Here is a 57,671-nt window from a genome sequence, read left to right as displayed (position 1 = left end):
AAACACCTGTGAGTAGTGAGATAAAGTAATAATGATTGAGATAATAACTTATATCTATCAGCTCTGTATAGCTAAATGCCAGAAAGAAAAAAACAATAGCAACGCGGTAATACCAGCCCAAAATTATCAACAAACAAGCCAATACCATAAAACCATAGAGTATATAAAACCCTGTTTCTGAAAGTGGTTCTATAAACTCAAAACCAAAGTATTTAAAATGGTATTCTGGTGCTGTAAACTGATCTACAATCCATCCGTTTAGCCAAAATCTAAGTGTACTCCAGAGCATTAAAACGCCATAAGCTATTCTAAAATACGCTAAAGTAACCGAAGGTTTGGAAGCAAAAAGAAAACGATTTATCTTTTCCATAACTTATTGATGAATTTTGCTATTCCCAATATGTTTTTAACTTTATTACAAAAAGCTTTATTACTCAATTAATCACCATCTGCATCTGAACCCGAAATAGGAACAGATAAAAAGGAACGTAAATCCCCTTTCAATAAAGGAACCATTTTTTGTAGTTTACTATAAGAAGGACTTAGTGTGTTTAGATCATTTGTGATATCTGTAGCAAAGTTTTTTCCTTCGTATTTTTTTTGATCCTCCAGAATTATCGTAAACTGATCTGCAATGGCTTTTGCTAAGTCTCCTTCTACAACAGTTGATTTAAACTGAACATCTTTGAGTTTGTCATAAAAACCTACTCCATCATTTCCATCAAAAGTGTATCCCATGTAAAACTCTTGATGTGCTTTTATGTTTTCCATAATCAGCACATAAGACAAATTACTATAGGGTGCTTCTACTTTCTTTGCATCTTTTGAAATTGGGATAGAAAATTCAGTTGCAAACCCTGCTGGTAGTGCAAATCTATTTCTTTTAGTGTATTCATAATCCTCTAAAATGGCATTGAAAAGCAAAGTTAAAGAAGAGCTTAAACCCGTTCCTTCATCATTGATAAATGTATTATGATAAGAAGTCCATTTAGATTCTGTTTCCTTTACCTTATTTACCAATCTGGAGCTAATATCTTCCAGATATTTTTTCCTTTTCACATCAGAGAATGCGGTGATAATCTCAAGGTTAGTCTTTTGTGGTGCGAACAAAAGATAATCTAAAGCGGGAAGTCCGCTTGCATAAATATTACTTGCAGATTCTAGGTTATAGCTACCAGTAGAGATATTCTGTTCTATTTTTGCGGGCAAAGTTGGGAATGAATTTACCGCAGCGTTTAACAAAACACTGGCTTCTTTTGCTGGTCCAAAATTATAGAGGCTTACCCATTGCCATTGCTTATAGTTCTCCTTAAAAGCAGTTCTTAAATCTTCTAAACTAGTTGTAGATGGATTTTGCGTAAAAGCTTTTGTTTTTTGATCTAAAGTTTGACAATTCTCTAAATACTGCCCCAGTCTAGGCTGAATCATATTTGAAGAAACATTGGTAAACAAATCTTTATAGATTACTTTTTCTTCATCATCTCCGCAAGACCATACAAGCAGAGAAGTAAATAAGAAAAAAACTATTTTAGCAAAAGTGCTTTTCATAACCTGATATTTTGAAATGCCAAAAGCAAACGCTACCAATTGGTGTGTTTGCTTTGGCAATTATTTAACCTAAAACTAACTAATAAAAACTAAAAATTATCTGGACTGTTAACTCCGTATTTTTGAGCTAAAGTAGTTTTTGCGTCAGAAATTTTTGCTGGAGTAATTTCATAAAAATTATCTCCTAATTTATTCAACACTACATCGATTTCAGAATCAGAAATAGATTTTGCATTATTGAATTTCAAAGCATTTATAAACGCCCAAGCTTCTGACAATTGATGATTTCTCAATGCGTCATCACCTATTTTGTTTAAAGATCCATTCAAATAATGTAAAGCTGCAGCCACATTGATCATTTCCCAGTTCTTTTGAACCATTCCTATTGCTGCGTTTCTTGAATTGTAATCTTTATTATCAATTGCGGCTCTACCCTTTGCAAATGCTTGCATCATATCATTTAAAGTAGTAAGACCTGCTCCTTGATTTTTTGCTACATATTTTGAGTAAAATCTCAATTTCCCTGCATCTTTTTGAGCACTTAAATTATCTGCTGTCAAATCTGTTGGGAAAGCCGTGTACCCAAATGCTTCATCCCAATAATGTTGCATTTTTGTGTAGTTTTTACCCTCTTCGTTCTTGTCATTATTCGCCCCATTTAATTTATCAAGTGATAAATACACTGAGGTTCCTTGGAAATAAAAACAAGCTCCCATGATTCCTTTTTCAATCAATTGAACAGGTTCAAATCCTTTTTCATCAAAAAGGTATTTTTTGCTCCCATCATTTGAAGAAACATGACCGGCTGTTCCAGATACTCCTGCTGTTGTGCTTGTAGAAATTGTTGCAAGCTTATCCATCCAAGATTCTAATTCACCTTGATAACCTGAAAAAGTTTTACTCTTCAATTGCTTTGTAGGTTGTGTTTGTGCAAATGGAGTAGAAGTCCAAGTATAACCATCATTGGCATACATTTTCTTCATTTGGTCTGCCATAACAGCCTCATTGGCATTTACTTTTTTCATATATGAAGACAATTCTGCCAACATATTTAACCTTGAAATCTGACCTGAATAACTTGCATTTTCAAAATTATATGTCTTTGGAACACTATAATCTTTATCGTCATTCTTTACCTCATCTTTGGTACAGGCAACCAAACTAAGTCCTAATATACCTGCAAAAAGTACTCTTTTTGTAAACATGATTTTTCTTCTTTTGTCATTTAGAATGGGGCAAATTTAGAATCATTCTAATTAAAAACAAAGCTTATTTAGAATTATTTTAAATAAAAATAAGCGCTATTTTAGAAAAATTTTCAATCCCTTCATTTTGAAACAATCTACATGGTGAAAATTATGCCTACATTTATCTAATTAAATTACAAATCATGTCAGATTTCCCTATAATTACCACCGCCAGATTATTATTTTCAAAACCTGATAATAAAATCATTTCTGAACTTGTAAGCCTAGCACAAGACCCCGAAATATCACAAAACACACTAAATTTTCCATTTCCCTACTCTATTGATCATGCAAAAAAATGGATTGAAATGGCTGATCAGAATTTTGAGAATAAAGAGAGCTTTGTTTTCTCCCTGATTATTCAAGAAACTGGAGCGTTTATTGGAGGAATAGGGATTCATCCTTCTGCCTCTAAAACCAAAGCAGAGATTGGTTATTGGATTGGGAAAAAATTCCGAAATAAAGGTTATGCCACAGAAGCCGTAGAAAGGATTCTCAAATTTGGTTTTGAAGATTTAGAGTTGGAAATGATTTACGCCACGCATTTCACTTATAATCCTATTTCGGGAAATATCCTTAAAAAGGTGGGGATGGCTCATAAAGGTATCTTAAAAGAGTACTACCAAAAAAATGGGAAATTTGAAGATGTAATATTATATGAAAAGCAACGAAATGAACATATTTCTTAACAAAAAACTGAAAAAACGTTCTGAAATACGCTCAAAAAGAGCAAAGTCTTAACATAAATCATCCTATATTTTTCAGTACATTTGTGAGTCTAAACCAAAAAATTAAAAATTTACTATGAAAGTAACCGTAGTTGGAGCTGGAAATGTAGGTGCTACTTGTGCCAATGTTCTTGCCCATAGAGAAGTTTGTAACGAAGTTGTACTACTTGACATCAAAGATGGATTTGCTGAAGGAAAAGCATTAGATATGTGGGAAACTTCGCCAATCAACTCATTTGACACAAGACTTGTAGGATCTACAAACGATTATACAAAAACAGCCAACTCTGATGTAGTTGTTATCACTTCTGGTATTCCAAGAAAACCAGGAATGAGTCGTGATGATCTTATCGCAACAAATGCTGGAATAGTAAAATCTGTTACAGAAAACGTTATTAAGCATTCACCTGAAGCTATTGTTATTTGTGTTTCCAATCCTTTGGACGTAATGACTTATGCTACTTACCTTACGGCGAATAAAAACTCTAGAAAAGTAATGGGAATGGCTGGTATCTTGGATACGGCACGTTACCGTTCTTTCTTGGCACTTGAGCTAAACTGTTCTCCAAAAGATATCCAAGCTGTTTTGATGGGTGGACATGGTGATACAATGGTACCACTTCCACGTTATACAACAGTGGGTGGAATTCCTGTAACAGAATTAGTATCTGAAGAAAGATTGGATGCAATTGTAGAAAGAACTAAGAAAGGTGGTGGAGAAATCGTAAACCTTCTTGGAACTTCTGGGTACTATGCACCTGGTGCTGCTGCTGCTCAAATGGTTGAAGCTATTGTAAAAGATCAAAAACGAATTTTCCCAGTTTGTACTTGGCTACAAGGTGAGTACGGAATGAATGATATCTATCTTGGAGTTCCTGTAAAATTAGGAAAAGAAGGGATTGAAGAAATCATCGAACTTGACCTAAACGAAGGTGAGAAAGAATTGCTAGAAAATTCTGCAACTGCCGTTCGTGGAGTAATGAAAGTATTAGACAATATGGATTTGTTCTAAGAAAAAATATACTACCTCCTTTCATAAAGCCTCTTTCATTTTTTGAAAGAGGCTTTTTTTGTCGATATTTTAAGGGTTCTTTAACATGAATCTATCGATATACCTTGTTCTACTTGTATTTTTTTTTGTAGTTTGCATGAATCTATATTATTCTGTATTTTTTTTATAGAATAGATAGCAGAATTTAAATTAATTATCCCTCAAAAATGAAACAAAATATACAATTAGCAAAAAACCGTGATACGGGTGCTTATATCACCGATGCCTTCAATTTTTTCTTTCAAGAAATAAAAGGTCTTTCCATTGGATTTATTACCATCTGTATTGTTCCTCTCATCTTTGCTATGGCAGGAATGTACCTAATTGTTACGGACTTAATCAATATAAATCTCAATGATTTAGAAAACTTCACGGATTATCTTTCAGGGACTGGTCTTCTAGGTATCGTACTCACGATGCTTGGGTATATGATCTTCTCGCTTTTTTATATCTTTTTTGTCCCTGTGTATATGAAGCTTTATTACCAAAAATCTTCTAGCCCAAGTGGTAGAGAAGTCTGGGATGAGCTTAAAAGTAATATGACAGCCATTCTTGTCTATGCTTTTCTTTCTTTAATTCTTCTTACTCCATTCTACGTTGTAGTAGCTATTGCCTCGGTCATTTCACTGATTACTATCGTGGGAATTTTTATTGTGATCACTTTTGTGATGAATTGGGTGGCATTGTCTTGGTTTGAATATATCAATATGGATACGCCTTCCTATTTTAAAGCTTTTGGATTAGCCTGGGATAAACATATCAAATCCAATTTTTGGCACAAGCTTTTTGCAGGGTTATTGATCATGATTATTTTATACATTGTTCAGTTTATGCTAAACAATGTTGTAATGATTCCCCTAAGTGGAAGCTTTGACTTTTTTCAAGATCCTGAAATAATGGGAGACCCAGAGGAAATTATGGATGCCTTTGGTGCCGTATTATCTGATAAGGCATTACTTCTTTTGTTTGTTCCATTGTATATTATTTCTACTATTCTACAAACACTTGTAGGACTTGTGTATTATGTATTAGTAGGTTTAATCTATTTCACTGGTGAAGTAGAAAATGGTACTTTATCAGAAGGTGGTACGGATGAAATGGATCAAATAGGAACTTTTCAAAGATAATTAGTTCTTGAAACAACCACTTTATATTATTTTATTCTTCCTCTTTGGTATTCAAATGAATTTTGCAAATACCTTGGATACTTATGAAACCTCGTTTATTCAATTAGAAAATAATGAGGTGGATACGCCTTTCTCAAAAGCCAGAAAAATTCATGACTCCTGGATTGGGAAAAGATATGAAGGAAAAGAATTTGAGTACGAAGAAGAAAAAGAAAAGAAAAAAGAAAAAAATAACTCCATTGATCTTGATCCCAATTTTGATTTTCTTGCAAAATTTCGTACCCTTTTAAAATGGCTTTTAATCATTGTATTTTGTATTGCTCTTCTATTTATACTCTATAAATTAATAAACAACGGTGGTTTTGCTGTTTTTTCTAGAGATAAAAACAATAGCAAAGTATATCACGAAGAAGAAGAAATAGAGGATATTCACTCTATTGATTTCTCAAAACAGATTGCCGTAAGAGAAAAAGAAGAAAATTACCGAGCTGCCATTCGCTGGCATTTCCTACAGAAAATACACAGCCTCGAAGAAAGCAATTGTATTGTTTGGAAGCCCAAAAAGACCAATCACGATTATCTTCATGAAATAAAAGACCTTGAAACTCAAAAGGCATTTAGAGAAATTGTACGTATTTATAATCATTTTTGGTTTGGTGAATACCCTGTTGACTCAGAGGATTATCAAAAAATTAAACGACTTTTTCAAAATTTCCAACCCGCTAAAGAAATTCAAAAATGAAAGGAAAATCAGGTTGGATAATTTTTGGAATCAGTGTTGTGCTTCTTCTTGGCTTAATCTTGCTGATAAACCCCAGCAAAGACATCAGCTGGGTAAAACATTTTAAACCAGACAAAAAAACGCCTTACGGAACATATATTGCTCACAAAGAAGCTCAGCAATTATTCTCAGAAGACATAGAAATAGTTTCTGATGCAAAATATTTCCATTACCAATACCCTGCTTATAGTGGTATAGACTCTTTGATTGAACAAAGCGAAGAACCTTTTAATTTAGTGATCGTCACAAATCACTTAAACACAACTTATGAAGATAGCTTACTTCAAAAAGTGGAAGAGGGAAAACTGAATCTTTTTATTGCTGCCAGTGATTTTGATTCATTTGAAGACTATGTTTCTGATCAAATCTATTTTACACGTGTAGATTTTAGCATAGAATTCGCAAGCAAAGACTCTAGTGTTATTGAAGACGGTTTCAACAAATTCGTTTACACAAAAAACGAATACTTTAGGTATCTAGAAAATGGTTATTTAACAGCAATAGAACCTTTGCTTTTTGAAGAACTATCAGATACTACCAAACCTGTAATTCAGGCGAGAATACAATATGGAAAAGGACAAATAATTTTCAACTCCTACCCTTTTGGACTCTCCAATTACGAGTTAAAAAAAGAAGAAAATAGTCGATTTTTAGAAAGTTCATTGGGTCATTTGCCAGATCTCAAAACCTATTGGGTCATTAAAGGAAAAAAACGAGAAGTAGCACATGAACAAACGGCTCTTTCTTATATTCTCAATCAAGAAAAACTTAAATATTCTTGGTATCTGCTTTTGATAGGAATTGCTTTGTATTTTCTTAATTATTTTAGGCGAGAACAAAACATTATCCCAGAACTAAAAAAACCAATTAACCGCTCCAAAGAATATATCCACACAATGGCTAGTTTATACTTTGACGAAGGCAATGTTATAGAACTTCAAGAACTTAAAGCCAATTATTTTTTGGAACAACTGAAAAAGAAATTCTATATTCACTATATAGATTTTAGCGAAGAAAGCATCCAGCTAATCCACCAAAAAACTCAAGCAGACATTGAGACTATTACTCTAGTCATAAACAATCTCAAAAGTATCCGTTCTAAAAAATATCTAAGTGAAAATCAATTTATTTACTTTAGTAGAAATATTGACAAGATCCTAAACGAATAAAATTATGGAAGAAGAAAATAAAATAGCATTTGAATCTAGAATTTCTCTTGAAAAAGTACAAGAAAACTACGAGCAAATAAAAACCGAGTTACGAAAAGTAATTGTAGGGCAAGATCGAATAATTGACCTATTGTTTGTATCTATCTTAGCCAATGGACATGTGCTTTTGGAAGGAGTACCTGGTGTAGCTAAAACACTTCTTATCAAATCAATTTCGAAAACATTGGGGGTAGATTTCAGCAGAATCCAGTTTACACCAGACCTTATGCCATCGGATATTCTAGGAACCAGTATTTTTGCGAAAGAAAAAGAACAATTTGTATTTAAAAAAGGTCCTATTTTTTCTAATACTATTCTTATTGATGAAATAAACCGAGCTCCAGCAAAAACACAGGCTGCACTTTTTGAAGTGATGGAGGAAGGTCAAATTACTATTGATGGAAAACGTTATGGAATGGAGTTTCCTTTCTTTGTATTAGCGACACAAAACCCCGTAGATCACGAAGGAACTTATAGGCTTCCAGAAGCTCAAATGGATCGTTTCCTTTTTAAACTTATCATGGGATATCCTAGTTTGGAAGATGAAATTCACATCTTAAATTTAGCAAACGAAGAAAATAACAAAAAACGTATTGAAGACATCCAAAGCATTTTATCTAGCAAGGATATTCAAGAACTTCAAAATTTAGTTTCTGAAGTAGTTATTGAGCAAAATTTATTAGAATATATTGCCAAAATAATTCAAAACACCCGAGAAAATCCCAATTTATTTTTAGGTGCATCCCCTAGAGCTAGTAAAGCACTTTTGGCTTCAGCCAAAGCATGGGCTCTATTACAAGGTCGTGATTTTGTGACTCCAGAAGATATCAAATATTTGGCTCCAGCTATTTTAGAACATCGAATTCATCTTACTCCTGAGCGTGAAATGGAAGGAATGGAAAATAGTCAAGTAATTGCGCTTATTTTGGACTCTATAGAAGTACCTCGCTAATGTTCTGGAAACATTTTTTCTTACATAGCCGATTTTTTATCGCCTTTGCTGTCGGGATTATTTCCCTGGTTTTCGGGCATTTTTATCCCTCGTTAACATATATCGTTTATGGGTATTGGCTTGTTTTTATCTTATTGGTTTTTGTAGATAGTATTTTACTTTTTGCCAAAAGAAATCTTTTTGTTGAGCGGAATACTGCCGATCGATTTTCTAATGGAGATCAAAACCCAATATGGCTTACGGTAGAAAATCATTATTCTTTTCCTATTCATCTCAAAATAATTGATGAAATACCTTTTCAATTTCAAAAGAGAGATTTTAAAATTCTTGCCCATATTGAAAAAGGCGAAAAGAAAACTTTAAAATATGAACTTCGTCCAATTTCTAGAGGTTTATACCATTTTAAAAATATTAATGTTTTCACTAAATCCCCTCTAGGATTAGTGGCTAGAAAATATATCTTTGAATGCCCTAAAAAAGTTCCCGTTTTTCCTTCTTTTCTAAAACTTAGAGATTTCCTTACCTTACTCTCTGAAAGCAACTTAAAAAAACATGGTGCAAAAAAAATCAGACGACTGGGACACACCATGGAATTTGAGCAAATAAAAGAATATACTCTTGGGGATGATATAAGGACAATCAACTGGAAAGCTACTGCAAAAAGAGATCATCTAATGATTAATCAATATCAAGATGAACGTAGCCAACAGGTATATATGCTTATTGATAAAGGGAGACTGATGCAAAATTCCTTTGAAGATTTAAGCTTATTAGACCACGCCATAAATACCTGTCTAGTTTTATCGCATATTATTCTAAGGAAGGATGACAAATTAGGCTTATTCACCTTTAGGAATAGAATTGAGAATCAAATTTTGGCAGATAACAAAATTGGACAATTGAACAAACTGCAAGAACAGCTGTATAGAATAGAGACCAACTATAAAGAAGCGGATTTCGGACTGCTCTACCGTGAGCTCAGAAATAAAGTTAAACAAAGGAGTTTATTGTTTCTTTTCACCAATTTTGAGGTAGAAAATGATTTAAATAGAAAACTCCCTTATCTTAAAGCAATTGCAAAAAATCATCAGCTTGTGGTCATTTTCTTTAAAAATGATGATATCCAAAAGGAAGCACAAATAGAACCCAAAACAGTTTATGAAACCTATTCTAAAGCCTCTTCTCAGGCTTATCAGCTCCAAAAAGAACTTATGGTAAAGAAACTTCATAAACAAGGGATCATAACGATCTATACACACCCAAGGAATATTACTACTAAAACAATTAATCAATATTTAAAACTGAAACAACAGAGTTTTTAGGAGTTCCACCACCTTGTATTAAAGAACAAAAAAAAGATACAATCTACAACAGATTATATCTTTCAATTTTTCACATTTTACTTTGTAAAATGTGCCCAGAACTGGACTCGAACCAGCACGAGCTAAAAACGCTCACAAGGCCCTCAACCTTGCGTGTCTACCAATTTCACCACCTGGGCGGATTCAAAAAAAGACTTCCTAAAGAAGTCTTTTCAACTTTGGTGTGACTTGGCTGGGGCTCGAACCCAGGACCCTCTCCTTAAAAGGGAGATGCTCTACCAACTGAGCTACCAAGTCATCTGTCGCTTACCGTAAAAGCGTTGCAAATATACACTCTCTAGAATAAAAAACAAGGCTAGAAGGCACTTTTTTTCATGCTTTTTTAGCCTTGTTTTGTAAACTATCTCATTATAAAAACTTTAATGATTAAAAAAAATTAAAGTTTTCGTTTCTTTAAATATGCTAGATCACCTTCTCTTTTCACTTTTTCTTTTTCTAAGGTTTCAATTGCATATTTAGAACGCTCGATATTTGTCTTCAATTCCACATTGTCCTTTTCATTATCGGCAATTCTATCTAGGTTTTTTTCTTTAGACCGAACTAATTTTTTGGCAGATTTTTCCATTTTTCTCAATTGTTTTTCTGCCGATTTTCTTGCATCTGTTCCAGAAGACAAAGTTTGAATTAAGGCTCTCTGATTATTGATGCTTTCATCATTCGTAATGATATCTGAATCTGTTTTAAGATTTGCCTCAGTCATAGATTTGTTCTTTTTGAGGTTTTTCTCAATATTAGATTCATATTTTGAGATTCTATTCTGATTCTTTTTAATGTCCTTCAAAATCCCCTTCAAATCGTCTTCTGTATCCTCTATTTGATCATCCATAGCGACATTAAAGGCCTTTGCTCCATAATTCATCAAAAACTGACGAATCATCATTGTATGGTTATTTAAAGAGTCCGCCAATGGAGTAAACTTATTATCTATTTCGTAAAACGATTCAATAATTACTTTTCCTCCTCTATCAAGAACTCGGCTGTAAATGTTCAGCTCATTATTGATCAAATCGGTAATTTTCCCGTCCAAGACCTCTACATCCGTATTATTCACGGCAGCTTTTACTTTTTTACGAGAAGTCAATTCTTTTACCCAGCTTGTTTTTGTTTTCTTATATTGAGCATCTTCTATGGTTAAAACAAAGGCAGCATGTTTACCTTTTCTCATCACCAAACTATCTGTTTGGATATTTACCTGTGCAGATATTTGTCCTACAAACAGTAATGCACATACAGTTATAAATGTTTTTTTCATCTTCTTTTAAAGTTTTTTGATTTTAACTACTGATATCATCAAAATTCCATGAATAACATAGAACATAAGCCAAATTACGGAATTAATGCCCAAATATTCAAATAAAAAGAACAATGGAGGCAAAACTAAGCTAACTGGTACTGGAACGCCTTCGAAATACTTTCCGCCATCAGTTGTTCCCGTAACATTAAATCTTGCTAAACGCAGAATTCCTGCAAGAACATAGAGTGCTAGAATGATGAAATTCCATTCTACTTGGTCCTTCGTTACCATAAATGCAAAAAATGCAGGAGCGGTTACAAAGCTTATTAAATCACAAAGAGAATCTAACTGTACTCCAAATTCTGAAGAAAGATTCATTTTTCGAGCTACTCGCCCATCAAACAGATCGAAAATAGCCCCCAAAATAATCAAACCAGCCGCAAGCTCAAACCTGCCATAATAACTAGCGAAAATGGATAAAATACCACTAAGTGCATTTCCTAGGGAGATATAATCGGGTATATTGACAAAGTTTCGAATGTCATTTTTACTTCTTGTCATAAGTTTTGTATGTTTTGTTCATAAAATTTTTTTACTTCCTTTTTGAGTGAAGCTGGTCTAATGATTTTCACACCATCAAGGTTTGCTAACACAAATCTTTTTAAAGGCTCTAGACTATGAACTTTCACCTTTAAATCAAACGAATTTTTACTTCTTCTTGTGAGCGAGTTTTCTATTTTTCGGTATTGTTCTTTTAATAAAATAGCTGTTTTGTGATTGAGCATCATCTGCACAGATATTTTTTTGGTTCCCGAAAAATTAAATACATCTTTTTCTGATATTACTTTTCCTTCTGTGTATTTCTGCGGGGCATCGGGCATTAAATAAATATATTCGGCTCGGTTAATCTTGAAAGTCTTAACAATCTCTGGCTGACGAATATCTATGGCTCTTATGGATTCATAATTTTCATCAAAACCAATAGGTTCTACTACTCTTTCCGAAACAGAATTACTGTTTATAGAATGATAATTGTGTAAAGTTAATCTACACTTCAACTTTAAAGCTTCTGTACAAATAGAGACTTTTTTGGATTGATTTGCCTCCACAATATTATCTGCAAAATAATGAATATCTTCAGAGATTTTTAGCTTTTTAATCAAAGAGGTTTTCAATGGATTTTTTTCGTCCAATGAAGATAATACTTGTTGAATAACTTGTGCTTCTTCCACAGAAAAATTGGTTCCCTCTTCTTCAAATTCTTGAACGATAAAATAACGTTTATCCTGTCCAATATCTATCTGATAGCCTATTTCTTCAAGTAAATTAAAATATCTAAAAATAGATCTCCGACTGATATCGAGTTTTATTTCAAGCTCCTCCATCGTGGGTCTTGGGTAGGATTTTAGAATTTGAATTAACCGAAAAACCCTTAATATTTTTTGCTGCGCAATCATTTGGCTTTTGTAATACTTTTAATGGCTTCTGCACTCACCATTGCACCAAATAAAGCAGGCATATAGGACATGGTTCCATAAAATGACTTTTTAAAATTACTTCCGTCTGTAAGTTGTAAAGAGTCTTTTATATTTTGTTCTGTAGAAAACACGACTCTAATTCCTTTGTTTATACTTCTTTTTTTGAGACGTTTTCTTATTTGTTTAGCAAATTTACAATGATAAGTTTTAGAAATATCGGTCACTTTTATTTTGCTAGCATCTATCTTTCCTCCTGCTCCCATGCTACTTGCCACTTTTACTTTATTGTGCTTACAAGCAACTAAAAGATTTAATTTTGGCGATACAGAATCAATACAGTCTATTACAAAATCCATTTTTTCGTCTACTATTTCATAAGCTGATTCAGGACTCAAAAATTCGTCACGAACTGTTAAATCGAGCTCAGGATTTATGTCCAATAATCGTTCTTTCATGTATTGTGCTTTAGACATTCCTTCTGTGGATTTTAATGCACAAAGTTGACGATTTCTATTTGTAGGATCTACTACGTCTCCATCAACTATGGTCATTTTCCCCACTCCTGCACGAGCGATAAACTCGGCTGCAAAAGATCCTACACCACCAAGACCTACAACTAATACGTGAGATTTATTGAGTTTTTTCATGGCTTTTTCACCAGTGATGAGTGTCATGCGCTCTAGCCAATCTGTGTTTTCCATCATTTTCCTAAAAAAGTTTTTTTGTTTTCTATGATTATTTTTTGAAGTTCCGATAGAGGAATATTTAAACTTTGAGATGCTCTGTCATAAAGTCCCTTTATCGATTCATTTTTCTGATTGTCGGTTTCTAAAAAGCAGTTTTTAAAATTTCTTTCCTTTAAGAATTCTATGAGATCTGTAGCCATTTTATCAAAAAAACTTCCAAATGACAGATAAAACCCTTTTTCTAGTAAATCTTTAGCTAAATGTTTACTCTTTCTAAAACCATGAAAAAGTACCCTCTGTTGATTCTTTTGATTTTTTAAAATTTCTACACACTCTTGATGTGTCTTGACTGCGTGAATAACAAGTGGTTTATTCAGTAAATTGGCAAGCTGAATATGTTTAATGAATAGTTCTTTTTGAGCATCACCATATTGATGAAGTTTATCTAATCCTGTCTCTCCTATTGCCTTACATAAAGGATTCTCGGCTACTTTCTTCACACTGCTCCACCACTCATTACTAGCATCTTCTGTATCCCAAGGATGAATAGAGACTGAAAATGGAGTGGAATTGACTAACTTTTTTCCATCATTTTGAAGCAACACCCAAGAATCTTCATGATCCTGCAAATTATGAGTATGAATATCCACCCAAATAGATGTGTTGCTATTCGAGATATGCACCTTTTTCTTCTCCTTTTAAAATGACTCGTACGTGCTCATGTGAGCTCGTACTTAAACGTAAACCTGTGTAGTCTGACTGAATAGGGAATCTATTATGGTTTCTATCAATCAAAATAGCGGTATTGAGTTTTTTTATCGGACCTTGTAACAGATGTTTTATTCCATAGATCAAAGTTTTTCCAGAATTCAAAACATCATCAACCAAAATAATCACTTTATCCTTAATCACGTTCACCTCCAAGTCTGAGGTAATTGCATTATCAAAAGGGATGTTTTTATCGATTTTTATCTCTGCTAGAATCGTATTCAATTCCGATATTTCTTCAATTTTTTCGGATAGTTTTTTTGCCAACTCAAAACCATTTCCGTTTATCCCTGCAATAACTATTTCCTTTTCTTGATAATTAGTTTCATAAACTTGCCAAGCTATTCTTGTCCATTTATGTTCTATCTGTTTTTCGTCTAGTATCTTCGTTTTCATAGCAAGCCTTATTCCTCTGAGTTTTCCTTAATTTTATCTTCTGTTCGTGCTTCCACTTTTGTAACATAGTATTTACTATCTCCCATCCAAGGAAAAGTTCCATAGCGTTCTATATACTTTAGCCTTACTGTTTTCCCTTGTAAATCTATTAATTGTTGAATCACTTCTTCTTCGCTTTTTTCTACTGAAAATTTAAAACGAAGATTCTCTGAAATCCCCTGACTTAACTCACCTTCCCATGTCTTAAAAATCATCCCTTTTCTACTTATTTTCACCAATTCTCCAGAACGGAAACCATCACTAAAGTGTAGGTAATAAATAGCTGAAAAATACCCTACGATAAGAAGGATTAACAGACTTACAAATATTATGATTGCTTTTTTCATCTCTTATTGTTCGTTTTAAGATTTTACTAAATTATCTTCTTTTAAAGAGCTCAACAAATTTTTTGCCGAATTAATCGTTTTTACTTCATCAAAGACCACACTAAGGCGATTATTCTTTTGTTTTAAACGGCATTTCTTTCCCATTCCTTGAACTTTCATCAATATATTCTGGAAGATTTCAGACTGGTAATATGGAGATTCGGTATCAGAAACGAAGTATAGAATCATCTTATTCGATTTTAAAACAACCTTCTCTATTCCAAGATCTTTACCCATCCATTTTAAAGGAATAGAAGCAATCAAATTTTGAGTTTTTACAGGTACTGTTCCAAACCGATCTTCTAGAATAGTTTCAAACTCGTTTAAGTCATCTTCATTAGTAGCTTTGTTTAATTTATGATATAAATTGAGTCTTTCAGAAATCACTGACACATAATCAGTAGGAATTAATAATTCAAAATCTGTGTCTATTTGGCAGTCTGAAAGATATTCTATTTCCCCTTCATCTTCATACAGTTCTTTAAATTCGTTTTCTTTTAGCTCTTTTACCGCTTCCGCCAATATTTTGTTATACGTTTCAAATCCTATATCATTGATAAACCCACTTTGTTCTCCTCCTAACAAATCTCCTGCACCACGAATTTCTAAATCTTTCATGGCTATATGGAACCCGCTTCCTAGGTCAGAAAACTGCTGTAAGGCTTGTAGTCTTTTTTTAGCTTCTGTACTAAGATTTGAGAGTGGTGGCGAAATTAAATAGGCATAAGCTTTTTTATTGGAACGTCCTACTCTTCCACGCATTTGGTGTAAGTCTGATAATCCAAAGTTTTGTGCATTGAGCACTAAAATGGTATTGGCATTTGGTACATCAAGCCCATTTTCTATAATGGAAGTAGCTACGAGTACATCTGATTCTCCTTCTATGAAACTCATCATTATCTGTTCTAGCTTATTTCCTTCCATTTGCCCATGACCGATGGAAACACGAGCATCTGGAGCAAGTCTTTGAACCATTCCTGCCACTTCTTTGATATTTTCTACCCTGTTATTTATCAAATACACTTGTCCTCCTCTATCCAGCTCATACCTTATTGCGTCTCGAATAGTTTCTTCGTTAAAACCAATGAGCCTAGTATCCACTGGGTATCTATTTGCTGGCGGCGTATTAATTACCGATAAATCTCTTGCTGCCATTAGGGAGAATTGTAAAGTTCTAGGTATTGGTGTTGCAGTTAGAGTAAGGGTATCTATATTTGCTTTCAAAGATTTCAGTTTATCTTTTATGGCTACTCCAAATTTTTGTTCTTCATCAATTATGAGTAATCCCAGATCTTTAAACTTGATGTCTTTTCCTACAATTCTATGTGTTCCTATAATGATATCTACCTTTCCATCTTTTAAGCGTTGAATCGTTTCTTTTTGTTGTTTAGCAGTTCTAAAACGATTGATATAGTCGATATTACAAGGTAAATTTTTAAGCCTTTTCTTAAAAGATTTATAATGCTGAAGTGCTAAAATGGTGGTGGGAACAAGAACTACAACCTGTTTTGAGTCACACACAGCTTTAAATGCTGCACGAATAGCTACTTCTGTTTTTCCAAATCCTACATCTCCACAAACTAATCGATCCATAGGCATAGGATTTTCCATGTCTCGCTTTACATCTTCTATAGCTTTTCCTTGGTCTTCTGTTTCTTCGAAAATAAAACTTGCTTCTAACTCATGCATCAAGTAATTATCAGGCGCATAAGAAAAACCTTTCGCAGTTTTTCGCTTGGCATATACTTGAATCAAATCATAGGCAATCTTCTTGATCTTGGATTTCGTTTTGCTCTTTAATTTAGACCACTTTGGCGAGCCTAATTGATTAATTGATGGAACCGTTCCTTCTTTTCCATTAAATTTCGAAATCTTGTGAAGCGAGTGTATAGATACATATAGTAAATCATTATTCTTATAAATAATTTTTATTACTTCTTGTTTTTTTCCATTAACATCCATTTTTTGAAGTCCACCATATTTCCCTATTCCATGATCTATATGAGAGACATAATCACCTATTTCCAATTTTGTAAGTTCCTCAATATTAAATTGATTCTTCTTAAAATCTTGATTTTTTAATTTATACTTGTGATATCTCTCAAATATTTGATGATCTGTAAGCACAATGGTATTCTCTAACTCGAACCCCTGATAAAGAGAAAGTAATAAAGGAATATATTTTACTTCCGTTTCGCCTATTTTTTCAAATATTTCTTCAAATCGTTGGATTTGCTTTTGGTTTGCACAACAGAGATAGACCATTTTACCTTCGGTACTCCAATCTGTTAATTGCTTAGACATCCATTCAAAATCTCTATTGAATCCTCGTTGAGGCTTTATAGAAAAATCAAAAAAGGGCGCTTTTTTATCAAATATTTGAGAACCAAATTCTATACTATTTTTTTTAAGAACTTCATTTACAAAATCTTTCCCTGTTAAATAGAGTTTCTGAGGCTCTGCAAGTGCTATTGTGGATTCTAAGTTTTTGGTTTGGTATTTTTCAGAAGCTTGTACAAATCTTTTATCCAGTTGTTCTTTTATATTCTGGATATTTTTAATCCATCTTTGAGATTCATTGGAGAAATATTCCAAAAAAGAAACCCGAGATTCGTTTTCCTTTACTTCAATATTGGGAATAATTTCAATACTTGTGTGTTTCTCCACAGAGACCTGAGAAGAAGGATCAAAAGTCCTTATACTTTCTATTTCGTCATCAAATAACTGAATTCTGAACGGAAAATCATCCGAAAAGGAAAAAACATCGACTATTTCTCCCCTAACAGAAAACTGTCCTGGCTCAAAAACGTAATCTACTCTTTCAAAATGATAGGTATTTAAATACTCGGTTAAAAATTCTAGATCTATTTTATCACCACAATTCACTGCTTGCTTTACAGATTGGAAGGATTTTTTATCCACTACTTTTTCAAAAAGTGCATCGGGATAAGTAACAACGATCTTGGGCTGATCAGACTTTTGGAGACCTTGTATTGCTTCGGCTCTAAAAAGGATATTGGCATTTTCTACTTCTTCTATCTCATAATAGTTCCTATAAGAACTTGGGAAGAAAAAGCAATTTTCATCACCTACAAATTGCTGAAAATCATTTAATAGATATACGGCTTCGTCTTTATCTTCAACTATAACTAACTGATGTGCATTAGTTTTTAATAATTGTCCATAAACCTGAACCGACAACCAAGAATGAGCAAGTCCTTTACTCGTTTTCAATTGCTCTTTATTTTGTTCCAAGAAATCTTGAAACAGAACAGAGTTTTCTTGATTTAATAAGTTTTCAATGAATTTTTGTGAAGTCATATCTAAAAATTTCCAATAGCAAGAACTCTTTTAGAATGGAATCTAGAAGAGTTTATCAAAATTAATATATACCGATTACTTGCTAAAATCACTCTCTTATATTATTGTGTTCATAATTGAGTTTTAGTAATGTATCGGCATGATACCTATCGGTAAATTTACACTAGAAATGGAATTATTTACTATTATTCTTAATATTCTTTTTAAAAAATTAACGTGCGTACGAAAGTTTAAAGCAAAAAAAAGGATGCCCTAGGTTAGGCATCCTTTAAAGAAAAGTGAAAAAAACTATTTACTAATAGCAAGTTTAAATGTAGAAGCTTGTCCGTTTTCAGTTGAAACATTCATTGTGTAAAGACCTTGTTTAAGATCAGACACATCTAATTTCAATGAAGAACCTTGCGATGCTACATTAAGTGATTTTACAAGTTGTCCTGCATTGTTATAAACTGTTACAGCAACCTCACCATCAACATCTTGAGTAAATGGTACCGTTACAGTAGTAGTAGCAGGGTTAGGATAAGCTGATCCTTTTTCTGAAATCTCATTTTCATCAACTCCAATACCAACTAATCCTACTTGGATAGCAGGAATCATATCCTGTCCATATCCTGCTGAGAATCCTACAGATTGATCAGAAGCACTATATAGAGAAGCTTTTGGTAAATCAAAATTAGCTTGATCTCCACCGATAACTTCATTATAACGTCTTGTAAATAGGTAATTTCTAGAATCATCGTAACCTGTTGACATACCAGCCTCTGGCATTACACAAACTTGGTAACGAATAGAAGGATCAACTTCGATATCACCTGGTAAAGAAACTAGTACATTTTGACCTCTTTCTGAATCATTTGTATAAGCGTATTCGTTTGAAGTTACTTCATCACGATCTGTTAAATCATCTTCATTCCATTCATATACTCTAACAGTAGCAGTTTTACCTACAATACCAGAACCTCCCATATTAATAATAGCATGGTCAAATTTTACAGTACTTTCTTCCATTTTTGGAAACTTAAAAGTAATACAAGCTTCACCATCTGGTACAGAAGCTGGATGTGTTACAAAGAAGTCAGGATCCATATTTCCGTTTTCATCCAAACGGATATATGAAAGATCAATATCTTCATTAGACACCATCATTTTATCTGAGAATGTGTTATCATCCATATCATTATCTGTTGAATCAGAAGTAACGGTATAAGTGATTACATATTCAGCATTAGCCGTGAATTCAGCTGCCATAAAATCTGGTAAAAGAAAAGACTCTACAGAGTCGCTCATTAATGAAGCCACAGGTTGAGTCGTAACATCATATACTACAGTTCCATTTTTAGTTATTTTAGCGTTTAACTGAACATTAGTAGCGGTGTTTTTCCCAACATTTCTAACCCAAGTACCTACAGGAATAACAATATCATTTGAATCTGTCAATACTGTTTTAGGCATTTTAGAGTAAGGCATAATTGCGTTGTCTCCACTTTTACTAATTAAGTCATTTCTCAACACTTTGTTTCCTACTTTATTCCCCATAAAAACTTTGCAGGTACCTGCATTGATATGAGGGCGAAGAGCTTCACCTTGAGTAGAAGAAATCATCATCATAGGAATAGTCACGTTTTCAGAAACTGCATTTCCTCCGATAACTCCATAGCTTAAAGAAGTTCCTCCAAGTGTTCCAAATGAAGCATTTGAATCAATAACAATTAAAGCAATTGCTCCAGCATTTTGAGCATTTAATGCTTTATCTGCAAAAGAACATTGCCCTCTAAAAAGCACCCCTATTTTACCAGCAACATTACTTGTTGTAATAGGCCCACATCCTAGAGAATCTGAAGATTGAAGATATATCAAAGAACCCTCCAAACCGTTAGTATCTACCTTTAAGTTTAAAGCAGGAGCACCTTGTTTACCCCAACCATAAGAAGGATCGTTATAAAGTAAAGAATCTACTTTTTGTTCTGCAGCGCTTGGCTCAATAACAAAAAGTTCTGGATCAGCTTCATTTTGTGCAAAAGCTCCAAATCCAGTAAACATTGCTGCTACAGCAAATAAAATTTTCTTCATGAGTAATTAAGTTTAAGTTTTTTCTAATCCCAAATTTAAGCAATTATCTTCTAATTTTTAAGAAATTATCAAATTTTAATGAATTTTCACTAAAATATTTTGGTCAATTTCTAAAATCAGTTTTTCAATTGAAACTTTTGAAAATGAGCGATACTATCACAATTTTGGACTTCGAAAACGTATTTTTTTTGAAAAAAAGAAGTTTCGAGAAAATATTCCTTACAAGGTTTGGCTTCTCTGTTTTTTACCGAGGCTTCCAGTTCTTGAGCTTCAAACTTTTTTTCTAGCATTTCTTGAGAAACACCTTCTTTTTTCATTTGCAAAGTAAAACTATCACTATATGTCTTCTGTTTTTTTGCAATATTACTTACGATTCTTTCAGAAGGGAAATACGTTCCTTTGTATCCTGTTTTTGCCCAGATGGCTTTTACTAATATTATCCCTAAGATAATTCCTATGGCATAATACATGAGTTTTTTCTTAAGACTCATTTTGTTTTAAAATTTTGGAAAAAAGATTGATAAATTGGTATATGGAAGGTCAAATGTTTTGCTAATAAACTCATTTGTGGTCTTTCCTTTTAATGCGTACAGACTATTCCTAAGGTTTATATTTCCGTAAATAGTGTTTTGAATTCCTCCTTGCTCACCTATTTCTAGTAAAATTGGTGCAAAAATATTACTCAGAGCATAGGATGCTGTATAAGGTACTGATGATGCAATATTTGGCACACAATAATGGGTTACTCCATATTTTTTGTAGGTAGGGTTTTCTAATGTTGTCACTTCCGAGGTTTCTGAACACCCTCCCCTGTCTATGGATACATCTATTAATATAGCTCCATCTTTCATTTGTTGAACATGATGATCAAAGATGACCATTGGGCATCTTCCTGTTGTACCTCTTATTGCTCCTATAACCACATCAGCGTTAAGTAGCGCTTTTTCTAATTCTTTTGGCTTTATTAGAGCCGTGTAGACTCTCTGCTGGAATAAATTCTGAAAACGACGTAATCTTTGAATATTTGAATCGAATACTTTTACAGATGCTCCTAAACCCAGTGCACTTCTTGTGGCATACTCTGCTACAGTTCCTGATCCTAGAATAACTACCTCTGATGGTGGAATCCCAACTACAGCTCCTAATAACTTTCCTTTAGCATTAGGTGCACTTCCTAAATAATAACTGGCGAGTTGAATTACTGAGTTTCCTGCGATTTCACTCATGGAACGAACCACAGCAAAGGTATCATGATTATCCTTGAGTAATTCGAAGGCTATTGCTGTTATTTTTTTTCTCTGGAGTGCTTTGAAATATGCTCCATTAACCAGCTGAAGTGGTAGCGCTGAGATTAACAAAGCCCCTACAGACATCATTTCTATTTCTTCTATGGTAGGAGGATTCATTTTCAGGACGACTTGGGTGGAAAAAATCTCTTTTGACGAATAGATAATCTGAGCTCCAACCTCAGAATAATCATTGTCCGTATATCCTGCAGAAACCCCTGCTCCTGTTTCAATAAGAATTTCAAATCCATTTTTCACTAACAAATCAACTCCTTCTGGAATCAAAGGAACACGTCTTTCTGCTGAGTCTTGTTCTTTTGGCACTCCGATACTCAAGCTTTTTTTTGCTTTTTGTATTTCAAGAGTTTCTTCACTTGGAAGGAAAAATGAGGATGAATTTAATTCTTTATTCATATCGATCAAATTATTCCCAAAATTACAAAAGAAAAACCCCCGAAACAAGTTCTTGTTTGAATCGAGGGTTGTCTATAATTCAGAATAGATAAGCTTATGATAATCCTTTGATTACTCCATTTTCATCAATATCCATTCCTTCTGCGGCAGGAATACTTGGCAATCCAGGCATTCTCATTACTTTTCCTGCAATAGGAATTAAAAATCCTGCTCCATTTGCTACTTCAATGTCTCTGATGTGGATTACAAAACCTGTTGGACGTCCAACGAGTTTTGCATCATCTGAAAAAGAATACTGAGTTTTTGCCATACAAATAGGAAGATGATCTAAGTCTATTGCTTTTATTTGCTTTAAGAGTTTTTTAGCTTTTGTTGAGTATTGCACGCCATCGGCTCCATAAATATTTTTGGCAATAGTTTCTATTTTCTCTTCTATAGATTTATCGAGATCATAGAGTGCCTGATAATTTGACTCTTCTTTTGAAATTTCATCTACAACAGCTTGTGCTAAATCTTGACATCCATTTCCTCCATTTGCCCATCCATCACTTAGCGCTGCTTGTACATTATATGCTAAACATTTTTCTTTTATAAAGTCTATTTCTTTAGTGGTATCTGTTGGGAATTTATTAATTGCTACAACTGGATTTATTCCAAATTGACGCATATTATCTATATGTTTATAGAGGTTTTCCATTCCTTTTTCTATGGCTGTCATATTAGATTCTTTTAGTTGATCTTTTGGCACACCTCCATGAAATTTCAATGCTTTTACTGTTGCCACTATTACAATAGCTTTTGGATTCAAGTTTCCATATCTACACTTTAGGTTTAGAAATTTTTCGGCACCTAAGTCTCCTCCAAAACCTGCTTCTGTTACTACATAGTCGGCATAAGAAAGCCCCATTTTTGTCGCCAAAATAGAATTTGTTCCCTGTGCAATATTTGCAAACGGTCCCCCATGAATTATCGCTGGATTTCCTTCTAGAGTTTGTACTAGATTTGGCTTTATGGCATCTTTAAGCAACATTGCCATAGCTCCTGTTACATTTAAGCTTTTTGCAAATACTGGTTTTTTTTCAAAGGTAAACCCTACCAAAATATTGTCTATTCTTTGTTTAAGATCTTCTATTCCATTTGCCATACAGAGTATTGCCATAATCTCTGATGCTGGAGTAATGTTAAAACCGTCTTGACGTGGAATTCCATTCGCAGTTCCTCCTAGCCCTATGGTAATATCTCGTAATGCACGGTCATTCATGTCCATTACTCTTTTCCAAAGAATAGTTCGTGGATCAATATTTAGGCTTCGTTTTGCGTTTTGAAGGTTGTTATCAATTGCGGCTGCTAATAAATTGTTTGCCTTTTCAATTGCCGAAAAATCTCCTGTAAAATGAAGATTGATGTCTTCCATAGGAACTATTTGAGAATATCCTCCACCTGCTGCTCCTCCTTTCATTCCAAAAACTGGACCTAATGAAGGTTCTCTTAATACAGCTATTGAATTCTGACCTATTTTATTTAGACCATCATTCAAACCTATAGAAACCGTGGTTTTTCCTTCTCCAGATGGTGTTGGAGAAATGGCTGTTACTAAAATTAGGTTACTATTTTTTTGATGATCAGTGTTTATTAATGATAGTGGTAATTTTGCTTTATACTTCCCATAAAGCTCTATTTCTTCAATATCAACACCAAGTTTTGTGGCGATATCCACAATGGGTTCCATCGTATTTTCTTGCGCTATTTTAAGATCTATGTTCATTTCTGAGATTTTTGCTCAAATGTAGGAATTCAAACTTTATTCAAAATGATTTTAACCATTATTTTTTGGTGATTTTAATCATAAAAAAAGCACAAGAAATTCTTGTGCTTTTTGGGTGTTTTTTCAAATTAGAAAGACTCTATAGGTTTTCTAAAATAAATTTTGTCATTTTATTATACAAATGGACTCTTGTATTTCCGTTGTTTCCACCATAAATTCCGTGATTTTTATCTGGGTATATTTCTGAGTCAAAATCTTTATTTTCGGAAATTAATTTTGTCATCATTTCTATTGCGTTTTGATAATGGACATTATCATCGGCAGAACCATGAATTAATAAATACTTACCTTTAAGCTTTTTAGCATGATGAATGGGTGAATTCAAATCATATCCTTTTGCGTTTTCTTGAGGTGTTCTCATATATCTTTCTGTGTAGATACTGTCATAATAACGCCAGTTTGTTACTGGAGCTACTGCAATTGCCATTTTAAACTCTTTATTTCCTTGAAACAAACAATTTGATGACATATATCCTCCATAAGACCATCCCCAAATTCCTATCCGACCTCCATCTACATAAGGCAATGAAGCTAAATACTTATTAGCGTCTATTTGATCTTCTGTTTCTAATTTTCCTAATTGTAAATAAGTTCGTTTCTTGAAATCACTTCCTCGTCCTCCTGTTCCTTGGTTATCAAAACAAGCAATTATGTATCCGTAATCTGCAAGCATTTGATACCACATAAAGTTTCCTCTTGGATCAAATTTATCGAGTACCATTTGAGATCCTGGTCCTCCATAAAGATACATCAAGACTGGGTATTTTTTCTTAGGGTCAAAATCTCTTGGCTTAATCATATATCCATGTAAGTCCACCCCAGATCTATTGGTAAAAACTACAAATTCCTTTTTGGATACTTTTAAATTCTTTAACTGGTCTCTCAGTCTTTTTGAGTGTTTTAAAGTCCTTAAATTATTACCTTTATTATCTCTAAGTGTGATAATATTGGGCGTATTCACATTACTATAATGATCTATAAAATATTCGAAACTTTTACTAAAACTAGCATCATGTGTCCCGTCTTGCTTAGTAAGCTCTATAATTTTTTTAGTTCCCAGTTGTGTTTTATATATTTTCCTTTGTAAGTGTGAAGCTTTGGTAGACTGAAAATAAAGTGTTCTTGTTTTTTCATTTATTCCATAAAACTTTGTCACCTCCCATTTACCTTTGGTAATTTGTTTTTTCTCTTTTCCTTTTATATCATATAGATACAAATGTCTATACCCATCTCTTTCTGATGACCAGATAAAACTTTTTCCATTTTTTAGAAAAGTTAAATCATCGTGTATTTCTACATAAGCTTTGTCTGTTTCTGTAAAAAGCACTTTTGCAGATCCTTCATGAGCATTTACCAAGAGGAAATCAAGTTTATTTTGGTGTCTATTCATTCTTTGAACAGTCAATAGTTTTGGATTTTTAGACCATTTAATTCTTGGAATATAAAATTCATTTTCCGAGGCTACTGGTGCTTCAAATTTATCTTCACTGTTGATATCATAAATCCAAATGCTTACTTCAGAATTTTTCTCTCCAGCTTTTGGATATTTAAATATATCCTGACTTGGGTAAAGTTGTTGATTGAACATATCCATGGAAAAGTATGGAACTTTGGATTCATCAAATCGGTAATAAGCTATTTTGGTTCCATCTGCATTCCATTGGAAAGCTTTATTAAAGCCAAATTCTTCTTCATAAACCCAATCTGGAGCTCCGTTAATTATTTCTTCTTCTTTTCCATCATTAGTAACTTGACTAATTTTTCCAGACTCTAGGTGTTTTATATACAGATTTCGATCTTTTACAAAAGCTATTTTTTTAGAATCTGGAGAAAAAGTTGCGAGCATTTGTTTTCCCTCTGCTACTTTTTCTACTTGTTTAGTGGCTCGATCATAGATATAGAAATCTGCCTTAAAACTATGGCGGTAAATATTTTCTCTATTTGCTGTAAGGAGAATTTTTGTTTCATCGGCATTAAATTCATAGGAACTAAAATAGATTCCATCAAGATCCTCTGAGCTTAATACGACCTCTTGTAGTTTTTGAAAATGGTAATCATATTTATGAATTTCGGTTTTGCTTCTTCCAAATTCTTGGGTGGTATAATGCAAACCATCATCCATGGAACGAATTCCAGAAATATAATCTTGCCTATACTTTCCTTTTTTCCAAATATCTTCCTGTGATATTTCTGATTCTTGGGCGAATACAAATCCTGAAAGAATACTTCCTAGTATTAATAGTATTTTCTTCATTTTATTTTGTTGGTCTCAATTACGTTTTATCGGTTTTCGCTTTGTGAAAAAATATTTTTTCACAAAGCCGTGTAGGTAAATTTAATGATTTTGAATGATATTTTAAGCTAATAAAATTTCTACCTACTTTTTTCGCATAAAAAAAACCTGAGAACAGTTATAGCTCTCAGGTTTTGTTTTTGTTATTTTTCTTTTTCTGTTTACTCAGAAATTATGTCAAATCCACAATAAGGGATAAGCACTTCAGGGATCTTAACACCTTCAGGCGTTTGATAATTTTCTAGAATAGTTGCCAAGATCCTTGGTAATGCCAACGAACTTCCATTCAAAGTATGACACAATTCATTTTTCTTGGTTTCTTTATTTTTATATCTACACTTGAGTCTATTGGCTTGGTAGGCTTCAAAGTTTGACACAGAGCTTACCTCTAACCATCTTTCTTGTGCAGTTGAATAGATTTCAAAATCATAAGTAATTGCCGAGGTAAACCCAAGATCTCCTCCACAAAGCCTTACAATTCGATATGGCAATCCTAAATTATTGACTAATTTCTCAACATGAGCTACCATTTCTTTTAATGCTTTTTCAGACTCCGATGGCTTTGTAATTTGTACAATTTCCACCTTTTCAAACTGATGTAATCTATTCAACCCGCGAACATGAGCACCATAAGATCCGGCCTCTCTTCTAAAACAAGGAGAATAAGCTGTCATTTTCACAGGAAGTTCTTTTTCTTGCAAAAGCACATCTCTGTACATATTTGTCACAGGAACTTCTGAAGTTGGAATAAGGTACAAATCATCTTTTTCATTGTGATACATTTGTCCTTCTTTGTCTGGTAATTGTCCAGTACCATATCCTGATGCTTCATTAATTACAAATGGAGGAATTACTTCGCTATATCCTGCATCGCGGTTAAAATCAAGAAAATAATTAATCAAAGCTCTTTGTAAACGAGCCCCTTTTCCTAAATAAAATGGAAAACCTGCTCCTGTTACTTTTGCCCCGAGCTGAAAATCAATTAACTTAAATTTTTCGGCAATTTCCCAATGAGGCTCTGCTACTTTTAATGAAGGGACAACGCCACCTTCCTTTATCATCACATTCTCACTATCATCTTTCCCTAGAGGAACGATTTCTTGAGGCAAATTTGGCAACTGACGAAGCGCTCCAACAAGCTTTTCACTCACTTCAATACTTTCAGGTTTCAAAGCTTTTATTCGAGCACTAATTTCTTGAGTTTGTTTCTTTACCTCCTGAGCTTCTTCTACTTTACCAGCCTTAAAAAGTCCTCCTATTTGCTTGGAAAGATCATTGGACTGAGCATTCAAAGAATCCATTTCTTGCTGAATGGACTTTCTTTTATCATCTAATCCGATAACTTCATCTATCAAATGAAAATCATTGAAAGTTACTCGCTTTTTGAGCCCCTCAATAAGTCTTTCCCTATTCTCTCTAATAAAAGGTACTTGTAACATGGTAAAATATTTTTTAAGAAGCAACAAAATTAGCCGTTCCAAGTCCAAAAAACAAGAATAATAGAAGAAAAAAAGCAGAAAAATGATAGAAAATGTTTGACAAAAATGTAGAATACGATAAAAATTCGTATATTTGGTAGAACAAAGCATATTTTCTACAAAAATGTCAAACAAAAAACCCATACCATACCCAGAATTCGACGAAGATGATTACAAAGTAACTATGACCAAGTTTTGGAGAGCAGTTTTAGTAGGCGATATTGTAAATTCAAGACAAGAAAATCCCGAAATATACCTAAACGAACTTAAAACCGTACTTCACCAATACGCAAAATACAAAAATGATTATCAAATATATAGAGGAGACAGCTTTCAAATCCGTGTAGAACCCGAAAAAGCCTTTATTTGTGCTTGTCATTTAAAAGCAGCCATCAAAAAACACAAAAAACTCGATATCAAAATTTCCATAGGAATAGGTTATGAAGAAGTCTATAGTAACCGTGTTGCAGAGTCAAGCGGTTCTGCCTATTTATACTCAGGAGACAGGTTTGACATGATAGGCAAAAATTTACTCGTCATACAATCCAGTGATGCAGTATATAATCAAACCATGAATCTCATTTTTGGTCTATTCATGCACATTGCAAATAACTGGCAACCTGCCATGGCATACATCATTTCCGAAAGACTAAAACACCCAAATAAAACTCTTAGAGAACTCTCTCCAATCGTAAAAAAATCTCATAGTACTATTTCCACAGCTCTTAAAAGAGGCTCTTTCAAAGAACTTCAAAAAGTAAACAAGTATTATATTCAAAAAACGAAAGAGATATGTCAATAATTATCCTTAAAATACTGATTGCACATTTTTTAGGAGACTTCGCTCTTCAGCCAACACATTGGGTAAAAGATAAAAATAAGAAGAAAATTCGATCTAAATATCTATACCTCCACACCTTAATTCATTTCCTTTTATTAGCAATTATTTTCTTGTTCAATTTTGAATATTTGGAAATCATTATCGGAGTTACTGTTGGGCATTTTCTCATTGATATTTTAAAAATTACTTTCTTATCAAAATCAATAAAAAATTGGTCTTTTTGGGTCGATCAACTTCTTCATATAGCATTAATTTTATTTCTTGCTTTTACCTTTTTCAATGGAGCTATAAAATGGGAACTTCTTAACAGTATTAAAGTTTGGGCAATCATTTTTGGGGTAATTTTCTTGCTTTTTGCTTCTCCTATCATTATGAAACAAATCATGCAGTTTTGGTTTTTCTCAGAAGACAAAGAAAAAGATTCTCTTAAAAATGCGGGTATGATTATAGGGGTTCTAGAGCGACTTTTTGTTTTTGCTTTTATTCTTCTGTCTGAATGGAGTGCTATTGGACTTTTAATTGCAGCCAAGAGTGTTTTTCGTTTTGGAGATTTATCAAGGGCTAAAGACCGAAAACTTACAGAGTATATTTTGATAGGTACTTTATTTAGTTTTGGAATTGCTTTTGTTATTGGAGTTTTTGTAAGGCGCTATTTTTAAATTCTTTGAGAAGAATAAATACTCGCCTTACCAGATACAAAAAAAGCAATATAAACTGCCACAAAGATAAAGACACTATGTTGCCAACCAAACAATTCGCCTCCCATCAGAAAACAGGCTAAAGGTGTATTCGTAGCTCCAGAAAATACTGCAACAAACCCCATAGCAGCAAGTAGAGCAAACGGAATTGGGACAAAAATACTTAAAGCTGATCCCAAAGTAGCACCAATAAAAAACAAGGGTGTTACTTCTCCTCCTTTGAAACCCGCCCCGAGAATAAACGTTGTAAGTAATAACTTGAAAATAAAATCATAAGACAAAGAAGGCTCGATAAAAGCAGACTCTATAACTTCAACTCCTAAACCGAGATAACGGGTATTTCCTGAAAGTAAAATTGGAATCATAAAAATAATCCCACCAATAACTGGGTACCAAAAAGATTTAAGAGGAATACGCTTAAATAAAGCTCCAAAATAATGACTTAACTTGGCAAAAAGCCAAGCAGTAGCACCAAAAAGCACCGAAACAATAAGAATCCAAAACACTGTTTCAAAAGACCAATCATCAAAAACAGGAACCAAGAAATGAGCATGATGAACAGGATATAAATTACAAGAGAAATCAGCTACAAAAGCCACCAGAACACTTGGCAACAGATAATTTATTTGAAAACGCCCTCTTTTAAATACTTCTATACCGAAAATTGCTCCTGCTAAAGGTGTTCCAAAAACTGATGCAAAACCTGCCGAAACTCCTAAAATCATCAATAAAGATCTATTTGGATTAAGCCACTTAAACAAAGCTCCGAGCCAATCGGATATTACCCCTCCCATTTGCACTGCCGAACCTTCTCTTCCTACAGAACCACCAAAAACATGAGTAATTGTTGTTCCCACTAAAACTAGGGGAGCCATTAACCAAGGGAGTCTCTTTGTTGGATCAAAAAACTGATCGATGATTAAATTATTTCCTTTTTCGGACTCCTTACTGCCATAGAAATACAAAATTCCACTTAGCAAACCTCCTAAAGGTAAAAGAGCTACCAACCAAAAATTTTGAGATCGTACCTCAAAAGCCCATTCCAACGCTAAAAGCAAAACTGCTGAAGCACTTCCCACCGAAAAACCAATGAGAAGAATCATCAACAGAAATCCTAAAATATCTTTAAAGTTTTTAAAGTTATGAAATTGGAGTAACCGCATCAAAAACTACACTTTACCTTCATAATGATCATCCCATTTTTTCTCAACAGGATTATGAAGTTTTCCAACAGATTTTGCAACAATAGTAGAAACAGTAGCATCTCCTGTTACGTTAATAGTTGTTCTGAGCATATCCAAAGGTCTGTCAACAGCAAATATGAGTGCTAAAGCAATCGGTAATTTATCTGCTGGAAAACCTATAGAATCTAAAACAATCACCAGCATTACCATACCTGCTCCAGGAACAGCTGCAGACCCAATTGAAGCCAAAAGTGCTGTAAGAATAATCGTAAGTTGGTTAGAAAAAACCAAACCTTCTGGCCAAAGTACTTGCATAATAAACACAGCAGCAACAGCCTGATAAAGACTCGTTCCATCCATATTGATTGTTGCACCAACAGGAAGTACAAAACTAGAAACTTCTTTATCCACACCCACGTGTTCTTCTACTCGTTCCATAGTTACAGGAAGTGTGGCTGCACTAGAACTTGTAGAAAAAGCTAATAACTGTGCAGGACTTATCTTTGATAAAAACCAAAAAGGAGATTTCTTTGCCACAACCGATATCAAAATCAAATAGAAAATCACCATAAGGATTAATCCTAAAACAACAACACCTGCATAAGCCAATAATCTCATCAATATTTCGGGATCATCGGCAGTTACAATTACTTTTGCCAATAAAGCAAAGACTGCAATAGGTGCGGTAATCATAATTAAATCAACCATTTTTAGAACCACTTCATTCATTGAGTCGAAAAAGTTCTTGAGAGGTTTTGCTTGCTCCTCTTTTACCAAAAGCATAGAAATACCAATAAAAATAGTGAAAAATATGACCTGCAACATGAGTTTATTATTTCCCATTGCGGTAAAAATATTACTAGGTACCATGTCTACCAAAAACTGAAGTGCTGGTACATCTTTCTGTTGGGTAGCAGTAGAAATTCTTTTTTGGATAGTAGAATCACTCGCATAAGACTCCGTGAGTTTTGCTATAGTTTCCTCAGAAATACCAGCTCCAGGTTCTAAAACATTTACAAGTACCAAACCTATACAAATAGCAACAACAGTGGTTCCAATATAAATAAGAATGGTTCTCCCTCCTATTTTTTTAAACTTAGAAATATCTTTAAGATCCGATATTCCTTTAATTAAAGAAGCAACAATTAACGGTACAGCTATCATTTTAAGCAAATTCACAAAAATTTGCCCTAAAGGAGCTATCCAATCCTGAATAAATTCTTTTCCCCAAGAAAGATTAGACATCAAAAAACCGAAGGCAATTCCTAATACCATTCCGATAAGTATTTGCCAGTGTAATGCAAGCTTTTTTCCCATAAATAAATACGATTGATGGCACAAATTAAACAAATTTTCTTTGTACTTTTACTTCTTACAATTTTTTAAATATAAAATTTCATGTTTATCAAGAAGAAATCTCTCGCAATATTGCTCATAAGCTTCTTATTTGTCAATATTTTCCATTCTTGTAAAAAAAAGGAAACAGCTCAGGAAATTCAGTCTAATTATCACCTTGAATACTTCTCTGGTGACGGACTCTCTGTTCACGAACCTTTCTTAGCTCAATTTGATTTCGAAATCCTTCAAGATACACTCTCAAAAATTGATTTATTAGACCATTGTCAAATAAAACCCAAAATAGCAGGAAAATGGTACTTTTCAGATTCTAAAACGATTGCCTTTAAACCCGAAACTCATTTTGATTTTGCAAAGCAATATGAGGTGAAAATTAAACTCAAAGGGCTACATAGTCAATTTGGAAATAACCAAAAAGATTTTGAGACGAGCTTTAAAACTCGGGAACTCTCTTTTAGAGTGAACTACAAAGAGACACAGTCTTATAATAAGAAATACCAATACGTTCTGGGAAAAGTAGAATTCTCTGATGCTGTAAAAAATTCAGAAGCTCAAAAAATCATTGAGGCTCAAATTGAAAATCAATCAATTGCGATAAAATGGATTGGACATAAAGACTTATCAAATAAATATCATGAATTCAAACTTGATAGTTTAACAAGAACAGATGCCGATCAAAAGGTGAAAATATCTTGGGATGGAAACGCCATAAACGTAGAAGAAAAAGGTAATTTGGAAGTCGTTATTTTTGCCAAAAATGTTTTCAAAGCCGTATCTGCAAGAATTGAAAACAAAGAGTCAAATGCCATTTTGGTTAACTTTTCAGAAAAACTCAAGAAAAATCAAAATTTATCAGGACTTATCAAATTAGGAAGAATAAAATTTACTACTAAAACTGAAGGAAACAACCTATTTATTTATCCAAAAGGATTGATTTCCAATAATATTCACCTAACAATCAATAAAAACATCAAGAACATTGATGGTGTTGCTCTCAAAAAAACATTCAAACAAACTATCCAATTTAATCCTGAACAACCTCAGATCAGAATTAAAAACAACGGAAATATTCTCACGAGTATTAACCAAAGTATGATTTATTTTGAAGCAATAAGCTTAAAAAAGGTTGATATTCAAATCATCAAGATTCCTAATGAAAATATGCTACAATTTTTTCAAGATAATTCTTATGCAGGAACATCAAGAATAAAATATGTAGGAAACCCTGTTGTGAAAAAAACAATTGATATCTCTACCAATAATTTCACATGGACAACTCACGCTATTGATCTGAACAAAATGACACGATTAGACGAAAATGCGCTATATCGTGTAGAATTTTTTATTCGCCCAGAATACAACCAGATTTGCGATATAGAAGCTAAAGATTTTAAAACGAGGTTTGATCAAGAAGATTACAACAGTCCAACTGAAAGTTCTCATTGGGATATGTATGATGACTACTATTATGCACATTATAAATGGAGAGAAAGAAACGACCCTTGTAAATTATCTTATTATTTAAAAAGAAGAAATGCCTTAACATCAAAAAATATCTACAAATCGGATATTGGAATTACTGCAAAAAAAGGGACGAATGACCTCAAAGTAGTTTTACTCAACATCATTGACAATTCTGCCATTGGAAATGCCGAAGTGAAAATTTATAATTTTCAGAAAAAACTGATTGCTATCTCTAGAACTGATGCTAATGGAATTGCAAGATTTGACGAGATCAAGTCTCATATTTCTTTTGTAGAAGCTATTTCTGGTCATGATAAAAATTACCTAAGACTGATGGATGGTAGATCGCTTTCATTAAGCCGTTTTGATGTAGGTGGAATGTCTGAAAAAGGAAATCTAAAAGGATTTATTTACCTAAACAGAGGTGTGAGAAGACCTGGAGATAAAATTGAAGTAAATTTTGTACTACAAGAGAACAAAAATGATTTACCAAAAGGAACGCCAATAACTTTTGAATTCTATGATCCTAAAGGAAAATTGATTAGCAGAAAAACTCAAGGGAAACTAGCAACAAACCACTACCACCAAACGTTTTCAACAAATATAGAAGACATTACAGGAAACTGGATGGTAAAAACCACAGTAGGAAATGCGGTATTTAGTAAGAATGTGAAAGTTGAAACTATTAAACCAAATCGTTTAAAAATCGCTTTAGATTTACCTAAAAAACTGAATTCTGATGACCAAAACAAAACGATAAACGGACAAGTAAAATGGCTTCATGGAGCAATTGCAAACAATCTACAAGTACATTCTGAACTCACTTTTTCTAGGAAAAAATTGAATATAAAAGGTTTTAATGCATATCACTTTGAGAATGAATACAGGACCTTTAATGCTCGTAAGTACCCAATTTTTCAAGGCAAGAGTGGAAACGATGGGAAATTTGCTTTTACTTTGAATTTAAAAAATCACTATAATTTTCCAGGAATGATGCGTGGGCACCTTTCTTCAAGGGCTTACGAAAAAGGAGGAGATTTTAGTATGAGCATGAGTAGTTTTGACTACTCGCCATTTAAACAATATGTAGGTATTTTGATTCCTAAAGGAGACAAAAGCAGAAATATGCTACTTACAGACAAAAAACATACCTTAGAATTTGCATTGGCAACAGAGAATGGAAAAGCAGTTGCTAATAAGAATATTGAAATAAAAATCTATAAAGTAAACTGGAAATGGTGGTGGGAAAAAAGAGCCGATAATTTCGTTTCTTATGCTTCTGGAAATGCATTGAATCCAAAATTCAAGAAAATAATAAAAACAAACTCAAAGGGAATTGCACAAATGCCTTTTGAAATTAAGTATCCAGAATGGGGAAGATACTTAGTAGTTGCAAAAGATCTTTCTGCTAAAAATGGACATATTGCCACAAAAACACTGAATATAGATTGGCCAGGATGGGCGGGAAAAAGTAAAAAACTAGATCCTACCTTTGCCTCTATCCTAAACTTTACGACAGACAAAGAAAAGTATCAAACAGGAGAAACTGCTCAACTTACTGTACCAAGTGCCGAAGGAGGAAAACTTATCGTTTCTATAGAAAAAGGAAAAGAGATTTTGGATATCCAGATGCACCCAACAGTAGCGGGGAAAACTCAAGTAAATATTCCTATCCGTTCAGATTTTAGTCCGAATGTGTATTTGAATGTATCTTTGGTGTATCCCCAAGAAAATAAAAAATCGGATTTACCCATAAGACTCTTTGGTGTTAAACCAATTTCTGTTTATAACCCAGCTACGGCACTCAATCCTGTGATTGATATGCAAGATGAAATAAAACCCGAAGAAGAATTTGAACTAGAGATTGCAGAACAAGACGGCAAAGAAATGAATTACACCATTGCGGTAGTAGATGACGGAATCCTAGATCTTACGAACTTTCGAACACCAAACCCTTGGAATCATTTCTATTCTAAAGAAGCACTTGGAGTAAAATCTTGGGATGTTTATGACGATATTATCGGTGCTTATACAGGGAAACTTAATCAAGTATTTGCGGTGGGTGGAGATGGCTCTGCTGGGGCAGCAAATAACAAAAAAGCAAAACGTTTTAAACCTGTGAGTATCCATCTTGGGCCTTTTAACTTGAAAGCTGGCGAAAAGCAAAAACACAAAATAAAAATGCCACGCTATATTGGTTCTGTACGCACCATGGTGGTTGCTACAAATACTGCAAAAAAGGCTTATGGAAAAAGTAACAAAACAGTAACCGTTAAAAAACCTTTAATGGTATTGAGCTCAGCTCCAAGAAAATTTGTAAAAGGCGATATTTTCAAACTCCCTGTTACTGTTTTTGCCATGAAATCTTCTGTAAAAAAGGTAAAGGTTTCTCTTAAAACTAATGACTTTATTGAAATTGTGGGTGAATCATCAAAGACAATTAAATTCAGTAAAGAAGGAGATCAAATTGTAGAATTTGACTGTAAAGTAAAAAGTAAAACTGGGAATGCCAAAATAGAAATTTTCGCAAAAAGCGGAAGGCATAAAGCTCAAGAAAAGATTAGTATCTACACAGATAATCCGAACAAAAAATTAGTAAAAACTTCTTCTATTACACTTGCAGCAAATGAAAGCAAGGAAATCCCAATTGAATATTTTGGGGAAGATGGTACAAATCGTGTAGGACTAGAATTCTCCAGTATTCCGCCTTTAAACTTAGGAAAAAGACTCGATTATTTGATTCGATATCCTTATGGATGCTTAGAACAAACTACTTCTAACTCCTTCCCTCAACTTTTCTTGGAACACATTAAAGAATTGACCAATGGGCAAAAAGTGAATATCCAAAATCACATGAAAAAAGCCATTAATAAAATTGCGAGAATGCAAAAAGACAATGGTAGCTTAGGGTATTGGTCTTCAAATAGCTATTATAATACATGGTCAAATATCTATGCTGGACATTTTATGCTTACCGCTGAGAAAAAAGGATATCAACTCCCTTATTCTTTTAGAGATAAATATCTTTCTTTCTTGTATAACACCATTTCTAACAAAGAAGATATACGACTCTCAAAAGCCTATGCTTTATATGTGCTTGCATTTGCCGATAAACCAAATGTATCAGCAATGAATAAGATGAGAGAACAGAATCATTTTAATGATTTATCTTTAGCTTGGCTTGCTTTGGCATATCAAGAAATTGGGCAAGAAAAAATTGCTAAAAGCATTCTTTCGAGAGTACAAATTTCTGATTGGAATAGCTATTCTACACATACTTACGGGTCTTCATTAAGAAATAAAGCCATTCTATTACTGGCTAATAAAAAACTAAAAAACAATTCTCAAGCAACAAGTTTAGCAAAAGAGATTTCAGATCAATTGGTGTCAAACAAATGGTATAGTACACAAACAACAGCCTTTAGTTTAATGGCTCTTGCAGAATTTGCTTCTGCAGAAAATTCTTCTATGAAATTTGAATACCGCCTTGATGGAAACCCACTTGCTACCGTAAACACGAAAACGAAAATTTATTCTGTAGATAGCAAAAATGCCAAAAAAGTCACACTAAAAAACCTCAATAACGGACCTCTTTATATTCAGAAAAAGCTTGAAGGAATCCCTGTTTTAGGAAATGAAATTGCGCTCTCCAACAAACTAAGCATAAACACTTATCCGCTTGATGAAAACAATAAAGTAATTGATCTGACAAAAGTAAAACAAGGAACTACTTTCTCATTTAAAATCATTGTAAAAAACAACGACAAAAATAAAGTAGAGAATATTGCTCTTACTCAATTGTTCCCTTCGGGATGGGAAATTTTACCGAGCTATAAGATCAATTCTTTTTTTGACGGTCAAGCCGATTTTGTGGATACTCGGGATGATCGTGTAAATGCCTTTTTTAGTCTGAAAGCAGGACAGAGTAAAACATTTAAAATCCGTTTGAATGCTTCCTATAAAGGGACTTATTATTTCTCGGGAACTCATGCAGAAGCGATGTATGATAACTCCTATTCGGCCAAGAAAAAGGGCTATTTTGTTTCTGTAATAGGAAATGAATAATCATATTTTTTTGTCATAGCACGTGAGAAGCATTCTAGAAAAAGTAAAAAAACACCCAAAAACATCCTTAGTACTATTGGTATTAGGGATGTTTTTCTATTTCTCTTTGCCCTCAAAACTTTTTCCAGAAGATTATTCTACAGTTATTTATGCCAAAAACGGCGAACTCCTTTCGGCTCATGTTGCAAAGGATCAACAATGGCGTTTTCCGCTTTCTGATTCCATTCCCAAAAAATTCAAACATTGTATTATCCAGTTTGAAGATGCTTATTTTGAATATCATCTTGGTTTTAATCCTATTTCAATTTTTAAAGCTTTAAAAGAGAACTATACCGCAGGAAAAGTAGTGAGAGGTGGCTCTACAATTTCTCAACAAGTGATACGTTTGAGCAGAAAAAACCCAAAAAGAACCGTTTTAGAAAAAGTCGGGGAATTGTTTCTCTCTCTTAGATTAGAACTCGGGTATTCTAAGGATGAAATACTTAGATTATATAGTGCACATGCCCCTTTTGGCGGAAATGTGGTAGGGCTTGAAGCGGCTTCTTGGAGGTATTTTAATACCAATTCAAATAATTTATCATGGGCTCAGTCTGCAACTCTTGCAGTGCTACCCAATGCTCCAAGTCTTATTTTCCCCGGGAAAAATCAGAAAAAACTTCTCAAAAAAAGAAATCGATTACTAAAAAAACTTCTTGATGAAGGAATCATTGATCAAGTTACTTTTGAAACGGCTTTACTAGAACCGCTCCCTCAAAAACCGCATTATTTAAACCAACATGGACTTCAACTAAAAGAATTTTTATCAAAAGAAGGCTTTTATGGAAAAACCAATTACACTACAATTGATTTTGGTTTGCAAAAAAAATGCGAATCTATTTTAGATTTTTATCATCGAAAATTCAAGGAAAATCAAATTTTCAATGGTGCAATTCTGGTTGTCAACACGCATAAAAAAGAAGTTGTAGCCTATATTGGAAACACAAAAACGAGCTCAGATAATCATGTTTTTGTAGATAATATTCAAGCTCCAAGGAGTTCTGGGAGTGTTTTAAAACCATTTCTATACGGGGCACTATTTGATGAAGGAAAACTCTTACCTCAGCAGCTCATAAAAGACATTCCCACACAATTATCAAGTTTTACCCCTCAGAACTTTGATGGTAAATATGATGGATTAGTCCCTGCATCAGAGGCGCTTTCCAGAAGTTTAAATATCCCAGCGGTGAGACAATTAAATAGGTATGGAGTAAGAAAATTTCGTAGTTTATTACATGATTTTCATTTTACTACCATACAGAAGCCTGCCAGACATTATGGAATTTCATTAGTTCTTGGTGGTGCCGAAGTTTCGCTTTGGGAACTCACACAAGCCTACACTAATTTAGCAAGTATCTTAAATGACTATCAGAAAAACCCTGAACAAAATTCTCCCTCATATTTCTACCCTATTTCTGTCTTAAAACAGAAAAAAACACCTTTATCACAAGATCCTGCCATTTCACCACAAGCCATTTATCATACCCTGAAAGCTCTGCATGGCGTGAAAAGACCTCGGCATGAGCAAGATTGGAATCTTTACGAAAGTGCCACAAAAATTTCTTGGAAAACAGGTACTAGTTTTGGTTTTAGAGATGCTTGGTCTATTGGTTATAATGGAAAATATGCTGTAGGTGTTTGGATTGGAAATTCTGATGGAGAAGGAAGACCGAATCTAACAGGAATAAATGCTGCTGCCCCTGTGATGTTTAAAGTATTTAAACAGCTAAAAAGTGGAAAAAAGCCTCAACTTCCCATATCTGATTTTGAGACCAAAAACTTCTGTAAAAAAACAGGATTTATTGCCAATGAATTTTGTGAAAAACAAAAGAAAAAAATCGCTTGTTCTGTAGAATTCCAAAGACCTTGCCCCTATCATACCCAAGTTTTTTTAGATAGCTTATCGCAATACCGTGTAAACAGCAGCTGTTATGATGTTCACGCTATGAAAAAAGATACCGTTTGGTCTTTGCCTCCGCTAGTGGAGTGGTTTTACAAAAAGAAAAATCCGATGATTAAAACGCCCATGCCTTATTTGCAAATCTGCGAAAAGGAAACTCGTAAAAAAATCGATTTTGTATATCCAAAAGCACATATTAAAACTTTTTACAGAACAAAAGATTATTACGAAAAACACGCTCCATTAATTTTTCAGGTAGCTTACCAAGGGGAAAATAAACCATTATTTTGGCATCTTGATGATCAATTTATTCAAAAAACTGAAATAGAACATAGTGTTCTTCTCACACCTGATGCTGGCATGCATAGACTCAGTATTTCAGATGAATCGGGAAATAGAATCAGTAAGGACTTTGAGGTTATTTTAACAAAGAAATAGAATGGTTTATATTTCTAAATGGAATTAATGCCTATGGCAGATAACACCATAAGCGGCATTATTTCTTCATCATCATATACACGCCATCTCTCAAAGGAAGTAAAAAAGATGTAAAGCGTTCATCTTCTTGAGCCAAAATGTTAAATTCTTTAATTTTTTGCGTTTTTAGATCTCCTTCACTTTCTGAATAAACTTTACCATACCACAAAACATTGTCAACAAGAATCAGGGCATTTTTATTTAGAAATGGAAATACTAAATCTACATATTCTCGGTAGCGTTCTTTGTCGGCATCTATGAAAACAAGGTCATATTTTTTATCCAGATTAGGGATAATTTCCATGGCATCACCTGTAAAAAAATTTATTTGATGCTCCACTCCTGCTTTTATTGCATATTCTTTAGCAATTTCCATAGTTTCCTCATTGATATCTATGGTATCTATAGAACCATCTATTGCCATTCCTTCTGCAAAACAAAGTGTTGAATACCCCGTGTATGTTCCTATTTCTAGGATATCTTTAGCATTTTTTAGCTGAGTAATCCATTTCAGAAATCGCCCTTGAACATGCCCAGAAAGCATATTGGGATAAAGACATTTTATATGAGTAGTTCTCCACAAATCTTTGAGAATTTGCGGTTCCTTTTCTACATTTTGTTCTAGATATTGGTTGAGCAATTGGTCTATCATGGTTGGGTATATTCTAGGGTACTTAAAGCATTTGGATTAAGAATTTTAGATGCCACACTTTGTATTTCCTCGGTCTGAATACTTTCTATTCTTTCGATAATTTCTTCAATGGTATCTACTTTTTTATGCAAACTCAAGCTTTTTGCCATTGACAGCATTAAGTTACAATTATTTTCTTGAGCAATAAAAATTTGACCCAGTAATTGTTTTTTAGCCTTCATCAACTGCCTAGGAGTAAGCTTTTTGTCAATCAAAAGATTACACTCTTTCGCAATCAGTTTTTTAACCCTATTTAAATGCCTTTTATCCGTTCCGAAATAAATTGTAAAAATCCCTGCATCTGAATAATAATGATAGTTTGACTCAATACTATAAGTGAAGCCATGTTTTTCTCTAATACTCATATTTAAGCGAGAGTTTAGACCCGGTCCTCCAAAGATATTATTTAACAAGATCAATACTTTTGCATCTTTATTTTGGCTCCCATAGGCTCTATTGGCTAAGATACAATGTGTTTGATAATTGGAAAGAGGCTTTGTAATCAATTGTTTTTCATAAGGAAATACAAGAGTATTTTTGGTTTCCACTTGTTTTGCAAACTGCATACTTCCAAAATATTTTTCTGCCCAAGCAAAAAGTCTTTCAGCCTTAATATTCCCCACAGAACTGAGAATCATTTTTTCAGTGCTATAGTTTTTTTGGATAAATTTTTGAATATGTTCTCTTGTAAAAGAAGCCACACTCTCTTCGGAACCGAGAATATTATTTCCTAAATCTGAATTTTTAAAAACAATTTCATCGATTTCGTCAAAAATTTGCTCCGAAGGATTGTCTTTGTATGAGTTTATTTCATCAAAAATCACTTCTTTTTCCTTCATCAGTTCCTTTTCAGGAAACACAGAATGGTTAACAATATCAGAAATGAGCTCCATGGCTCTTTTATAATCTTGCCTTAAAAACGAAGAATAGATAAAAGTCTCTTCTTTTGTCGTGTAAGCGTTCAGTTCTCCTCCCACATCTTCCATTCTTGAAAGAATATGGTGCATCCGTCTATTCTTTGTACCTTTAAAAAGACAATGTTCTACAAAGTGAGCCAGTCCAAATTCAGAAGTCTCTTCATGACGACTTCCCACTTGAACCATCCATCCAAAATGAGCAACCTCTTGAGTTACCTCTTTGTGGATTACACGAATACCGTTTGATAATGTATGGGTATAAAATTCCATTCGGCAAAACTACTTGATTTGTGAATTTTGCTTTGGTATTTTAAAGAAAAAATGCAGAAATGCACTTATTTTTTAAGACTAAGAATAGCCAATCGGTAAGATTCTAAACCAAAACCAGCTATGATTCCTTTACACACAGCCGAAAGCAAACTTTTGTGTCTAAAAGATTCTCTTTGATAAATATTTGAAATATGCACCTCTATCACTGGAGTTTGAATGCTTGAGATAGCGTCTCTAATGGCTACAGAAGTATGTGTATAACCTCCTGCATTTAGAATAATACCATCTGCTAGAGCGCCTTCTTGAATCCAATCTATAATAGCACCTTCATGGTTAGATTGAAAATATTCGAGGTGGATTTCTCCAAATTCGGATCGTAAATCATTTAAAAAATGCTCAAAACTTTGGTTTCCATAAATACTTTGTTCCCTAGTTCCAAGAAGATTAAGATTCGGTCCGTTTATAATTCGGATTTTTTTCATTTTAATAGCATTTGAGTAATAATTACAATAAGCCCGAAAAGTCCAAAAAAAGATTTCATGAATTCTTTCCAGAATGTGAGCCCATTATTCTTAGACTGGTGTCTGGCAATAAAAAAAGCACCTGCCAGCGAAACAAGAGCAAAATAAAAGAAATCCAGTAATACCATTTCTATTGTAATTGATCTCTAAAAACCCAAATCAGAAACATCAACACCACTATAGAAAGGATAAAAACAGAGCTTCCGCTATAATATTTTTTGTGTCTTTTTAAATCTTTGCGGTAAGCCCAGATTAAAAATCCGATAAAGCTTACCGCAAAGATTGCTGCAAAAACCCAATGTCCAGGTCCTACATCCATATTTTGTTATTTAGAAATTCTAAATTTTCCTTGAATTACAATAATATCTTTGATGAATTTGTCACCCAAAGATTTAAAGAAATTCTTTGACTTGTAAGTAATTCCGAATTTAGTTCTGTCGAAATCCAATTGTCCTACAATTGCTTCTGGAGCTTTTTCGTCTCCCTCTTTCGTGAAAACAATTTCTTCATCAATTGTTATTCCTTTAATCGTCAATTTTCCTTTTGCTACATAATGATTCTCTTTTTTCTCAACAGATTCAAATGTGAAAAATGCTTTTGGAAATTTTTCGGCATGAAAGAAATCTTCGTTTTTCAAGTGTCCTACTAAATCTGCATTGCTTTTTGCATCTTTAATATCTGTACAAGCGATAGAATTCATATCAAGCACAAACTCACCTTTGGTAAACATCCCTTCTTGAATTTCATAGCTAAGTTCTATAGCCTTTAGAGTACCTGTATGATCCTCAGTAAGCTTACTCCCTACCCAGCTGAATTCACTTGAAAGAACTTTTGAAGGCATTGCTTGCTCTTCTACTTTTTTCTCCACTTTGGCAGGAGCTTCATCCATTTTTTTGGTAGCGTTGTCAGATTTTTTATTTTGTCCACAACTTAGTACCATGGTTGTTAAAACCGCTAAGAATAATACTTTTCTCATGATTTGTTTTTTGACAAATATAAGAGAAGATCATAAATAACACCGTAGAATGTGTGGGATAATAACCAATTTTAGTAATTTTAGAAATTATTAATTTTAGGAAAACCATTACTCGAAAAGATATGTGTTTATTCAATTTCAGTTTCAGCAAAGCTAACTACTTGTTTGCTTTCGCTTTACTCTTCAGTTATTTTAGTTTTTCCCAGAACTTCATTCCCGTTGATGAGAAGAATATCCAGACAAATGCCACAAGGCATATCGTCCCTGATGTTTTTACAACTTATCAAATAAATCTTTTATCGATAAAGAATAGCTTAAATCAAGCTCCTCATGAAAATACGGTTTCTGTTGAAAACAGTAATCATTTCATCAGCCTTCCAGATGATCAAGGAAACTTACTTTCTTATCGTGTTGTGGAATCTCCTATTATGGAGTCTGGTCTTCAGGCAAAATATCCAAACATCAGAACCTATAAAATTGCCCAAGTTGAAAACAGTGCAATTAGCGGACGACTGGATATTTCACCTTATGGTCTTCACTTTATGATTGCAGGAGCAGATGGAGACATGTATTTAGATCCGTATTCGCAACATAATACCGATTTTGTAATGGTTTATTTAAAACAACACCTTCAAAATCCACACAATTTCCATTGTCATCAAGAAGGAGATCAAGCCAACGGAAATTCAAACCAGAATACGCCAAGTGTTCCTCAAGTACCGAATAATATTAACAATCCATTGCCTGGAATTTCTCCGAATGGATTAGTAGCTGCACAACCAGCACCTTCTATGATTCCTCATACGGTACTCACAAATGGTAGTTTTTTACGTTCTTACCGTTTAGCTCTTGCAACCACAGGAGAATATACTGCTTTTCATGGAGGAACCGTTGCTCAAGCACTAGCCGCAATGACTACAACAATGAATAGAGTAAATGAAATCTATGAACGAGATGTAGCTGTAAGATTGGTAATGATTAATAATACCGATACTTTGATTGAGGTTAATGGTGCTTCTGATCCTTATACCAATGGAAATACAGGGGTCATGATTAATGAGTCTCAAACACAAATTAATGCGATTATTGGCGCTGCAAATTATGATATCGGACACCTTTTTGGGACAAACTCTGGAGGTCTTGCAGGTCTTGGTGTTGTGTGTTTAAATAGCCAAAAAGCTAGAGGGGTTACAGGAAGTGGTGCACCCACAGGTGATCCTTTTGATATTGATTATGTAGCTCATGAAATGGGTCACCAATTTGGAGCCTCGCATACCTACAATAACAGTTGTAACGGAAACAGAACTGCCAGTTCTGCTTATGAACCAGGATCTGGATCTACCATTATGGCTTATGCGGGAATTTGTCCGCCAAACCTTCAATCTAATTCAGATTCACATTTTCATTTAAAGAGTTTAGATCAAATCAATAATTTGATTGTAAATTCTGCTGGATGTTTTACGCAAGCAATACCCAATTCTAATACTGCTCCAACGATTTCTGTTCCACAAGGTGGATTTAGAATTCCGATTTCAACACCCTTTGAACTCACAGCAACTTCTACAGATGTAGATGGAGATAGTTTAACCTACTGTTGGGAAGAATATGATCTTGGTCCAGTAACTACGACATTAAATACCCCCTCTGGAACTGAACCAATTTTTAGATCTTGGCCAGTGACAAATAATCCTACCCGAGTTTTCCCTAGAATAACAGACTTAATAAATAATACCACTGCAATTGGAGAATTGTTGCCTACTTATGACAGACAATTGAAATTCCGAGTGACTGTTCGAGATAACAATCAATCTGGTGGATCCTCTTTCCATGAAGTCGTATTTTTAGCTCATGCAGCAGCAGGACCTTTTGTAGTAAATGTTCCTAATGGTGGAGAATCTATTGCCGAGAATTCAACAAGTACTGTTACATGGAATGTGGCAAATACTGATATGGCACCAGTAAGTGCGAGTCATGTAGATATTTTCTTATCTACTGATGGAGGATTAACATACCCTATTACTCTTGCAACAAACGAAGTAAATGACGGTACAGCTGATGTATATTTCCCAACAAATATTATCCCTACTGGTTTTACACAAATCACTTCTTGTAGAATTAAAGTAAAAGCTTCTCAAAATATCTTTTTCGATATTTCAAATGCTAATTTTACCATTACACCACCTACCGCAGATGATTTCTTACTAAATGAAATTGCCAATGGTATTGATATTTGTGGAACAGATACTGGGAAATTTGAATTAGGAGTAACTAAAGTTCTTAACTTTGAAGATACAGTAACCCTAAGTACAACTGGAGTTCCTACCGGAGTAATCATCAATTTTGATACAAACTTAGTAGTACCTGATGATACAATTTCTGTAGATATTATCCCTAATGGAATCACGCCAGGACAATATAACTTTATGGTTCATGGAGTTTCTAATGGGCTCAATGATTCAGCTCAAATAAATTTCAATATTTCAGACACTTTACCAAATGCTTTGGATTCACTTATGTTCCCTGCTCACCAAGCAACGAACGTAACTCTTGGAGTGAACCACACTTGGTCTGCTGGAACCAATAATTGGGGATACCATATCCAGGTTGCTACAGACAGTCTTTTTACTAATATTGTTAGAGAAGACAGCACCAATACCAACTCTTGGGCTGTAAATCCACCTTATGATCAATCTACAATTTACTTCTGGAGAGTCGCTTCATACAATTCTTGTGGTCATACAGAATGGGTAGATACTTTTAAATTTGAAACCGATGTACTCAACGTAATACCAGGTTGTACAGATACTGCTGCCCTCAACTATAACCCTAGTGCCAATACAGATGATGGGTCTTGTATTCCTAAAGTTTTTGGATGTACAAATCCCAATGCAACAAACTACAATGCCAGTGCAAATATCGATGATGGATCTTGTGTGATAGAAGGATGTACAAATCCTGCAGCAACAAATTACAATCCTGATGCTACAGTTGACAATGGAAGTTGTATTATTTTGGGTTGTACAGATTCTACCGCTCTAAATTACAATCCTGATGCGACCTTAGACAATGGATCTTGTATTCCAAAAGTATTCGGATGCATGGACACCACGGCATTTAACTATAATCCAACGGCAAATGTAGATAACGGAACTTGTATCATTCCTACATTTGGGTGTAAAGATCCACAAGCTACAAATTACGATTCCACAGTACTTGTGCACCAAGCATCATTCTGTTATTATTCTAGTGGATGTACAGATTCTAGTTATACAAATTACGACCCATTTGCTACCGTTGACAACGGAACTTGTGCGATGGATAGTGTGTACTTTAATATGAGTATGGTTCAAGATTCTGTATTTAATTTCTATATCACAACTGCCCCAGGCTTAGAAGTAGATTATGTGATCTGGAACTTAGGAGATGGTAGTCCAATAGATACAGCAGATAATGCGATACAACACTACTATACTTCTGATGGAAGTTATGTAATCAATGCGCAAATTTATACCACCAGTAATAATTCTTGGCTATACCATATAGACACGGTTATTCAGGTAGATATTAGAGGATGTACAAATCCACAATCTCTCAATTTTTCTGTAACAGCAGTGATTGATGACAATTCTTGTACGCCTCACATTTTTGGATGTAATAACCCCGATGCAACAAACTATAATCCTAATGTAACAGTAAACAACGGAAGCTGTATTATCCCAGGATGTACAGATTCTACAGCAATCAACTATAATGCTGATGCAACTACAGACAACGGTTCTTGTATCGCTTCTGTTCCTGGATGTATTGATTCTACAGCGTTTAATTATAATGCAAACGCAAATACAGATGACGGATCGTGTATTCCATTCATTTATGGATGTCTTGATTCTAATGCCTTTAATTATAACCCAAGTGCGAATTCAGATACGGCTAATTCTTGTATTCCTAAAGTCTTTGGATGTACAGATACAAATGCACTAAATTATGATGCAAACGCAAATACAGACAATGGAACTTGTAGTTATGATCCTTCTACTAGCACGCTTTGGGACGTAATTATTACCTCAGAAAATCATACTATTTTAGTTCCTGACACCGCAGATATAAACCTTGCAGGGCAAGCATTGTCTGCTGGTGATGTTATTGGCGTGTTTTATATGAATGGAAATGCGTTAAAATGTGGAGGAAAAATTACTTGGAATAATAGCTCAGCTACTATTGCAGCTTATGGAAATGATGCACCAACAGATAATGGTTTCCAAAACAATGAAACGTTTATTTGGAAAATTTATAAAGCGTCTAATCAAACTACTTATGACGTAACCGTAAATTACAATACCAATATGCCGAATTCTGATCAATATATTGATAATGGAATTTCTGCGGTAGCTAAAATAAGTTCAGATGGTTTACAACAAATTTCTCTAAACAACGGGTGGAATCTTGTTTCTACCAATATCGATCCTGAAAACGATAGCTTAAACAATACTCTACAAAGTATTCTTTCTAATATTGAATTAGTGAAAGACGAAAACGGACAGGTGTTCTGGCCAGTGTATAATATTGATAATATTGATACGCTAACGATAGGTAAAGCTTACAAAATTAGAGCAAATCAGAATATTATTTGGTCACTTTCTGGAGCACAAATAGATCCTACCGAACATATTTTAGAGCTTCCACAAGGATGGTCTTATCTAGGATATTTGCGAAAAAATGGAGCTAATATTAGCAATGCATTATCAAGTATTAATAACAATATCTTTATTGTCAAGAATTCTCAAGGTGATGTTTATTGGCCTCAGTTCTCTATTAACAATATTGGAAATATGAATCCTGGAGAAGGTTACCAGATCAATATGTCTTCTATAGATACGTTGATATATGCAGCAAACAATGTTACGCTTCCGATGCTAAAAATGGCACAACCACTTCAACCGAAAAAGTATCTCATTAAGAAAAAATCTTCGGAGAATATGCATTTAGGAATTCTTCTTGATCATTTCAAATTTGATATTTCTACGGGTGATGAAATAGCTGTTTTCAACCAAAATGACGAATTGGTTGGTGCTGCCGTTTATGAAAATAAAAATATGGCGATTTCTGTTTTCCAATATGAAGATCAACCAAATGTGAGTCTTTACTTAAAGCACTTTAGCCTTAAAAAGAATCTTTCTGAAACGCTACTTATTAATGGTGCGAACCAAAAAGCCTTTAATATTGACGATGTAGAAAGTGTGGTATTGAGTAAAAAGAAAGTGGTAACTGAAACAGATCATTTTGAAGAAGTACTTCTGGATCAAACCAATAATACAATTATTTTTAAACCAATTGATGAAAATCAATCGAAAACTGTTGAAATAGAGATTTTCAATAGCCTTGGGCAACAACTGGCTTACAAACAGCTTATCCTAAAAGCTCAATCTGAAATTGATTTAAGTGACGAACTCTTATCGGAAGGTGTGTTCTTTATTCACATCAAAATGGATCAAAAAACAATCGTTAAAAAGATTAGAAATTAAACCTAATTAAATTCTAAACATCAACAAAGCCTTACCAATTACTTGGTAAGGCTTTGTTTTTTTTCTAATCTATCTTTTCCTAAAGTTCATCACTTTTTGACATAGTAGAAATAAATCGAAATACTTAGTAGAATGAAAATAGAGATTTCTCCATACAGAAAAAGAAAAATGCACAAGCCACAAAAAAGACCATATATAAAAATCATTAATACCCCAAGTTGACTCATTCATACCCTATTTTGCCTCGTTCACGAAATTTTAGTCAATTTCTATTTATTTCTTAGTTTTTTTGTTGTGAAATATAAAAACTTCGCATGAAACGCTTAACTCTCCAACTCATTCCCTTATTGCTAGCCTATATTCTACAAGCTCAGGTCGGAATAGGGACCACAACGCCCCATAGCTCGGCAATTTTAGAAATATCGAGTACATCTAAAGGATTTTTGCTACCGAGACTTACTCAAGCACAAAGAGATGCTCTAGTAGATCCTGCACAAGGATTACTTATTTATAATACAGACAGTAAGTCTATAGAAATTTACACAGGTATAACAGGCAATATAGGATCTCATTGGAAACTTACTATCTCTGCTGATACAAGCACAAACGGTACTGCTATGATCTCTAATATTACAGATTGTAACACTGCAAGCACAGGGATTTTAGGGTCTGGTGCTTCTATTACCGCAAATAGCGTCACACAGACAATAACAGTAGAGGTAACAAAAGAAGGAACTTATTCTATAGAGGCAGAAGCCAATGGTGTTACTTTTGCAAAATCGGGTGTCTTTTCTGCCCTAGGTAGCCAAACCATAGAACTGATAGCAAGCGGTACTCCTACAGCTCTAGGGACGCACAGTTTCACCATAAACACCTCTCCTTCTTGTAGTTTTAACAGAACCACTGTATCACCTCCACCAACTTTACCTGCCAATATTGAGCTAAGCGATGGAGTAAATTTGGCAATCCTTTCGATATATGATGATGATTATTTTCCTTATAACACTCCTACCTCAGCTTCAGCTACAGGGAGTGAGGCAGCAGGAGGAAGTACCGAGACATTGATAGATATTGGTGGAGAGTTAACCACTACGGGTAAAACCCTAAAAATACCCTATACCGTAACCAATAGCCCTGTAAATCTCCTTGCGTTTAGCCAAACCGTAACAGTAGCCTCCGCTCATATTAGACCTTCTCAAACAGAAGCATCTACTGACGGTGGAGGAATAGCACATCAGGTTACACTAAGTTGGGAAGCACGAAATAATATCCCTGTTGGAAAAGGTTTTATTGAGGCTACCATAAAAGCTGAAACCAGCAATATGTATCCTATAAAGCTTGATCTTAATAAAGGATTAGGTACGGATAATAATGGTTTAACGATTGCTACATTTAATATACCCTTAGATAGTACTCTAGGTAATACAGGAAATGTTACCTTACGAATTACCCCAGGGATTCCAGACCGTAAATTTGGAGAAACAACTACTCTTACTGGTGGTTCAACAGGCCGATATCATGATTTTATCTACTTACCTGTTACAGCAGCCGATGGTAACATTTGGTTAAATAACAATTTAGGAGCCAACTATGCCAATATGAATATACCAGGGATCTTTGCTCCAGCTCAACAAGCAAGCACCTATTCTGATTATCATGCTTATGGTAGTATGTTTCAATGGGGACGTTATTCCGATGGGCATGAATTGATCAACTGGACAAACTCAACAACAGGTACTCCTGTTACAACCACAATTTCTAATGACCATTCTCAAACAACAACTCCTAACAATTCAACATTTTATAGAAGCGATATCATGCCAAGCTCCCAAAATGGTAATTGGCTAGACTTTGGTTCTTCCCCTAACCCAACAGAAGATGGCTTATGGCAGGATGAATCGGGTGATAACAATCCTTGCCCTCCAGGCTTCCGAGTGCCTACAAGGACTGAATATCTAGACTTGTTTAATCTTGAAGGTATTAGTTCATCAGCGTATCCACTTACCCATAGCGATGGAAGAGAAAGAGGTGTTGAGAGCACACTTGCGTTCTCTTGTTCGGGGTTGCGGTTAGCCCTCGGTAATGTAAGTTACTCTGGAAATAGTTTAAATAGTTGGAACAGTACCATTATGTCGGGATGGGGAGCTTCAGTGGCTTATATCAGTAATAATAGTGGAATTGTCCTAAATAGCGGTATAGCAAGGGGGCTAGGCTGTGCAGTACGTTGCATAAAAGATTAGTCTAAAGTTATAAATAACACTATAGTTATTTGAAAACCAATGTAAGGCTAAAGCCAAGACCTGTCTATACTTTATAGGATACCAGAACTGACAAAATAGCCACAAACTGCAAAAAGACAGCTATAATAAACTGATAAGCATAATAAAACAAAAACGACCCTTTAAAAAACAGCACCAATTTCTCATAATTATATATTTTAGTTTACCATTATTTTAAAAAATAAAATATCATGAGCAAGCTCAAAACAACAACGTTTTGAGCTTGCTATTTTTTTATCATTTATAAGCATTGATGATTCACAGAAATCAAAAAAGTAAAGCTTATTGCACTATCAAAAATGAAAAAATACAATTCATAAGTAACAATTGATAATTCATAATCACAATACGTAACTATAAAAAAGACTATATATGAAAATCATAAACAGTTATTTGCAAATAAAAACACTCAATAAAATTTATTGAGTGTTTTATGGGTTTATCAGCTTCATAAAACTTTTGAGATAGAGAAACGATGAACACAAAATCAACAATCACACATCAATAACCGCAATACCAAGACTATCATATAATAGATGAATAAACAACCCAACACCTTAAAAATACCCAAAAATCAAACAAAATTGAACAATTTATAAATCTCATTCCTTCTTTGAGCACTTATAGGAATTTCTGTTTTGTTGACAATAAGAATATTTGAACCAATATGATCCACCATTGTGATATTCACCAAATAAGATCGGTGGGTTTGAAAGAAACTTTGATTAGGCAATATTTGTGCAAATTCTTTTAGGGAATATCTTAGGTTATAGGACTTTTTTGCTGTAGTCAAGGAAATATGCTTCAACTCCGATTTTATATACAGAATATCACTGACATTTATTTTTGAGTATAGATGTTGTTCTTTTATAAATAGATGGTCATTAATCAGAAAAGGTTTGTTGGTACTTTCGTTTATTTTTTCTGTAGGATTAATGTCTTCTTTCTGCTGTATCTTATGAAATTTTCTTAAAGCCACTTCTATAGAGGTGTAAATATCTATCGTGTTAAATGGTTTAAGCAAATACCCATAAGGTTCTGTTTTTAAGGCAGAGTTCACCGTTTTGCTATCTCCAAAAGCTGTGAGAAAAGCAAAAGGAATTTTATATCTTTCATTGATTAAAGTTCCTAACCAAATCCCATCATGCTCACCTTGGATATGGATATCTAGAAAAGCAAAATCCACTTCTTCTGTATCTAATATTGTTATTGCTTCTTCAGCATTTTTTGCCACTCCTGCTATCTGATAATTCATCTCCAGAAGAGATTCTTGTATACTGTGAAGTGTAATAAACTCATCTTCCACAATCAGAACACTAATTCCTTTTTTCATACTGCCTTTTTTGAATACTTATTTTTAAAATAGATTTTTACAGAAGTTCCGTTTTCATTGGATGAAATATCGACTTTCCCATTTAATTGCCATACTAAACCTTCCACCATCTTTAGACCAAATGAGGTGTTTTTTTCTTTTTCAGATGGTTTTTTTGAAAATCCTACGCCATTGTCTTTTACCACTATTTCATTAAAACCATCTAAAGAATTATTAATCCCAATATAAATACTTCCTTTTCTGTTATTAGGAAAAGCATACTTATAGCAATTACTAATCAGTTCATTCAAGATTAAACCGATTGGAATAGCTGTATCTATATGGAATTGGATGGCTGGTATCTCCATAATTATTTCTACTTTCTCTACGCCAAAATGCCCATTGGATACTTTGATGCTTTTAATGAGTTCTTGAGTATATTTTCTAAAATCAATATTTTTAAAATCGTCGGTTTGATACAGTTTTTCGTGAATCAATGCCATTGCTTTGATCCTATCTTGACCATCTTGCATCATCTGTTTAAAATTTGGCTCATTGGATTTTACGCCTTGTACTTTTAGAATACTAGAGATAATTTGAAGATTATTTTTTACCCGATGATGGATTTCTTTTAACATTAGATTCTTTTCATCTAAAGTTTTTTCTACTATCTCTTTTTGTAATTTTTCTTTTCGCAAAAACAAATAAGCGGAAAGTAACAACAGGAACAATATTATTGAGGATGCAACAAGGATATATTGGTATTGATTTTTCTTAGCAATTTGAATTTCTTTCTCTACCAAAGCGAGTTTATGCTGCTCTAGGGCTCTTTCTTTCTTGTGGGTTTCAAAACGGACTGTTGCTATTTCTGTACGGCGTATGGATCCTGCAATTTCTAAAGAATCTTCAATCTTCGCAATTTGCTGATAAAGTAAATTTGCTTGGTCTATTTTATCTAGTTTTAATAAAACCCTCGATCGCCACTTCAAGTTCGTAATATGCGCTCTAGCAGACCGCTTTTCTTTTATTTTTTGCAAAGCTTTATCTAGGTATTCTAAACTTTTTTTGTAATCTCCTTGTAAAAAACTTATTCTCCCCAGCTGGTTATAAGCACTTATATAAATATGATACTCCCTGACTCTTTGAGAAGATGCGATTTCTTTTTTTAATGCTTTTATAATTTCTTGCATTTCTCCATTCCCGATATCCAGTACAGCACGATTGGATTCTACCACATTTAGAAAATGCTCCCGATATCCCCGAGGACCTTCGTAGAGTGGAACATTCTTTATCGTTTCTTTTATTTGTTCTATGGCTAAATCATAGTATAGAATAGCACTGTCTTTTTTATGCTCTCTCTCATAAGTTAAACCAATATTGTTATATAGAGATGCTACGGAAAAAAAATCAGATACACCTTTAAGCTCCTGTATTCCTTTAAGATATAACGACCTTGCCATTGGATAATTTTTCATTTTATGATACATGAGGGCTGAAGCCTGATTGACCATATTTCTTCGATTCCATTCTTCCGAGTTTAATTTTTCAAAAGTGGCTTTTCGCTCCCAAAGCAACCGAAGCGCTTCATCATAACGCTCTAATCTATATAGCGCATCACTAAGCATAAGATATAGTTTAGCACGCAGAAGAGTTCCCGTAAAATGAGGTTCTTTTAATAAAAATCGACTATACTCTATAGTTTTGTGATAATCTTCTTGTAGATAAATATAGTGAGCCTTGGCAAATTGTACACTATCTAAAATACCTTTTTCACTCAGTACTGTAGGTTCTTTCAATAAGCTTTCTAAAGCAGAAAAATACGACTCTTTAAAAGGAGTTATGGGTATATTCCGAAAATTATCAAACGCCTCCTCATTTTTATGATGGATACGGAGAATAAGATTGCAGGTTTTATCAAAATCCTTCTTTTCTTTCTGATAAACTTGCCACAAAGAATCCACCTCCGAATATACCGTATCAGCGGGCTCTGCACTAAGTTTGAATAAACCACAGAAAAAAAATGCGATAAATATATGATATGCGATAGTTAATTGTTTTTTAAAACGAGTTTTTTACTCTTGTTTATAGTCTAGCTAATGAATCCTTTCTTATGCCTCCATATATTTATAACACTATAAATGGAATAAAAAGAGCCATAGTTGTTCCTAAATAAATTCTCTCACCTATTAATTATTCTCTCATGATACATATTCATGAAAAACAAATATATATATATTATAATCACATAGTGCACTTTTGTATATTAACATATAGTTATATTCATAATTGAGTTTACTCTTGAACACATTCTAACCTATAGCTCTATTTTACTACAATATCTACGATCTATTTGATACAGCATAGAGACAAACTGTCAATCAGAAGACAGGTAATAGGGTACTAATAGTCATCCTTTCGGCAATGGTAAGTCTGGGTTGTAAAAAACCTCTATTTGTTGAACTTACCTCTACCATTGAGGATGGATGCGGTCTAGTAGTCCCTATTCCAATTTGTCTTAAAAGCGTAAAAGGGATGAGAAAAGATAATAAGTGGGATAGCGCTTGTTTCATAAGATTCATCATTCTTCTTTTTACAATATTCGAATAAAAATCTATTGTAAAAAAAAAAATATCCTGAACAAAGCAAAAAAGGGTATTAACGGGCAAACTTATGGTATTAACTATTTTTTATATTTATCTTTTTATATCATATCTTGCAAAATTCTTGTATCTACAAATTCTAAAAATGTGTTTTAAACCGTTTATGGCGTTAATTTACCCATAGGTTGTAGTTTCTTTTTTGGAGTATTTCTTTTAGGACATCGTCTTCCCTTCCCGAAAAATCGGGACAAGCTATTCAAAGGGGCATTATTCCAGTGAGTATATCAACAACATAAATAGTATAACAGATATGGCGGATCGTTATTTTCAAAACACACAAAGCCTTACCAAGTACTTGGTAAGGCTTTGTGTGTTTTAAGGTATTCTAATAGAAAAAAACTAAGACTTTAGGCTTCGCTTGGCTTGATCCCAATAAATATCCATTTCTTCAAGATTCATTTGAGTGATGTCTTGTTTATCTTCTTTAATTGTTTGTTCCATGAATCTAAAACGTTTGATAAACTTCTCATTGGTCTTTGCTAAAGCATTTTCTGGGTTTATCCCTAAATGTCGTGCATAGTTAATCACTGCAAAGAGGACATCTCCCATTTCTGACTCCATATTTTTTTGATGCTCAACACTCACCTCAACTTCAAGCTCATTTAGTTCTTCTGTTATTTTAGCTTTTACATCGTCTATCTCAGACCAATCAAAACCCACTCCCCTAACTTTTTCTTGAATTCTAAGGGCTTTCACCATACTTGGAAGCGATTTTGGAACTCCTGCTAATACCGATTGATCTTTTTTCTGAGATTTTTCGGCAAGTTTAATTTTCTCCCAATTTTCAAGTACTTCTTTTGCATCTTTCACCTGAGTATCTCCATAAATATGAGGATGTCTAAAGATTAGTTTATCAGATATTGCATTCAGCACTTCTGTTATCGTGAACTGTTCGTTTTCTTCTCCTATTTTAGAATAGAAAACTAAGTGTAGAAATATATCTCCGAGTTCTTTTTTTATTTCCTCTGCATCATTCTCCCGAATGGCATCTACTAATTCATAAGTTTCCTCTATGGTGAGATAACTCAGTGTTTCATTTGTTTGTTTGATATCCCATGGACATTGAGTCCTTAAATCGTCCATGATATCAAGAAGTCTAACAAAAGCTTTTTGGGCTTGTTTTCTATCTGTTTTCATTGTATACTTTTCTTAACAAAATTCCTATTAGACCCGTTAATATCCCCATAGGTTTTAGTCTCTTTTTTGGGGTGTTTGTGTTGCTTAACATCTCTCTTTCCTCTTCGAATAGCTTGTCCCGATTTTTCGGAAGAGCTTAAACAGTGAGTAAATTAACGCCGCAAACGGTATAATACCATAAATGGTCCTATTTTCAAAATTATCGAAAAGAATTCCATAAAAAAAAAGCTACTCGTGATGAGTAGCTTTTTTTATAAAATTAAAGTTTACTAAAGATCATTCTACAATTACTGTTTAATGATTTTCTTTTGAATTTTATTCCCATACACTGATGAGAATTCTACAAAGTAAATCCCGTTTTGGAAATCTGAGAGATTAATTTCTTTATTTGAAGTAATTTCTGAGCTCTCAAAAATTGCCTGACCCAAAGAATTCATTACTCTTACCTTGTTCAAAATTTGATAATCAAACTCTTGTGAGAATGTCATATAAATTTTTCCTGTTGTTGGATTTGGATACATTGTGATATTTGCAAACAAATACTCTTCAACAGAGATTCCTCTGAATTCCACACATTCTGATTGATGCGTACAACCATAAGCACTTTCTACTATTAGATAGTAATCACCATCTACAGTTGGGGCAAAACTATTCCCAACAGCACCTGAAATAGGCTGATTCGTTGTACACGAATACCATTGATAAGAATTATAGGTATTTGGTACACTTAGTACGAACTGGTTTACCAATATCTGCGGTGTTAAGTCTGGTGCAAATGATAAATGAAGATTTACAACAGAATCACATCCAGCAACAGATGCAAAGTTGAAAACATGTACTCCCGAAGCCGTTAAAGTGTCTTGGTTAAATACATAATAAGACTCACAAATATCACTTACAGTAACCACTGTATCATGTGTTTCATTGAATACGATATCCAAATAGTAAATTGAATCACAACCCGTGACAGTTGAAGTGGTCGTAATTTGATTTAATCCTGCAGTAGAATATTGAAGTCCATTATGAGTATAAGGGAAATCACAAGTTGCAATATCTAAAGTATCACCATATACTTTTGGATGAAGAACAATATTATAAGTATGAACAGAATCACAACCATTGGAAGCGTTTAGCGTATCTACAAATATTGTAGAACTTGTAAAGACTTGTCCTGCAAAATTAAATACTGGATCACATGTTTCAACGGTAGAACTTGCAGATGTTGGAGTGTTAAATACAATATTCAATACTTCTATTGAATCACATCCGTTTACATTTGAGTTTGTATCAGCATACATTCCAGAAGTAGTTAAAGTCATTCCTCCAAATGCATAAGAAGCATCACAAGTTGTAATATTGGTAGTGTTAGTTGATCCTGTGTTAAACACAATGTTCAATACTTCAATAGAATCACATCCGTTTACATTTGAATTTGTATCAGCATACATTCCAGAAGTAGTTAAAGTCATTCCTCCAAATGCATAAGAAGCATCACAAGTTGTAATATTTGTAGTGTTGGTTGATCCTGTGTTAAACACGATGTTCAATACTTCGATTGAATCACATCCGTTTACATTTGAATTTGTATCAGCATACATTCCAGAAGTTGTTAAAGTCATTCCTCCAAATGCATAAGAAGCATCACAAGTTGTAATATTGGTAGTGTT

At 33.8% G+C, this 57,671-nt stretch carries 41 protein-coding genes and 2 tRNA genes (1 of these 43 running past the window's edge); 13 read left to right on the top strand and 30 right to left on the bottom strand.

Annotated elements, in window-relative coordinates:
- The 3 genes from N4A45_00215 to N4A45_00205 all read right to left on the bottom strand — a co-directional run.
- Positions 1 to 370: the beginning of an HTTM domain-containing protein gene (locus N4A45_00215; protein ID MCT4663636.1), read on the bottom strand. The gene continues 971 nt to the left of window position 1, outside the view; the window shows 370 of its 1,341 coding nt (coding positions 1–370); its start codon is at positions 368 to 370; its stop codon lies off the left edge, out of view.
- Between the two features lie 68 nt (positions 371 to 438).
- Positions 439 to 1,548, bottom strand: a complete 1,110-nt coding sequence (locus N4A45_00210) for an imelysin family protein (GenBank protein MCT4663635.1) — start codon at positions 1,546 to 1,548, stop codon at positions 439 to 441.
- Positions 1,549 to 1,637: 89 nt separating this feature from the next.
- Positions 1,638 to 2,753 (bottom strand): DUF4856 domain-containing protein, encoded by a 1,116-nt coding sequence (locus N4A45_00205; protein MCT4663634.1) that lies wholly within the window; start codon positions 2,751 to 2,753, stop codon positions 1,638 to 1,640.
- Positions 2,754 to 2,938: 185 nt separating this feature from the next.
- On the opposite strand from N4A45_00205, the gene N4A45_00200 reads away from it, so the two are divergent.
- The 7 genes from N4A45_00200 (at position 2,939) to N4A45_00170 (ending at position 9,964) form a co-directional block, all read left to right on the top strand.
- Complete coding sequence (locus N4A45_00200; protein MCT4663633.1) at positions 2,939 to 3,484, top strand: GNAT family N-acetyltransferase; 546 nt, start codon at positions 2,939 to 2,941, stop codon at positions 3,482 to 3,484.
- Positions 3,485 to 3,599: 115 nt separating this feature from the next.
- The gene (gene mdh / locus N4A45_00195) at positions 3,600 to 4,535 is read left to right on the top strand and encodes a malate dehydrogenase (GenBank protein MCT4663632.1); all 936 of its coding nucleotides are present in this window, start codon (positions 3,600 to 3,602) and stop codon (positions 4,533 to 4,535) included.
- A 206-nt stretch (positions 4,536 to 4,741) separates the two neighbouring features.
- The gene (locus tag N4A45_00190) at positions 4,742 to 5,701 is read left to right on the top strand and encodes a hypothetical protein (GenBank protein MCT4663631.1); all 960 of its coding nucleotides are present in this window, start codon (positions 4,742 to 4,744) and stop codon (positions 5,699 to 5,701) included.
- A gap of 7 nt (positions 5,702 to 5,708) precedes the next feature.
- On the top strand, positions 5,709 to 6,443 hold the full coding sequence (locus N4A45_00185; protein MCT4663630.1) for a DUF4129 domain-containing protein: 735 nt from the start codon (positions 5,709 to 5,711) through the stop codon (positions 6,441 to 6,443).
- Entirely contained in the window at positions 6,440 to 7,651 is a 1,212-nt protein-coding gene (locus N4A45_00180; GenBank protein ID MCT4663629.1) for a hypothetical protein, read from the top strand. Before N4A45_00185 ends, N4A45_00180 begins: the two co-directional genes overlap by 4 nt.
- A 4-nt stretch (positions 7,652 to 7,655) precedes the next feature.
- The gene (locus tag N4A45_00175) at positions 7,656 to 8,642 is read left to right on the top strand and encodes a MoxR family ATPase (GenBank protein ID MCT4663628.1); all 987 of its coding nucleotides are present in this window, start codon (positions 7,656 to 7,658) and stop codon (positions 8,640 to 8,642) included.
- Positions 8,642 to 9,964 (top strand): DUF58 domain-containing protein, encoded by a 1,323-nt coding sequence (locus N4A45_00170; GenBank protein ID MCT4663627.1) that lies wholly within the window; start codon positions 8,642 to 8,644, stop codon positions 9,962 to 9,964. Before N4A45_00175 ends, N4A45_00170 begins: the two co-directional genes overlap by 1 nt.
- 92 nt (positions 9,965 to 10,056) lie before the next feature.
- On the opposite strand, the gene N4A45_00165 is transcribed toward N4A45_00170, so the two are convergent.
- From N4A45_00165 to serS, 16 genes are all read right to left on the bottom strand, one after another.
- Positions 10,057 to 10,143 (bottom strand) — tRNA-Leu (locus tag N4A45_00165).
- Between the two features lie 45 nt (positions 10,144 to 10,188).
- Positions 10,189 to 10,261 (bottom strand) — tRNA-Lys (locus N4A45_00160).
- 139 nt (positions 10,262 to 10,400) lie between these two features.
- Entirely contained in the window at positions 10,401 to 11,276 is an 876-nt protein-coding gene (locus tag N4A45_00155) for a hypothetical protein (protein ID MCT4663626.1), read from the bottom strand.
- Between the two features lie 6 nt (positions 11,277 to 11,282).
- Entirely contained in the window at positions 11,283 to 11,819 is a 537-nt protein-coding gene (gene pssA, locus N4A45_00150) for a CDP-diacylglycerol--serine O-phosphatidyltransferase (GenBank protein MCT4663625.1), read from the bottom strand.
- Positions 11,816 to 12,715: a WYL domain-containing protein gene (locus N4A45_00145; GenBank protein MCT4663624.1), complete on the bottom strand. Its 900-nt coding sequence runs from the start codon at positions 12,713 to 12,715 to the stop codon at positions 11,816 to 11,818. Before N4A45_00145 ends, pssA begins: the two co-directional genes overlap by 4 nt.
- A complete protein-coding gene (locus N4A45_00140) occupies positions 12,712 to 13,437 on the bottom strand; it encodes a tRNA threonylcarbamoyladenosine dehydratase (protein ID MCT4663623.1) in 726 nt (241 codons plus the stop codon). The genes N4A45_00145 and N4A45_00140 overlap by 4 nt, the downstream gene beginning before the upstream one ends.
- A complete protein-coding gene (locus tag N4A45_00135; protein ID MCT4663622.1) occupies positions 13,437 to 14,072 on the bottom strand; it encodes a TatD family hydrolase in 636 nt (211 codons plus the stop codon). The genes N4A45_00140 and N4A45_00135 overlap by 1 nt, the downstream gene beginning before the upstream one ends.
- Before the next feature lie 16 nt (positions 14,073 to 14,088).
- On the bottom strand, positions 14,089 to 14,586 hold the full coding sequence (locus N4A45_00130) for a phosphoribosyltransferase family protein (protein MCT4663621.1): 498 nt from the start codon (positions 14,584 to 14,586) through the stop codon (positions 14,089 to 14,091).
- 8 nt (positions 14,587 to 14,594) lie between these two features.
- Entirely contained in the window at positions 14,595 to 14,972 is a 378-nt protein-coding gene (locus tag N4A45_00125; protein MCT4663620.1) for a 6-phosphogluconate dehydrogenase, read from the bottom strand.
- Between the two features lie 15 nt (positions 14,973 to 14,987).
- The gene (gene mfd, locus N4A45_00120) at positions 14,988 to 18,332 is read right to left on the bottom strand and encodes a transcription-repair coupling factor (protein MCT4663619.1); all 3,345 of its coding nucleotides are present in this window, start codon (positions 18,330 to 18,332) and stop codon (positions 14,988 to 14,990) included.
- 288 nt (positions 18,333 to 18,620) lie between these two features.
- Complete coding sequence (locus N4A45_00115; protein MCT4663618.1) at positions 18,621 to 20,402, bottom strand: T9SS type A sorting domain-containing protein; 1,782 nt, start codon at positions 20,400 to 20,402, stop codon at positions 18,621 to 18,623.
- A gap of 116 nt (positions 20,403 to 20,518) precedes the next feature.
- Entirely contained in the window at positions 20,519 to 20,893 is a 375-nt protein-coding gene (locus N4A45_00110; GenBank protein MCT4663617.1) for a hypothetical protein, read from the bottom strand.
- 6 nt (positions 20,894 to 20,899) lie between these two features.
- Complete coding sequence (locus N4A45_00105; protein ID MCT4663616.1) at positions 20,900 to 22,102, bottom strand: alanine dehydrogenase; 1,203 nt, start codon at positions 22,100 to 22,102, stop codon at positions 20,900 to 20,902.
- A gap of 94 nt (positions 22,103 to 22,196) precedes the next feature.
- On the bottom strand, positions 22,197 to 23,867 hold the full coding sequence (locus N4A45_00100) for a formate--tetrahydrofolate ligase (protein ID MCT4663615.1): 1,671 nt from the start codon (positions 23,865 to 23,867) through the stop codon (positions 22,197 to 22,199).
- 139 nt (positions 23,868 to 24,006) lie between these two features.
- Positions 24,007 to 26,181, bottom strand: coding sequence for a S9 family peptidase (locus N4A45_00095; GenBank protein MCT4663614.1), 2,175 nt, complete (start codon positions 26,179 to 26,181; stop codon positions 24,007 to 24,009).
- A 200-nt stretch (positions 26,182 to 26,381) separates the two neighbouring features.
- Positions 26,382 to 27,659 carry a serine--tRNA ligase gene (serS, locus tag N4A45_00090; GenBank protein MCT4663613.1) on the bottom strand — a complete coding sequence of 426 codons (1,278 nt, stop codon included), beginning with the start codon at positions 27,657 to 27,659 and terminating at the stop codon, positions 26,382 to 26,384.
- A gap of 163 nt (positions 27,660 to 27,822) precedes the next feature.
- Here serS and N4A45_00085 point away from each other — a divergent pair, with 163 nt between their 5' ends.
- Together N4A45_00085 and N4A45_00080 are read left to right on the top strand one after the other, a co-directional pair.
- Positions 27,823 to 28,500: a SatD family protein gene (locus N4A45_00085; GenBank protein MCT4663612.1), complete on the top strand. Its 678-nt coding sequence runs from the start codon at positions 27,823 to 27,825 to the stop codon at positions 28,498 to 28,500.
- A complete protein-coding gene (locus N4A45_00080; GenBank protein MCT4663611.1) occupies positions 28,491 to 29,198 on the top strand; it encodes a DUF3307 domain-containing protein in 708 nt (235 codons plus the stop codon). Before N4A45_00085 ends, N4A45_00080 begins: the two co-directional genes overlap by 10 nt.
- Here N4A45_00080 and N4A45_00075 read toward each other — a convergent pair.
- The gene (locus N4A45_00075; protein MCT4663610.1) at positions 29,195 to 30,400 is read right to left on the bottom strand and encodes a chloride channel protein; all 1,206 of its coding nucleotides are present in this window, start codon (positions 30,398 to 30,400) and stop codon (positions 29,195 to 29,197) included. The two genes, N4A45_00080 and N4A45_00075, sit on opposite strands and share 4 nt — an antisense overlap.
- A 6-nt stretch (positions 30,401 to 30,406) precedes the next feature.
- Positions 30,407 to 31,738, bottom strand: a complete 1,332-nt coding sequence (locus N4A45_00070; protein ID MCT4663609.1) for a dicarboxylate/amino acid:cation symporter — start codon at positions 31,736 to 31,738, stop codon at positions 30,407 to 30,409.
- An 81-nt stretch (positions 31,739 to 31,819) separates the two neighbouring features.
- Between N4A45_00070 and N4A45_00065 the strand changes: the two genes are divergently transcribed.
- A complete protein-coding gene (locus N4A45_00065) occupies positions 31,820 to 37,306 on the top strand; it encodes an MG2 domain-containing protein (GenBank protein ID MCT4663608.1) in 5,487 nt (1,828 codons plus the stop codon).
- Between the two features lie 22 nt (positions 37,307 to 37,328).
- Positions 37,329 to 39,680 carry a penicillin-binding protein 1C gene (pbpC, locus tag N4A45_00060; protein MCT4663607.1) on the top strand — a complete coding sequence of 784 codons (2,352 nt, stop codon included), beginning with the start codon at positions 37,329 to 37,331 and terminating at the stop codon, positions 39,678 to 39,680.
- A gap of 58 nt (positions 39,681 to 39,738) precedes the next feature.
- Here pbpC and N4A45_00055 read toward each other — a convergent pair whose 3' ends face one another.
- The 5 genes from N4A45_00055 to N4A45_00035 form a co-directional block, all read right to left on the bottom strand.
- Positions 39,739 to 40,371 carry an O-methyltransferase gene (locus N4A45_00055; protein ID MCT4663606.1) on the bottom strand — a complete coding sequence of 211 codons (633 nt, stop codon included), beginning with the start codon at positions 40,369 to 40,371 and terminating at the stop codon, positions 39,739 to 39,741.
- Positions 40,368 to 41,597 (bottom strand): insulinase family protein, encoded by a 1,230-nt coding sequence (locus N4A45_00050; protein MCT4663605.1) that lies wholly within the window; start codon positions 41,595 to 41,597, stop codon positions 40,368 to 40,370. The genes N4A45_00055 and N4A45_00050 overlap by 4 nt, the downstream gene beginning before the upstream one ends.
- A gap of 65 nt (positions 41,598 to 41,662) precedes the next feature.
- A complete protein-coding gene (gene aroQ / locus N4A45_00045; protein MCT4663604.1) occupies positions 41,663 to 42,079 on the bottom strand; it encodes a type II 3-dehydroquinate dehydratase in 417 nt (138 codons plus the stop codon).
- Between the two features lie 169 nt (positions 42,080 to 42,248).
- On the bottom strand, positions 42,249 to 42,437 hold the full coding sequence (locus N4A45_00040; GenBank protein MCT4663603.1) for a hypothetical protein: 189 nt from the start codon (positions 42,435 to 42,437) through the stop codon (positions 42,249 to 42,251).
- Between the two features lie 6 nt (positions 42,438 to 42,443).
- Positions 42,444 to 43,094, bottom strand: a complete 651-nt coding sequence (locus N4A45_00035; GenBank protein ID MCT4663602.1) for a YceI family protein — start codon at positions 43,092 to 43,094, stop codon at positions 42,444 to 42,446.
- 122 nt (positions 43,095 to 43,216) lie between these two features.
- Here N4A45_00035 and N4A45_00030 point away from each other — a divergent pair, with 122 nt between their 5' ends.
- Both N4A45_00030 and N4A45_00025 read left to right on the top strand, forming a co-directional pair.
- Positions 43,217 to 48,616, top strand: a complete 5,400-nt coding sequence (locus N4A45_00030) for a M12 family metallo-peptidase (GenBank protein ID MCT4663601.1) — start codon at positions 43,217 to 43,219, stop codon at positions 48,614 to 48,616.
- A gap of 314 nt (positions 48,617 to 48,930) precedes the next feature.
- Positions 48,931 to 50,856: a hypothetical protein gene (locus N4A45_00025; protein MCT4663600.1), complete on the top strand. Its 1,926-nt coding sequence runs from the start codon at positions 48,931 to 48,933 to the stop codon at positions 50,854 to 50,856.
- 613 nt (positions 50,857 to 51,469) lie between these two features.
- On the opposite strand, the gene N4A45_00020 is transcribed toward N4A45_00025, so the two are convergent.
- From N4A45_00020 to N4A45_00005, 4 genes are all read right to left on the bottom strand, one after another.
- Entirely contained in the window at positions 51,470 to 52,228 is a 759-nt protein-coding gene (locus N4A45_00020) for a LytTR family transcriptional regulator DNA-binding domain-containing protein (GenBank protein ID MCT4663599.1), read from the bottom strand.
- Positions 52,225 to 54,159: a tetratricopeptide repeat protein gene (locus tag N4A45_00015; protein ID MCT4663598.1), complete on the bottom strand. Its 1,935-nt coding sequence runs from the start codon at positions 54,157 to 54,159 to the stop codon at positions 52,225 to 52,227. The genes N4A45_00020 and N4A45_00015 overlap by 4 nt, the downstream gene beginning before the upstream one ends.
- A gap of 1,047 nt (positions 54,160 to 55,206) precedes the next feature.
- Complete coding sequence (gene mazG / locus N4A45_00010) at positions 55,207 to 56,004, bottom strand: nucleoside triphosphate pyrophosphohydrolase (protein ID MCT4663597.1); 798 nt, start codon at positions 56,002 to 56,004, stop codon at positions 55,207 to 55,209.
- Positions 56,005 to 56,291: 287 nt separating this feature from the next.
- Positions 56,292 to 57,671: T9SS type A sorting domain-containing protein (locus N4A45_00005; protein MCT4663596.1), on the bottom strand; the 1,380-nt coding region annotated here is incomplete at its 5' end.

Source organism: Flavobacteriales bacterium (assembly GCA_025210805.1).
Classification (GTDB): domain Bacteria; phylum Bacteroidota; class Bacteroidia; order Flavobacteriales; family CAJXXR01; genus JAOAQX01.
Note: the sequence above shows the minus strand (reverse complement) of the source record. Positions and strands in the feature narration are given on the sequence as shown.

Bases quoted from the DNA above. Each gene is read 5' to 3' on its own strand.
- N4A45_00210 (MCT4663635.1), bottom strand. From the start codon at position 1,548: ATGAAAAGCACTTTTGCTAAAATAGTTTTTTTCTTATTTACTTCTCTG.
- N4A45_00205 (MCT4663634.1), bottom strand. From the start codon at position 2,753: ATGTTTACAAAAAGAGTACTTTTTGCAGGTATATTAGGACTTAGTTTG.
- N4A45_00200 (MCT4663633.1), top strand. From the start codon at position 2,939: ATGTCAGATTTCCCTATAATTACCACCGCCAGATTATTATTTTCAAAA.
- mdh (MCT4663632.1), top strand. From the start codon at position 3,600: ATGAAAGTAACCGTAGTTGGAGCTGGAAATGTAGGTGCTACTTGTGCC.
- N4A45_00190 (MCT4663631.1), top strand. From the start codon at position 4,742: ATGAAACAAAATATACAATTAGCAAAAAACCGTGATACGGGTGCTTAT.
- N4A45_00180 (MCT4663629.1), top strand. From the start codon at position 6,440: ATGAAAGGAAAATCAGGTTGGATAATTTTTGGAATCAGTGTTGTGCTT.
- N4A45_00175 (MCT4663628.1), top strand. From the start codon at position 7,656: ATGGAAGAAGAAAATAAAATAGCATTTGAATCTAGAATTTCTCTTGAA.
- N4A45_00170 (MCT4663627.1), top strand. From the start codon at position 8,642: ATGTTCTGGAAACATTTTTTCTTACATAGCCGATTTTTTATCGCCTTT.
- N4A45_00155 (MCT4663626.1), bottom strand. From the start codon at position 11,276: ATGAAAAAAACATTTATAACTGTATGTGCATTACTGTTTGTAGGACAA.
- pssA (MCT4663625.1), bottom strand. From the start codon at position 11,819: ATGACAAGAAGTAAAAATGACATTCGAAACTTTGTCAATATACCCGAT.
- N4A45_00145 (MCT4663624.1), bottom strand. From the start codon at position 12,715: ATGATTGCGCAGCAAAAAATATTAAGGGTTTTTCGGTTAATTCAAATT.
- N4A45_00140 (MCT4663623.1), bottom strand. From the start codon at position 13,437: ATGGAAAACACAGATTGGCTAGAGCGCATGACACTCATCACTGGTGAA.
- N4A45_00130 (MCT4663621.1), bottom strand. From the start codon at position 14,586: ATGAAAACGAAGATACTAGACGAAAAACAGATAGAACATAAATGGACA.
- N4A45_00125 (MCT4663620.1), bottom strand. From the start codon at position 14,972: ATGAAAAAAGCAATCATAATATTTGTAAGTCTGTTAATCCTTCTTATC.
- mfd (MCT4663619.1), bottom strand. From the start codon at position 18,332: ATGACTTCACAAAAATTCATTGAAAACTTATTAAATCAAGAAAACTCT.
- N4A45_00115 (MCT4663618.1), bottom strand. From the start codon at position 20,402: ATGAAGAAAATTTTATTTGCTGTAGCAGCAATGTTTACTGGATTTGGA.
- N4A45_00110 (MCT4663617.1), bottom strand. From the start codon at position 20,893: ATGAGTCTTAAGAAAAAACTCATGTATTATGCCATAGGAATTATCTTA.
- N4A45_00105 (MCT4663616.1), bottom strand. From the start codon at position 22,102: ATGAATAAAGAATTAAATTCATCCTCATTTTTCCTTCCAAGTGAAGAA.
- N4A45_00100 (MCT4663615.1), bottom strand. From the start codon at position 23,867: ATGAACATAGATCTTAAAATAGCGCAAGAAAATACGATGGAACCCATT.
- N4A45_00095 (MCT4663614.1), bottom strand. From the start codon at position 26,181: ATGAAGAAAATACTATTAATACTAGGAAGTATTCTTTCAGGATTTGTA.
- serS (MCT4663613.1), bottom strand. From the start codon at position 27,659: ATGTTACAAGTACCTTTTATTAGAGAGAATAGGGAAAGACTTATTGAG.
- N4A45_00085 (MCT4663612.1), top strand. From the start codon at position 27,823: ATGTCAAACAAAAAACCCATACCATACCCAGAATTCGACGAAGATGAT.
- N4A45_00080 (MCT4663611.1), top strand. From the start codon at position 28,491: ATGTCAATAATTATCCTTAAAATACTGATTGCACATTTTTTAGGAGAC.
- N4A45_00075 (MCT4663610.1), bottom strand. From the start codon at position 30,400: ATGCGGTTACTCCAATTTCATAACTTTAAAAACTTTAAAGATATTTTA.
- N4A45_00070 (MCT4663609.1), bottom strand. From the start codon at position 31,738: ATGGGAAAAAAGCTTGCATTACACTGGCAAATACTTATCGGAATGGTA.
- N4A45_00065 (MCT4663608.1), top strand. From the start codon at position 31,820: ATGTTTATCAAGAAGAAATCTCTCGCAATATTGCTCATAAGCTTCTTA.
- N4A45_00055 (MCT4663606.1), bottom strand. From the start codon at position 40,371: ATGATAGACCAATTGCTCAACCAATATCTAGAACAAAATGTAGAAAAG.
- N4A45_00050 (MCT4663605.1), bottom strand. From the start codon at position 41,597: ATGGAATTTTATACCCATACATTATCAAACGGTATTCGTGTAATCCAC.
- aroQ (MCT4663604.1), bottom strand. From the start codon at position 42,079: ATGAAAAAAATCCGAATTATAAACGGACCGAATCTTAATCTTCTTGGA.
- N4A45_00040 (MCT4663603.1), bottom strand. From the start codon at position 42,437: ATGGATGTAGGACCTGGACATTGGGTTTTTGCAGCAATCTTTGCGGTA.
- N4A45_00035 (MCT4663602.1), bottom strand. From the start codon at position 43,094: ATGAGAAAAGTATTATTCTTAGCGGTTTTAACAACCATGGTACTAAGT.
- N4A45_00030 (MCT4663601.1), top strand. From the start codon at position 43,217: ATGTGTTTATTCAATTTCAGTTTCAGCAAAGCTAACTACTTGTTTGCT.
- N4A45_00025 (MCT4663600.1), top strand. From the start codon at position 48,931: ATGAAACGCTTAACTCTCCAACTCATTCCCTTATTGCTAGCCTATATT.
- N4A45_00020 (MCT4663599.1), bottom strand. From the start codon at position 52,228: ATGAAAAAAGGAATTAGTGTTCTGATTGTGGAAGATGAGTTTATTACA.
- mazG (MCT4663597.1), bottom strand. From the start codon at position 56,004: ATGAAAACAGATAGAAAACAAGCCCAAAAAGCTTTTGTTAGACTTCTT.